Below are 57,671 nucleotides of genomic sequence, written 5' to 3'. Positions count from 1 at the left end.
GGAACGGCGGGAGGGCTCCTCGTGACCGCAACCCTCGCGGTCACTGCCGCTGACTGGACGAATCTCACAGGAACCCTGTCGGACTCCGCACTGTCGCTCTCCGGGTACGGAATTCAGCTCGACCAAATACTCATCTGCGGGATGATCCTCGCCGGACTAGGCGCGCTCAACGACGTGACGATCACCCAGGTCTCAACCGTCTGGGAGCTGAGAGCAGCGAATCCCACAGCAACTGTCACACAGCTCTATCGACAGGCAATGGTAGTCGGCCGGGACCACATCGCCTCAACGATCTACACGCTTGCCTTCGCCTACGTGGGCACCGCACTGCCCCTCCTCATGGCGGCCGCTATTATCGACAGGACGTTTCTCGATACACTGTCGACCGGCGACATCGCAGAGGAGATCGTGCGCACCCTCGTCGCGTCCATCGGTCTCGTCCTCGCCATCCCACTGACCACCGGAATCGCAGCGAGGCTCGCACGTGCCTGAACTGACCATCGGTCCACTGACCGTCACCGACGTCGTCCTAGCCCCCATGGCTGGCGTGACCAACCCACCCTTCCGCAGGCTCTGCCGAGAGGCGGGTGAACAGGGTGCCCGCCAGGCAGGCTACGACGGGATCTCAGGCCTTTACGTCTGTGAAATGGTGACAACGCGCGCGCTCGTCGAGCGCCATCCCGAGACCCTGAGAATGATCGAACCCGACCCGGGCGATCCGATCCGCTCCATCCAGCTGTATGGCGTCGAGCCGAAGACGGTGGGAGCGGCTGTCAACATGCTCGTGGACGAGGATCGGGCAGATCACATCGATCTGAATTTCGGATGTCCGGTGCCGAAGGTGACGCGTCGCGGCGGGGGAGCGGCGCTCCCTTGGAAGCTCGACCTTTTCGAATCGATCGTCAGCGCCGCCGTCGCTAACTCTGGTGGCATCCCCATCACGGTCAAGACCCGGGTTGGCATCGACGCTTACCACGAGACCTACCGCGACGCCGGTCGGATCGCGCAGGATGCCGGGATTGCCGCCATGTCGCTACACGGGCGAACGATGACGCAACACTACGCGGGCCGCGCCGACTGGGACACGATCGCTACCCTCGTTGAGGACCTCGACATTCCCGTCCTCGGCAACGGCGACCTCTTCAGCGCGGATGATGCGCGGGCTATGCGTGAGCACACCGGATGTGCGGGTATCGTCGTCGGCCGCGGCTGCCAGGGTAGGCCGTGGATCTTCACCGATCTTGTCGCCGATTCCCATGGCTCGACTGTCCGGGCGCGACCTACCTTCCGAGACGTCGCCGCGACGATCCATCGCCACGCGGAGTACTCGATCGAGCACTTTGGGGACGAACTACGTGCCATGAGAGAGTTGCGCAAGCACATCACCTGGTACCTGCGGGGCTTCTCCGTTGGTGGGGAACGGCGCCGCGACCTCGCCCTCGTGACCACTCTCGCCGAGCTTGACGAGCGTCTCGCCGATATCCCAGATCAGGACTACCCCGACGCAGCCGACGGCCCTCGGGGCAGGGCTGGCACAGAAAAGAGGCCGCACCTGCCGGAATTCTGGCTCGACTCCCGGCAGCTCTCCGCCGAGCAGCAACTGAAAATTCAGGCTGCAGAGGTCAACATCTCCGGCGGATAAGCCAACCTATTCGAACGCCCAGCAGATGGATGACGGTGTCCCCATCGGCACCCACGGCCCGGTTCTCCGCCGGCCGGTGCGCCGACCGTCAGTCCTCTGTCGCCGAAGGTAGCCGGGGTAAGCTCTAGGGGTGGAGTACGGAAGTAGCGATATCGAGCGGTGGGCACCAGAGGGTGCCCACAGCCAAGCTCGCGGACCGTTCGAGCGCGATCGAGCACGAGTCCTCCACTCCTCGGGTTTGCGCCGCCTCGGTGCGAAGACGCAAGTGCTCGGCCCGGCCACGAACGACTTCATTCGAACTCGCCTCACCCACACGCTCGAAGTAGCCCAGATCGGCCGTTCCCTGGCAAAGTATGTGGGCGCCGACCAGGACCTTGTCGAGACCGCCTGTCTCTGCCATGACCTCGGCCACCCGCCATTCGGTCACAACGGTGAGCGCGCGCTCGCGGAGGTGGCACGCTCGATCGGCGGTTTCGAAGGTAATGCCCAGACATTGCGTCTCATCACGCGGCTGGAGCCCAAGAGGTTTTTCCCAGATGGCAGACCCGCTGGTCTCAACCTCACCCGAGCTGCGGTTGATGCGACGATCAAGTATCCGTGGGGTGTCGAGGCGGGACAGCGGAAATTTAACTATTACGAGGACGATTCGGATGTGTTCGAGTGGGCTCGGCGCGGCGCCGATGGTCTCTGCGCCGAATCGCAGATCATGGATCTCGCCGATGACATCGGCTACTCAGTGCACGATGTTGAGGATGCGGTCGTCCGAGGCCACGTCGTTCTCGAACGTCTCGCGGACGAGCACGAGCGGATCATCGAGGCAACCGTTGGCTGGTACGGGGGAGACGCGGACCGCTTAAGCGCCGCATTCGACCGTCTCCTCCCGTTGTTTCCGCAGACGTATACCGGCTCACAGGCAGATCTTGCACACCTCAAGGACTTAACGTCGGAATTTATCGGACGGTTCCTCACCGCGGTGACGGAGGCGTCGCCGACGTCCGTCCGATATCGCGGCGGCATCATCGTGCCGCGGGAGATCGCGGATGAAATCCTGCTCCTCAAGGGCATAGCGGTCACTTTTGTCATGGCGCCGCGGGAGCTCGAGCCCACCTATCTGTCCCAACGGTCAGTGCTTTTCGACCTCGTCGACGCTCTGTGGGATCGTCCCGCAGAGATGGAGACGATGTATTTTGAGCCGTATCTTCGTTCGGAGGATAGCGACGCAAAGTTGCGATGCATTATCGATCAGATCGCCGCGCTCACCGACCAGTCGGCAATGGCGTGGCACGCTCGCCTGTGCGGGATGTTGAGGAGTTCGCTGTGATCCCGAGGGAGGACATCGACAAGGTCCGCGAGCTCGTCCGGATTGAGGAGATCGTCGGCGATTACGTTTCACTCAGGCACGCGGGCGCGGGCTCGATGAAGGGGCTTTGCCCGTTCCATGACGAGAAGACACCGTCCTTCCATGTGCGCCCCCTCGTCGGTCGATGGCACTGCTTCGGCTGCGGTGAGGGTGGCGATGTCTTCTCCTTCGTCGAGCGGATCGAACACATCCCCTTCATCGAAGCTGTCCAGTTTCTCGCACGGAAGGTCGGCGTCGAACTGAGAAACGATGCTCGGCCCAGAGAAAACAGGGGCGTGACTCGGTCCAGGCTCGTCGATGCTCATACCCAAGCTGTCATTTTCTATCGTGAAAGGCTCAGCGAAAATTCGCGTGCCCTCGAGGTCCTCACGCGCCGCGGCTTTGACCAGGAGGCGATCGACGCGTTCGAGGTCGGATATTCGCCAGACTCATGGGACGAATTGCTCCGCTACTTGCGCGGGAAGGGTTTCACGGAGCAGGAGCTCGCAGCGACCGGTTTGTTTTCGTCTGGGACGCGAGGCATGTACGACCGGTTCAGAGGGCGGCTTATGTGGCCGATCCATTCGATCACGGGTGAAACGATCGGCTTCGGCGCCCGCATCATCGGTGACGGTCAGCCGAAGTACCTCAATACACCTGAAACGCAGCTGTACCAAAAATCGAAGGTGCTCTACGGCCTCGATCTTGCGAAGAAACATATCGCGGCCGAACGGAGAATCGTTATCGTCGAGGGTTACACCGACGTTATGGCCGCTCATATCGCTGGCGTCAAGACGGCCGTGGCCACGTGCGGCACCGCATTCGGCACGGAGCATACGAAGATCGTCCGTCGCCTCATCGGCGATTCCGCGTCCCCCTCCGCTGGTGTCATGCTGTCGAGTGGCCAGGCGATTGGCGGCGAAATCATCTTTACGTTCGACGGTGACGTGGCTGGACAGAAGGCCGCACTGCGTGCCTACGAGGAGGATCAGGCCTTCGCGGCGCAGACCTTCATTGCGGTCGCGAAAGATGGTCGGGACCCTGCAGACGTATGGCTGGAGAGCGGCGATCAGGCGCTCCATCGGCTCATTGACTCACGCGAGCCGCTCTTCGCGTTTGCGATCCGCTCCGTCCTGACGGGCGCTCGCCTCGGCACCGCTGAAGGCAGAGTCGCGGGCCTGCGGGCCGCTGCTCCCATGGTTGCGGGCATCCGTGACAGGGTTCTGCGCGGGGAGTACATCCGCCAGCTTGCCGGGTGGCTCGGCATGGACGAGGACACGGTGCGTAGCTACGTCCGGGGGGCCGGGGGGCCGCAGGGGCATGCCCGCCACACACCCGCGCAGCTGGCGCCACGGCACCAGCTACGCGACCCGGTTGAGCGGGTAGAGCGAGAATCTCTTGAAGTGATCCTCCAGATGCCGAACTACGCTGGCGCCGCCGGCGTCGATGACCTCCCGGCCGATACGTATGTCGTGCCCGTTCACCGCGCCATTCACGATGCGATCCGCGCCGCTGGTGGAGTCGCTGCCTATTCGGTCAAGGCGGAGGAACTCGCTGCCCGCGGTATCGATGATCCGCATGGACGGGCGAACGCCTGGTTCATCGACGAGGTGACGACCCAGGCCGGACCGGAAGTTGCCGTCGCGATCTCTCAAATCGCAGTGGCGCCGATTCCGCAGTCCAGCCCCGAGGGGATGTGGAGCTACGCACGCGGGATCATCCTTTCTCTACTCCGAGCTGGCGTGACCCGGCAGATCGGAGAGATCAAAGGCAGGCTTCAACGCTCGGACCCCGAAGAGCAGACCGCTCTCTTCGCGAGACTCATGCAGCTTGAGAAGCAGAAGCGCGCCTACGAAGAGGCATGAGCCGCCCCGGCCGTGTCAGATGAACCGGTCGAGGTAGGGTAACGCCCGGGAGGTTCCGGCATAGACGTGCGCGGCGGCAAACTTATCGCCTCGTGTTGGTCCGCGGTTGACAATAACGATCGGGATGTCGGCCTTGGCGGCCTCTCGGACAAAACGGAGAGCCGACGCGACGGACAGCGAGCTCCCAGCAACGAGAACTGCCTCCGAGTTTGCAACGATGCGGCGCGCCTCAAAGACGTTAGTCGGATCGACTTTCCCTCCGAAGAACACGACGTCTGTGCAGAGGATTCCCCCGCACCAGGGGCAGTCCGCCACCTGAAAATCCGCAGTGTCCGTGATTGCCGCGTCCGCATCTGGGGCGACCTCCACGTCCTCAATATGCCTCTTCGCCCAACCGGGATTGAGTTCGGTCAGCATCTCGTGGAGCTCTGCGCGATCCAAGTATCTTCCGCACTGCGTGCACACGACACGATCGCCCCGTCCATGAAGGTTGACAAGCCGCTCCGTTCCAGCAGCGGCATGGAGCATGTCAACGTTCTGCGTGATGACGCCAGTGAGGATCTCACGGTGCTCAAGATGGGCGAGGGCGTAGTGGCCAGCATTGGGCACAGCCTGCGCGGGACGGGACCATCCGACGTGATTGCGTGCCCAGTAGTGAGCGCGATACGACTCGCTGGCCATGAACTGCTGGATCGTCATGGGATTGCGCGGAGGCGAGCCGGGCGAACGATAGTCAGGCAAACCCGAGTCGGTCGAGATCCCGGCTCCCGTGATCGCAGCGATCTTCTTCCCGGCAAGGACCGCCATCGCCGGTTCCATGGCTGCGGCGAGATCGGTGGGCTCGGGACGAGCAGCCTCCGCTGGCGGGGCCTGAATGTTTCTGATCCGCAGATTGCGCGGAGCGCTACCTCTGGGGAAGTAGTCCTCGATCGAGTTGGCCATGGACCAACTTTAATTGATCCCCGCTCTTCGGTTCGGTGATGGTGGCGACACCGCGCCGCCAATAGCGGGGCAATGGATTGTTACACTCGGCGAATGGGAGGCACGGTCGCACGCGTGCGGAGAGATTTGGGTCCGGGCAGAGCTCGGGCCTGGTGGTCCGTCATGTTTTTGTGCCTGGTCCTCCTCGTCGCGATGATCGCTTTCGACATCATGCATCGACTCCACGTCACGCGCGGCATGTTCCCGAGCTTCGATCATTGGCGTTTCGACTCGGATGCGGACCAGAGCATCTCCGAGATGCTGGGATACGTCCAGTCCCTCGTCGCCCACGGCGCGCTACTCTACCTCGGGACCAAACTGAAAGACGCATGGACGCATATCGTCCTCGCCCAGACGATGCTCCTCGTCGTCCTCGACGATTACCTTCGCCTCCACGAGACGATGAGGGAAACCTTTGTCGACATTCTTCGCCTCCAACCGGCCTTTGGACTGAGGGCGGAAGACATAGGGGAACTGTTTGCGTGGGTTACGTTGGGAACACCGGTTCTCGTCCTTTTTGCCGTGGCGTGGCACCATTCGAGTGACCGGGCGCGGTCCCAGGCCCGTCTCCTCATCATCGGCTTCGCCGTCATCGTCTTCTTCGCCGTCATCGTTGACATGACCGCCGTGTTTCTCGAAGTTTTCGGCATCGCGCAGGGCGCTGCTGGATGGCAGGGCAGAACCTACTACGTGCTCACTTTGGTGGAGTCAACCGGGGAGCTTGCGGGCCAATCGATCGTCATGCTTATTGCCCTGTACTTCCTCTTCGAGCAAATCGAAGAGCACGACAGGGCAACTCACCCGAGGCCTCGGCCCGCTCGTAGCTAGGCAGAACGGCATAGCCAATCGTGCAGTGCCCCCAACAGGACTCGAACCTGTGACCTATGGATTATGAGTCCACTGCTCTAACCGACTGAGCTATAGGGGCGAACAGAGCAATTCTAATCGACTGCTCGCGCAGGGGCGAAATGGTGACGGCCCGCCACATGAGAAGCGTGTGAGCCACTGTGCAACCGGTGTGAAAGATATTTCGTTCCAGTGGCGTCGGCACGCCCGCTTGGTCAGGTGCGTCCCTTAGTCCCGCACTTAGCGCACTTACGGTTCCTACACTCAAAGTGAACCCAAGGAGGGATAGATGTCTAGTGATTCCCAGGATCTGAGTACGCCTCCTCGCCGCCTCCCGCGTGCGGGGCACATGGCACAGGTCGACCAGGCAGTTCTTGAGCGTGGTCGGGTCGCGACTGCAACGGCGCCGTTGCCCGCAGCACATGGCCCACGGCTCCGACAGCACCGCGTGAGGCCCGCGAACTGGGTGCTCAACGCGACGGCGGCAGTGACAGGAATCCTGCTCGCTCTCTTCGTCACCGTCCACATGGTCGGCAACCTCAAGGTTTTTGCCGGTTCTGAGGCCTTCAACTCCTACGCACACTGGTTGCGGGTTGTTGGATATCCGCTACTACCCGAGATGTCCCTGCTGTGGATCGTCCGCTTCGTTATGGCGACCGCGATCATCCTTCACATTTGGGCTACTCTCCTCATTCGTTACCGGGGCGCGAAGCTACGAGGGCTCCGTCGCACACCCATGATGAGGGCGGGTTCCATCATCTCTCGCCTCATGCTCGTCACGGGTCTCGTTCTCCTGGTTTTCATCATCATCCACATCCTTGACCTGACGACCGGGCACATTAACGGAACGTTCCTCAGCCCGACGGCAACGGAGTCGTTCGCCTACGAGAATCTCATCAACTCGTTCCAGCGGCCCCTCTTTGCAGGCATCTATGTCTTCTCGATGCTCGCGCTCGCCGTTCATCTCGTTCACGGCCTGTGGCTCATCGCCACCGACCTCGGGGTGACGGGCGGCCGTATTAGGCCGATCTGGAAAGCCGTTGGATACGCCCTCGGCATCGTCGTCGCCGCCGTCAATCTGTCGATCCCTGTCGCAGTCCAGTTGGGAGTGCTCGCGTGAGAATCTTCAAGTCCGCACCATGGGCCAAGAGTGTCCAGGCAACACCGGCGCTACCACCTGAAAAAGCCGCAAAGATTCCACCCGTCACAGCCAGGAAGGCTGGCGTCCGTGCGGGAACCGTGCTCGACGCTCGCGAACCTGAGGGGCCACGCGAGACTGCATGGCAGCGCGCGAAAGACAACTACCGCATCGTGTCACCTCTCAACCGTCGCAAGTTCTCCGTCATCGTTGTGGGCACAGGCCTTGCAGGCGCTGGCGCTGCCGCGACGCTTGCGGAACTCGGCTACGACGTCACATCCGTTACATATCACGACACACCCCGCCGCGCCCACTCGGTCGCTGCGCAGGGCGGTATCAACGCAGCCCGGGCAAAGAAGGTCGACAATGACTCGATCTTCCGCTTCGTCACCGACACGGTGAAGGGCGGCGACTTCCGCGGCCGGGAAAGCGAAGCGTTCCGTCTCGCGGAAGAATCCGCACGGGTCATCGACCACATGAACGCGATCGGCGCACCTTTCGCACGAGAGTACGGTGGGTCGCTCAACACCCGGTCGTTTGGTGGCGTCCAGGTCTCCCGCACGTACTACACGCGCGGTCAGACAGGACAGCAGTTGCAGATTGCAGCGGCCTCCGATCTCGCTCGCCAAGTGCAGGCGGGGCGCGTCAAGCAGTATGTCCGTCACGAAATGGTCGATCTCATTGTCAAGGACGGTGTGACCCGCGGGGTCGTTGTCCGCAACCTGCTCACCGGCGAGCTGAAGCCGCTCATGGCGCATGCTGTCGTCCTCGCAACGGGCGGTTACGGCAACATCTACTTCCGGTCAACGCTTGCGAAGAACTCCAACGCTTCTGCGTCGTGGCGCGCGCACAGGCGGGGCGCTCACATGGCGATGCCGTCGTTCATCCAGTTCCACCCGACCGCCCTGCCAATCTCTTCGGAATGGCAGTCGAAGACGATTCTCATGAGCGAGTCTCTTCGTAACGACGGCCGTATTTGGGTGCCGAAAGATCCGACCGATACCCGCCCGGCGAACGAGATTCCCGAGGACGAGCGGGACTACTATCTCGAGCGAAAGTACCCGGCGTTCGGAAACCTGACGCCTCGCGATGTCGCCTCCCGTGCTGCGAAGGAGCAGATCGACAGCGGCCACGGCGTGGGTCCGCTCAAGAACTCCGTGTATCTCGATTTCCGTGATGCGATAGCGCGGGTCGGGAAAAAGGAGATCGCCGCGCGCTACGGAAACCTCTTCCACATGTACACCGATGCGACGGGTGAGGACCCCTACACGGTGCCCATGCGCATCGCCCCGGGTGCCCACTTCACGATGGGAGGTCTGTGGTCGGACTACCAGCTACAGACGTCCATTCCAGGCCTATTCGTCGCCGGTGAAGCTGGCTTCGGATATCACGGCGCAAACCGCCTCGGTGCGAATTCGCTCCTGTCCGCATGCGTCGACGGCTTCTTCACCATCCCGTACACGGTGCCGAACTACCTCGCCGACAAGCTCGGGCAGCCGCTCCTCAACACCGACGATCCGGCAGTTACGACAGCCATGGAGGAGTCGTATTCACGGTTTGACCGGCTCCTCGCCATCGGTGGCACACGACCGCCGCGTGATTTCCACAAGGATCTCGGAGAGGTCCTCTACGCGGGATGCGGGGTGGCTCGAACCAAGGCGGGACTGACCGAGGCGATTGCCAAGATCCGGGTGATCAGGAACGAATTCTATCGTGACCTTCACATCGCCGGTCCTGTCGACAAGGTCAACCAAGAGCTCGAATATGCGGGTCGAGTTGAGGACTATCTCCAACTCGCCGAGCTCATGTGTATCGATGCGCTCGAGCGGGAGGAATCATGCGGCGCACACTTCCGCGAGGAGTACCGCTCGGACACCGGCGAGGCGAAGCGCAATGACGCAGCCTGGGCGGCAGTGCTCGCCTGGGACACGGAGGACTGGGACGGCACCCCCTCGTTCGCCCGACACGTCGAGCCGCTCGAATTCGAAGCTGTGCCGCTTGTAGTGAGGGATTACCGATGAAACTGACAGTACGCGTGTGGCGCCAGACCAACCCGACCGGTGGGGGCCGCTTCGAGGAGCGGAGGGTCGACGATCTCGAACCATCGATGTCAGTCCTCGAGCTACTCGACAAGATGAATCATGACATCGTGGTCGCTGGCGGCGAGCCCGTCGTGTTCGAGTCCGACTGCCGCGAGGGGATCTGCGGGGCATGCGGCATCGTTGTCAACGGGCGGCCTCACGGTCCGATCAAGCGCACCCCTGCGTGCCACCAGCGACTCAGCTCATTCACTGATGGTTCGACCGTGACGATCGAGCCCTTCCGTTCGGGCGCCTACCCCGTTATCAGCGACCTCATGGTCGAGCGGGCGGGCCTCACGGAGATCATGCAGGCCGGAGGACACGTCGAAGTCGCGGCTGGCACGGCACCCGAGGCGGACCAGGACCGCATCACATACCGCGAGGCAGAAGAGGCACTCGATTTCGCGGCCTGCATCGGCTGCGGCGCGTGCGTTGCTGCCTGCCCGAATGGATCGGCCAACCTCTTCGTTGGAGCGAAGCTTGCCCACCTTGCCAAGCTTCCGATCCCCGCCTCGGAACGCGGTGCTCGGGCCGCAGCGATGGTGGAAGAGGCGGACCGGCTCTTTGGCCCGTGCTCTCTTCACGGGGAATGCGCGGAGGTCTGTCCAGCCGGTATTCCACTGGTCGCGGTCTCCTGGGTGAACCGCGAGAGGCTGCGGCGAGGAGTGCTCGGCCGGGATTCCTGACCGAGACACGCGGGAAACCGCGCAAGGCCCTCAACTTGATCGTGTGGTGTCAAGTTGGGGGCCTTGATTATCTACATGTTCGTCAGGTTCCGACGGCGGAATGAGATAGTGCCGATGGCCGTCAGGGTCACGGCCAGCCCCACCATCATGAGAAGTGGCGGGGCGTGGGCGTCATCAAAGGGCACGAGCGGGGTCTGGTTCACGGGAGATAGGTTGCGCAACCACTGCGGGAGTTTCAAAAGGTCTCCGAGGAACGTCTCGATCGAGACGAACGTCATGAAGATCCACGCGAGCGGTGAGAATTGCGGGCCGATGCCATAGATAAGGATCGCCACTGCACCGGAGACGACAATGGCGGGGATGAAAGCCGCCGATGCCCAGAACATCCGCACAATCCACGCGGTGTCGCCGGATGCGACAGCCAAACCGAGCCCGGAGGCAGAGCCAAGGATGAGGATCATGACGACGGTCCATGTTGCGGCGACCGCCGACCAGGCTCCGAGAAGTGCGGGTCGTGAAGCACCGGTGACAATGAGTGCATCGACTCGGCCGTGACGCTCCTCGCTGACGAGCTGGAGCACGGTTGTGATGAAAAGAATGAGGGGGCCTAGGGCGAGGTACCGAAGAATAACTGCGGCGAAGGACAGGGTGAGGTCGTCCGAGGTCACAGGGATCCACTCGGAGAACTGAGGATTGTCGTCAAGAAAAGTGTCGAGCTCCGTGGCGAGGCTTCCGAAGGCAACCGCGAAGAGGGAGAGCCCGATTGTCCACGCCGCGAAGGGTCCGAACTGCATGCGACCTGCCAGGCCGAAGGGGTTGAGGAGCGGAGCCCGCGCCTGGCCGGGACCTGGCCTCGAATGGAAGACGCCGGCACCGAGATCACGACGTTCGTTGAGCACGACGGCTCCTACGAGGAGGAGTGCGATGAAGGTGATGGAGAGCGACAGGGGCCACCAGCGCAGGTCAACGAAAAGCTTCATCTGCTGTGCCCAGGCGATGGGGGAGAGCCATGAGACCCAGGAACCCTGCGGTTCAATAACGTCGCCGATGCCGCGAACGACCGCTGCAAGGCCGAGCGTTCCAAGAGCCATACCGGTCGCTGTCCTGCTGTGCTCTGTCAACTGGGCGGTGTTAAGAGCGATAGCGCCGAACACAAGTCCGGTAACAGCCGTTGCACCGCCGAATGCGAGGGAGTCCGCGCCTTCCTGGCCCGCGGCACTGAGCGCGACGGCAACAGAAGCGCCCACTGCCAGACTGGCTGTCGCCGTCGTGAGGAACGCTGCAATGAGCGGCGCATGGCGACCAATCGACAGCGAACGCAGGATCTCCGTCCGGCCGCTCTCTTCGTCCTGTCGTGTGTGGCGGACGGCGAGGAGGATGCTCATGATTGCCGCAGGAAGAAACGTCCACAGCGAGAGTTCGTTGGCGAGCATCGCCCCGAATGTGTAGTTGTCGAGCGCGGATGCAGGGCCGGTCATCATGATCACGGCCGGGTTCGTCATGAGAGACGCGCGAGCATCCAGGGCGGCCTGGGTCGGATACGACTCGTCGAGGGCGACGACCGACAGGTAGATGATGACGAAGAAGGAGGCTGCCCAGGTCAAGATCCGTGCCCGGTCCAGCCGCAGATAGAGACGGAAGATGAATCCGAGGCCCGTCACATGTGACGGGCTTTCTCTAGATTTCAGAATCATCGCTCATCCTCGACGACATCCCCATAGTGACGAAGAAACATCTCCTCCAGGGAGGGTGGGCTGATACGGACGTTAACGACGTCAAGAGCCGAGAGTGTCGACAGGATAGAGCCGACGGCAGCGTCGTCGATGACGAACGTTATTCTCGGTCCATCGACATGGAGATCGTGGACCTCCCGATTAGCGCGCAGATGTGAGGGGTCCTTGCGGACCGTCGCTGTCACGGTGGAGCGCGTGAGGTGACGAAGCTCCTCGAGCGGCCCGCTTTGCACCTCCCTGCCAGCGCGGATGATGGTGACGGAATCGCAGAGTCTCTCCACCTCGGCGAGGATATGGCTGGACAGCAGGACTGTTCGGCCCTGGGCCTTGAGAGCGCGAACCTCGTCCATGAAGATCGCCTCCATGAGCGGGTCGAGGCCGGCCGTGGGCTCGTCGAGGAGGAGTAGTTCAGCGTCCGAGGCGAGTGCCGCGATGAGAGCGACTTTCTGGCGATTGCCCTTCGAATACGCTCTCGTCTTCTTCGTCGGATCAAGCTCAAACTTGTCGATGAGCTCGTCCCGACGCCCCCTCTCATGTGGCGAGCGGTGATGGCGCGTGAGAATATCGATCGTCTCGCCGCCCGTCAGACTGGGCCAGAGCGCCGTCTCTCCTGCGACGTATGAGATTCGGCGATGAATTCGAACCGAATCCGCCCACGGGTCCATGCCTAATACTCGCGTCTCGCCCTTCTCCTGTCGGAGTACGCCGAGCAGAATCCGAATGGTCGTCGACTTTCCGGAGCCGTTGGGTCCAAGGAAGCCCCGGACCTCGCCCGGTTGCACGTCGAGCGACAGGCCGTCCAGCGCCCGGGTTTTACCGAAGGTGCGGACAAGGTTCGACACCGAGATCGCAGGCTCTGTCATGAGTATTCCTCACGTCTAGTGGCGAGTCGGGGCTCGCCCGGTGTGCTCATTCTACGCGTGTCTGACGTTCGGGTATCCGGGTCGCTGACGTGCGGTTGCGGCGTGCTACGCACTGAAGCGTGACGGGTTAGCAAGCTTTTTAGACACAGTGTCAAGTGGTAATTGGTGATGTGAGCAGGGCTATAACCCAGGGATAGCGCGGCTTGGCAGACCCGTAGGACCTGAGGCCCATGCCGAAACGGCCGTTGATCAGAGAATGGAAGCAAGGATTCTGGGAGAAATCTGCATGGATCTGCGATATCGACGGCGATGTCTGGAAGGGCGGGAGATGGCATGGCTGACAACGAACCAGCCACAACCGGGTCCGTACCTGCCGAGCCTAAGCGCAGGCGTTGGTTCCGCGGCAGAAATGTCGTGCTTTTTCTCGCGGTTTTCGTGTTCGGCTCTTTCGTTGGGGTCGGAAGCTTCACGTTCCTTTACGCCAACGGCATCGGCTACCTTTATGACGACCCCGAGACGTGCGCGCAGTGTCATGCAATGGATGAATATCTCGAGGGATACAACAAGGGAAGCCACAAAGACGTGGCAACCTGCAACGACTGCCACATGCCGCACGACAACATCATCAACAAGTACTGGGTGAAGGCGGACAACGGATTTTGGCACGCGTTGAAATTCACGACCGGTGACTACCCAACGAACATCGAGATCCGTGACTCGAACAGACAGGTGACGAATGCAGCCTGTCTCTACTGTCACGGTGATTATCTCAGCGAGGTCCATCAGGCCCGCGCTGAAGGGGATGAATTGGACTGCACGCGGTGTCACGAGACCGTGGGCCATGCGAAGTGAGTGACGAGATGAGTGAGAACGAGACACAGGCAGAGGTTGGGACGACTCGCAGGGGATGGACAGCCTCGAAAGTGCTCATCGCGGTGGTCCTCACCGCCGTGGTGACGTTCGGTATGACGGCGTTGCTTGTCAACATCCTCGAGCGCCGGACCGAGTCCGCACAGCCGAACCACAACGTCGTCGAGCTGAGCGACACGACCTATGACCCCGCGGTATGGGGGCAAAACTATCCCCAGCAGTACGAGAGCTATCTCAGGACTGAAGAGATGGGACTGACGGTCTACGGTGGCTCCCAACCGATTGAGCTGACGCCGTCGGAGACCGACCCGCGTTCAGTTGGATCATCATCGCGGCTCGAGGACGATCCGAGGCTGAGGATCATGTGGGCCGGGTACGCGTTCGCTAAGGGGTACACCCATGCCCGCGGACACGAATGGATGCTTGAAGATCAGCGCTACACGGTCCGAGTCCTCGACTTCAACCAGCCCGGCACATGCCTCAACTGCCATGCGTCAATGCCGGAGGTCTACGACGAGCTCGGCAATGGAGATAGGGAAGCTGGCTTCGACACGGTCAACGCCATGACGTACAGCGAGGCCACCCAGCACGCCTCGGGTCCCGTCGCCTGCATTGACTGTCATGATCCTGACACAATGTCCCTGCGCATCACGCGGCCTGCATTCGTCACCGGAATCGCCGCGTTGAAAGCCAGCGAAGGCATCGAAGACTATGACGTCAACCGAGATGCGACAACGGATGAAATGCGCTCGTACGTCTGCGCCCAGTGCCACGTCGAATACTACTTCGATGGAGATGCTGGTAATCGGCTGACCTTCCCGTGGGCCGAGGGCAATCACATCGACGATATCTGGAAGTATTACGAGGAGGATGGCCACATCGATTTCGAACACGAGATCACCGGGGCATCCATTCTCAAGGCGCAACACCCAGAGTTTGAGATCTGGAGCCAGGGCGTCCACGCGGATGCAGGAGTTTCGTGTGCTGACTGCCACATGTCTTATGACAGGTCGGCGGCGCAGAAGGTCACGGACCACCACATCAACTCCCCACTATTCGACGCCAATGCCTCGTGCGGAACGTGCCATAGCGACGACGCGGAGACGCTTGTCAACCGAGTGGTGACGCTCCAGGACCGCTTCGTTGTCTCTCGCAACCAGGCATTCGATGCCCTCGTCAGCCTCATTTACAACATCGAAGAAGGAATGGCGAACGGTGTCGACGAGGACTCTCTCGATCTGGCGCGCGAATACCAGAACAAGGCGAGTTTCTACCTCGACTTCGTGTACTCAGAGAACTCGTACGGGTTCCATGCTCCCGACTACACCCAGTCGGTTCTCATCGACTCGATGGATGCCTCGCGGATGGGCGAGTTGGCACTCGAAGGCGCGTCCCGAGAAGATCTCGAAGCATCTGAGGTCACGCAGAAATACGCCCAGGACATCGAAGATCGTTCCGACCTTGAGTTCCTCCGATGACCGGCGAGCCGGAGTCCGCGTCCGATCGGGCGGGTGCGACTCCGAGCGACATTCTTGCCTTTCTCGAGACGGCACCGGAATCTGTCCGGGGTTGGGCTGACCAGCAAGCACAGCTCATTCGCAGGGCCCAACCCGAACAGGTCTCGGACAGCGTGGCTGACGAGCTGCCGGCCGACCCCAACGACATTGCGCTCGCCGAGCTCGACGAGATCGAGGACGACATCCCTGTCTTCCGCAGGCGTAAGAAGAAGAGTGCACCTGTGGCGAAGCCTGCCGAGGCCGGCTATTCCGAGCGTCGGGTCATCCTCATTTCCCTCGCCATTGCCCTCGTCGTCGGCATCGGTTCCGGTGTGTTTTTTGCGAACCAGTCGAACCAAAATATCGTCGCTGCTCAGCAGATGCAGATGCCCGACGGGCATCCCGATATGGGCGGCGACAATTCGGTACCGGTCGCGACGATGGCGGAACTTGAAGCACAGATACTCGCAGACGAGACAGATACCGACGCTCTCGTTGAGCTCGGAACGCTTCGGTTCGACAACGGTGAATTTGATATTGCCGAAGAGCTCTGGTTGCGGGCGCTTGAGATTGACCCGAATCGTATCGAGGCTCATTACAACCTGGGTTTCGCCTACCTTGCATCCGATCCGCCCCGGCCTGAGCAAGCAATCGAGGCCTGGAACACGGTGATCGACATCGACCCGGAATCCGATCTCGCCGAGAACGTCACGATGCACGTGGCAGCGATCGCCGCTGAACTCGCGAATAACGACACCGGCGGGGAGGAGGAAGACGGTCCATGACTATCCCGCTCGTTTTCCTCGCCGGGGTCCTAGCCTTCCTGTCGCCCTGCTTTCTACCACTCGTTCCCGTATTCTCTGCATACGTCGCGGGAACGAATCCATCCTCCCGAGACTCGGGCAACGTTCTGACAGCTACTCGGACACGGGCTGCGGCTCGCGCAGGAGTCTTTGTCCTCGCCTTTTCGTCGGTGTTCGCGGGCCTCTGGCTCCTCGTCGGACTGGTTGGCTGGGCAGTCGGTGATTATCGCGGCATCCTCACGATCGCCGGAGGGGCGATGCTCGTCGCTCTTGGCCTCCACGTCGCCGGACTCATCCGGATCCCGGTCCTTGACCGCACGGCGAGAGCGAACATCGACCTTGATGGCGATCCGAGCATGCGCCGCGCTGCACTTCTTGGCCTCGCATTCGGGGCGGGATGGACGCCATGCATCGGCCCCGTCCTCGGTGGGGTCATTGGCGTCGCCACCACCCAGTCGGTCGCCGAGGGCGCGCTTCTGCTGGCGGTCTTCTGTGCCGGCCTCGGCATCCCGTTCATTCTTGTCGCAACTGGCATTGGGGGCATTCTCGAGCGTGCGTCGTGGGTGAAGAGCCGTTACCGAACGATCGAGCTGGTCGTGGGGCTCGCGCTTGTCCTTATCGGTTTCCTCATGATTTCCGGGCTGTTGGAGAAGCTGACAGCCCTCGTACCGGCGGTGATGTGACCATGGTTCAATCTGCCACCGAGCAGAGCTCGGCACCCGACCTCCCACCGGAGGACGACGACGTCTCGCCTATCCTCCTTTTCAAGAGGATCTACGCCTTCTTCTACAACAAGACCGTCGGGCTCGTCCTCATCATCCTTCTCGCCATCCTCGCCCTGTTCGGCACGGTCATCATGCAGGCGCCAGCGGGAACGTTCGATGATCCGACGAGCGCGCAAAGCTGGCTCGACTCAGTGCGTCCCCGCTACGGGTTCTGGACCGACATCCTCTCCTTCCTCGGGTTCTTCCGGATGTACACGTCGCCGATCTTTCTCATCGTCATCGCACTCTTGACCGGGTCGATTATCGGATGCACAGTGCATCGCCTCCCGGTTCTCTGGCGGGCAGCGATGCATCCACGAGTCCACGTCTCCCACGCCTTTCATCGGCACGCACAGAATCGACGCATCCTGACGCGGGGTGATCTGGGGTCCGAGGACGCTCTCGCCCACGCCAGATCCGTGTTCAGGAAGGACAGGTGGCGAATTGTCGAGGACGACAAGGACGCACGTGCTTTTTATACGGACAAGAACAGGTTCGGGCCGTTCGGCACCGCGCTGGCCCACGCATCCTTCGTCCTCATCATCGCCGCCTTTGTCATCAGTTCGCTCGGGTCGTTCGAACAATTCATGGTGATACCCGTTGGTGGTTCAGTCCGGCTCGACGATTCCACTATTGAGGTTCGGGCAGATTCGTTTAAAGACAGCTACGACGAGGACGGAAGACCGATCGACTACGTGTCCGAGCTTGTCGTCATCGACGCGGGCGAGGAGGTGGCTGAGCAGGAGGTGCGGGTCAACTCCCCGCTACCGTACGGGGGAATGAAGTTCCATCAAACGTCCTATGGCATCGCGGCCAATATCGTCATGACGGACCTCGAGGGGGAGGACGTCTTCGATGGTGCCGTCCCGCTGCAGTGGACATCGACCGACGGCACGAACGCCGTCGGAGCAATCGACGCTGTCGACGAGCTTGACATTCTCATCGTGACGCCAGCTTCCGGGCGAACCGACTCGGTCATCCCTGTCGGAACGGCGATGGTTGAGCTCTACCCTGCGGGGATGAACGAACCTATCGCCGTGAAACGCCTGCCGCAGGGACAGCAGGTCACAGTCGGCGACTACGAGTTCATCTTCGAAGGAGAATCACAATACACGGGCATCACCGCCCGCAACGACCCGGGATCGCCGCTCCTCTGGGTCGCATCAATTCTCCTCGTCGTCGGAATGTTCATGACGTTCGGTTTTCAACACCGCCGACTGTGGGTGCGCGCGGAGGACGACTCGACTCTGTCCATCGCCTCAGTCGATAAGCATGACGCGATCTACGAGAACCAGTTCAATCGATTGATAGGCCAGATCCAGGACGAAGGAATGACCGATGCTTGAGTCACTTGAATACTTCCTGCTCGCGGCGACCATTGTCGCCATCGTCGCGCTCCTCTGCGACGGCGCCTACCTGACATCCCGGAAGCATCATGTCCGCAAGCGCGCCGCCGTCTCAGTCGGCGCAACCGGGGCTGAACCGGGCGAGGAGGCCGCGACCGCGCAGAACCGTCAGCAAGCCAGGGGATTAGCCTGGTACGGCACAGCGTTCACGATCGTCGCGTTCGTCCTCGTGACCGTCTATCTCATCGGCCGAATGAGCGTGACGGGTCACGGTCCGTTCGCGAACCAGCACGAGTTCGCGGTGTCGTTCTCCTGGGGGATTCTCGCCGCCTACATGTTCTTCCTGTGGCGCTACCGGATCCGGATGCTGTCGCTTATCGTCATGCCCGTCACGATCGGACTCCTGATCTATGCCCAGAGTCTCGATGCCGGCGTCGAGCCGCTCGTGCCAGCCCTGCAGAACAACACGCTACTCACTCTTCACGTGTCGACCGCAATCATTGCCTACGGCGCTGCCTGTGTGTCCTTCGGCGGGGCCGTTCTGTATCTGCTCCACGCTCGCCTCTCGAAGAAGATTCGTCGCATGCCGTCGAAAGACTTGTTCGATGAGATCGGCTACAAGGCTGCCGTGTTCACATTCCCGATGCTGACGATCATGATTCTTCTCGGAGCGCTGTGGGCAGACACCGCCTGGGGCCGATACTGGGGGTGGGACCCGAAGGAGACGGCTGCGTTCGTGACGTGGCTACTGTACGGCGCGTACCTGCACGCCCGCGTCGTACGGGACTGGAAGGGAAAGCGCGCTGCCTGGCTCCTCATTGCGGGTTTCGCTGCCGTGCTCTTCGCCTACTTCGGAAACCACTTCTTCGGAGGACTCCACTCCTATGGCTGAGCAGGTTGACTGGCGTGACCGGATCAGGTCGTCACGGCTTGGATCCCTCTTCGTCGTCCTCGTGACAACAGCTCTCATCATCGCCGGAGTTCTCGCCGTGAAAGGCGGTGGGGAGGAGGCTGCGGCGCTGTCAGAGATCGAGCTGAGCGAAGAAGCATCAGCTGTGGCGCCAGCAGTCGGGGAACAAGCCCCGATCTTCTCGGGACTCGACATCGATGGCCACACTGTCGATCTTGAGACCCTTGATCGGCCTGTCTGGCTCATCTTCAACGCAACCTGGTGCTCAGCATGCAGAGCGGAAGTCCCCCACATCCAGGACGCGCAAGAGGAGCACGGCGACAAGGTCGATATCGTCGCCATCTATGTCAACGAGGGGGCAGAGGCAGTCCGCTCGTATGTTGACCAGGTTGGACTGACCTACACTCACATGCTTGACCCGACAACTGAGATCGCGGCTGCGTATCGGACGATGGGAGTGCCAGCCCACTACTTCATTAACTCCGATGGCACAATTTCCTCCATCCACGTGGGCGCGGTCTCACCGAGCCAGATCGAGGAGGCGCTCGCAGGGCTGTCCGCATCCGCTGGCAACCGGTAGTGATTGGCCAGTTGCCCAGCCGATTCCTCGCGCGAGGTGTGCGGCATGATTGTCTCCGGAAACGTCATCGTGTTGCCAGGCATCACCCAGTCGTCATGGAACGTCGCGGTCATATGCGTTGAGACGGACTACGCTTGACGAGACTGTATCGAAAGGCATAACCGTGAACCGGACGACATATACCTTTGTACGCATCATCATTCTCCTCGTGTGGCTCGCAGTTGGAGCCATCGGTGGGCAGGCCCAGGGCCAGCTATCCTCGGTTCAGGAAAATGATCAGGCGCTTTATCTGCCCGAGTCGGCCGAATCGACTGTTGTGTCCGAGCGTGTCGGCTCATTCAAAGATTCCCAGTCGCTACCCGCGTTTGTCGTTTTCGAGACAGCAGACGGATCGGCGCTGACGCAGGAACAGATCGTTGGACTTAACGAGCGGGCGCAGAATATTGCCCAGGCGCCGATGGCGGACGGGACGGTGTTGGGGGATTATCTTGAAACTCCCGTGTCAGCGTTCGTCCCCGCCGAGAACGGGTCGGCTGGCATGTGGCCTATTGAGCTCGACGCCACTCAACTCAAGGACTTCGACGAGTCCGGTGATCAGATACAGGTAACGACAATTGAGGCGATCAGAGCCTACGCGTCCGACGCAGCCAATGAGCTAGGCAACCTCGAGACATCGACGACCGGCCCGGCAGCCCTTGTCGCGGATCTGAGCAACGCCTTCGCCGGGATCGACCTCTTCCTGTTGCTCGTCGCGGTCGCCCTCGTCTTCGTCATCCTCATCATCGTCTATCGTTCGATCGTCCTACCGATTCTCGTTCTCTTAACAGCGGTCTTCGCTCTCAGCGGGGCGGGGCTTGTCGTGTATTACCTCGCCAAAGCCGAGGTTGTTCTTCTGTCCGCCCAGACGCAGGGCATTCTCTCGATCCTCGTCATCGGCGCCACTACCGACTACTGTCTGCTCATCATCGCCCGCTATCGCGAAGAGCTTGGGTTGAACGAATCTCCCTTCGACGCGATGAAGAAGGCGATCGCCGCGACATGGGAGCCAGTCATCGCATCAGCCGCGACCGTGTCGGCCGGACTGCTGTGCCTTCTGCTGTCGGATCTGCGTGTGACGACCTCCCTCGGCCCCGTTGCCGTCATCGGTATCGTCTTTTGCGTCCTTGCTGCAATGACGCTCCTTCCGGCGCTCTTGCTTCTGCCGGGCAAGCGCGCACGCAAAATCTTCTGGCCCGCCAAGGTTGGTAGCCCGAGTAGCGGCGACACGTATGAGGCGAGCGTTGACAGCGGCTGGTGGGCGCGTTCCGCCAGGTTTGTCGCCCGCAACGATCGTCGAGTGTGGATCACGACCTCCGTCGTACTGCTCGCTTTCGTTGCGTTCGTCCCGACTTTCGAGGCGAAGGGTCTGTCGGTGGCGGATACGATCGTCGGCGAGACCGAGGCCGAGGCGGGGCTCGACACGCTGTACGAGATCTTCCCGCAGACAGCCGGGGCTCAGCCCGTTAATATCCTCGCCCCCGAGGAGTCGGCCGACGCGGTTGTCGCCGCGGTTCAGGGGGTTGACGGCGTCGTTTCCGCCGACGTGACAAGCGACGACGAGGGACCGATTGTTCGAAACGGTGAGGTTCTCATCACCGCAATGACCGCCGCACCATCGGAGGAGCTCGCGGCTCAGGAGACGGTCGGAGACATCCGCGATGCACTTGAGGGGACTGGGGCACAGGTCGGCGGCGACGCCGCGACGCGTCTCGATACTCAGCGCACTGGGATATCTGACCTCGTCAAGGTCATTCCCGCAACCCTCCTTGTTGTCGGACTCATGCTCATGGTTCTGCTCCGCTCTATTGCGGCACCAGCTCTCGTCCTCGCCGCCAACGTGCTGTCGTTCGGTGCGACGATAGGGTTGGCCGCTATTCTGTTCAACCACGTGCTGGGATGGCCGGGCTCGGATTCGTCCGTACCGCTTTACGCCTTCATCTTCCTCGTCGCCCTGTCGATCGACTACACGATCTTCCTCATGACGAGGACACGGGAAGAGGCGCTCAAGCGGGGCACGCGCCAGGGTGTCATCAAGGGAGTGGCGCTAACCGGTGGTGTCATCACGTCGGCTGGCATCGTCCTAGCGGCAACCTTCGCCGCTCTCATGGTCATCCCGCTACTCTTCATGATTCAACTCGCGATCATTGTTTCGCTCGGTATCCTCATCGATACCTTCGTCGTCCGTACCCTCCTCGTCCCGGGTCTCATCCACGACATTGGCAACCGGGTCTGGTGGCCCTGGCAAGCCCCCATGGTCGAGCGCGAAAAGGACGAGCAGGTGCCCGCGACGATTAGCTCGTAGCCGCAGGCGCCGTCACCGGGCGGTGATAACGGCGATGAGGAAGTTGTCGTTTGGCGGGTCGAGTTGCCAGCTGGAGTATCGCGATTGCATGGCAAGGCCAGCGCCCGACAGGTCGTCTTCGAAGTCGTCGAACTCATAGCCGCGGCCAGACCCGAACCCAATTGTCATCCGGCCGCCAGGAGCGAGGTGATCGCCGAGACGGCGAAGGGCGGGGATCCGTTCGTTGCCTGCGAGGAACGTCATGACGTTCCCAGCTGAGACGATGTGATCAAACGTCTGACTCGCGAGCGTGAAATCGGCCAAGTTACCGACATGCCACTCGGCGAGGGGATGGTCGGCACGCGCGACCTCGATGAGGTAAGGGTCGAGGTCGACGCCAACGACACGGTGGCCGCGGCCTGCGAGATTCCCGCCGACTCGGCCAGTCCCGCACCCAGCATCGAGAATTGCCGCACCCCGATCCACCATGGCGTCAACGAGCCGAGCTTCGCCGTGGATGTCGCGCCCCATCCGCTCGAGGTTCCGCCATCGCTCGGCATAGTTGGCGGAATGTTCGGGGTTGCGTGCCGTGACGGCCGCCCAGACGTTGGTCTCAGGGGTGCTCATGGGCCCAAGTATCTGCCCTTGCCCGATCCGTTGTCGAGTTCGTGAGGACGTAGCGAGTGGCTGTCGTTGGCGCATTCCGTGTGCGCCCACCTGTCAAGCCGGCCGTTCGTCGCGATCTCGCACCTACGCCGCACAGGACTGTGAGCCGCCCGCAGGCGGCTCACAGCTAGTCTTGGCGGCGGTCCAACGACCGCTGCGATGACGGATAGCTTCCCGGGAGGGTCAGATCAGTTCGGCGTCGACAGTGATGTCTGCGGAGGCGAAGAGTCGAGAGACCGGGCAGCCGCGCGATGCGTCATCAACTGCGGCTTTGAAGGCATCCTGTTCGATGCCGTCGATTCGGGCGCGGAGGGTGATCGCGGACGATGTGATTGTCGGCTCTCCGCCGACTTCGTCAAGCTCCACCTCGGCGGAGACCTCGAGAGATGATGGGGTGACGCCGTCTTCGCTCACGCGGAGGTTGAATGCCATCGCGAAACAGGAGGCGTGGGCCGCGGCGAGGAGCTCTTCGGGGCTTGTCTTGCCTCCGGGAGCCTTCGTGCGTGAGGCCCAGGTGACGACCTCGTCGTCGAGAACACCAGAACTCGTGTTCATTAGTGTGCCCTTGCCGGTGGGGAGATCCCCTTCCCAAACAGCTGTCGCCGTGCGAGTTGCAATTGCCATGGTGTGCTCCTTTTCCTCGAGCTTCTTTTCCTGAAGCTTCGTTGGTGGCAGGGTCTCCATTCTTCGACCGACCTACCTCCGGGTCAATGGCAGTCGTCACGGCAGTCAGCCTTCTACCAGCCGCCGCTGAGGGAGTTCGCCGGATGCGATCTGGGACGAGAGGTGACACCGCTATCTGCGTTTACCTCCGACCGAGTAGACTGGGTGGCGCACATTGAGGGCGAGGAGATCGAGTGGACGACAACATTGAGGTTCCGCCTCCGCTGGACGAGCAGGAGGCAATACGAAGGCAACGCAGACAATTCCTGCTATTCGCCATCGCTGGCCTCTTTATGCTCGTCATCGCGTTCATTGCGGGACGAACGGTCAAAGGCTGGGTCTCCGACGACGAGGGCGCACCCGAGTCGCCCGCGACGGCGATTGTGAAAGTGGTTGAGTATGAAGCGTGAGCGGACGCTGTGGCAGAGCACGTTGGATAACGGTCACTCGCTCGTCGTGACGAAGAATTTCGGCTGGATTCTCGACGGAGATGCGAAGGTAGCTGAGTGGGCGTGGGTCAACTACGCCTCTGGCACGTGGGATGGGGAGGGAGGCCTTTTCACCGCGCAGGCGATCTCGGACGATGTCGACGATCTCTACCTCCAGTTCCCGAAGGAATCGGATCTCAGCATTGGTCTCGTCCTCTCTGACCGCATTGAGTCGTCGATCGTCTACCAGGAGACGGCAGCGGTGGGTGATGCTGGATGGGTGAGGGTTTTCGTCAGGCGGAACCCCGATGGGACAATGTTTACCCAGTCGCTCGGCTTCAATGTCGACGATGTGGACCGAAACGAGCTTGAAACCTTTGTACTCGAACTGGAAAGCTCGGTACGAGAAGCGGTCGGAATGCCGCTGACCTAGTGCCCTTTCGCACAGTTTCGGGAAAAGATCGCACGGGGTTTGAAAGTACTCGCGCGGACTTGCTAAAGTCACTGTGTTGCAATCCCGCATAGCTCAACGGCAGAGCATTCGACTGTTAATCGAAGGGTTGTTGGTTCGAATCCAACTGCGGGAGCCACAGGCCTCGACCCCATGGGTTCGGGGCCTTCTCACTTGTTACGCGTTCCCCCGTGTCCGGTCGTCGCCCGCCTAACCGGACGGCTCTGCCCGGTCGCGAGCCTGTGGAATAATGAGCCCATGGCATACCGTGAAATTCGAGTGATTGGCGATCCTGTCCTGCGCACCGCATGCGACGAGATCACGGCAATCACACCTCAGGTCAGATCGCTCGTGGACGATCTCCTTGACACAGTCGACGAAGAGGGCCGAGCAGGTCTGTCCGCTAACCAGATCGGCGTCTCACTACGGGCGTTCTCCTGGAACCTCGAGGACATAGGCGTTGGCTATATTCTCAACCCCAAGATCGTCGACCTTTCTGAGGATGAGTATCAGGACGATGACGAGGGTTGCCTGTCGATTCCCGGCCACTTCTTCCCGACCCGCCGTGCCTGGTACGCAAAGGCCGTCGGCGTCGACCTGGACGGCAATGAGGTCGTCCTCGAAGGTGAGGAGATCACGGCTCGCCTCATCCAGCACGAAATAGATCACCTTGACGGTCATCTCTACATTGACCGTCTCGACCGAGCGGTCCGCAAAAAAGCGTTGAAAGCGATACGAGACTTATGAACATTGTCATCTCCGGATCTTCCGGTTTCATCGGCACAGCACTCGTCAAGGCGGCCGAGGCGGACGGCATGCACGTCGTTCGCGCCGTCCGTTCGGGGCCCGGACCAGGGGAGATCCTCTTTGACCCGAGCCGGGGCGATGTCGATCACCGGCAGCTCGCTGGAGTTGACGCCGTCGTCTGCCTCAACGGAGCCGGCCTATTCTCGAAATTGTGGACGTCATCGTACAAGGAGGTCCTCCTGCGATCGCGGGTCACATCCGTACGCACGTTCACAGACGCGTTTGAGCGACTGCCCGAAGATGAGAGGCCCAAACACTTCGTGACTGGATCCGCTGTCGGCTATTACGGCGCGGATAGGGGCGATGAGCTCCTCACTGAAGCCTCTGAGCCCGGCGATGATTTCCTTGCGCGAGTGTGCGTCGCATGGGAGGAGGCAGGTGCGAGGGCTACGAGTCTGGGTATAACCCACTCGGCTTTGCGGACGGGGTTGGTCATGGACGGATCGGGCGGCATGCTCGGTCTCCTCAAGCACGCCTATAAGTTCGGTCTTGGCACGAAACTTGGCGATGGTAACCAGTACATGTCAACGATTTCGCTCACCGACCACGTCCGCGCGGTGCTTCACATCCTGAAGAATCGTGTCGAGGGACCGGTGAACCTCACGGGGCCGCACCCTGTGAGAAACCGAGACTGGAATAAGCTTCTCGCGGAGCACATGAACCGCCCGGCGTTCCTCACCGTGCCCAGCTTTGCGATGAAGCTTGCGTTGGGTGATTTCGCCGAACAGGCTGCACTCGCCTCCCAGAACGCTTATCCGGCTCGGCTAGAGTCGACCGGTTTTGACTTCACCGCGCGAACGACGGAGGAGATCTTCGACCAAGCGTTGCCCCGCCCGTAGGGGAACGCTGGCCGCGGCCTGTGGCGCGGAAAACGGAATTGTGGCACAGTGATGACTATCGGAGCCGGATTGGGTGTGACGGGGAATCTCACCTAAGGAGGTTCCGATGACAGCACATCGCGCCGCTCGTGGCGTTATCTTTATACACTCTGTTACGCCCGCCCTCGAACCGCATGTGGAGTGGGCGCTTTCTGGTGTGCTCGGGTATCAGGTGTCAATCGAGTGGATCGATCAGCCCGCGAACCCGATGTATCACCGAGGTGAGTACTCGTGGACCGGCGAGATTGGGATGGGAGCGATGCTCGCCTCCTCGCTTAACGGCTGGGAGCATCTGCGTTACGAAATCACCGAAGATGCGACTCCGCAAAGCGAGGGCGGCCGCTGGTCACATACTCCCGAGTTGGGGATCTTTTACGCTCAGACGGACCTTGTTGGCAATGTTGTCGTGCCAGAGAATAGGATTCGTGCCGCTCTGGAACATGCGGATACGGATGCCGGCGAGATGAGGCGTCTACTTGACCTCGCGCTTGGCCAAGCTTGGGACGACGAGCTGGAGCCGTTCCGCTACGCGGGTGCCGGTGCGCCTGTGCGCTGGCTCCATCGAGTTGGCTGACTGCGCTTAATTTCCAGGTTGGTCGCCAGGGTCGGTGAGAAGATCGGCGACCGTCCGAGCGTGTTTGATCCTCTCGTCGGGGATCTGGATCTTGAGAGCTCGCTCAAGGCTGAATGCTAGTGCGTAGCGGGTGAGGGGATCGAGCCGCAGATCGTCGACAAAGTCGGCGTCGGTCGTCACCTCGTCGGGGCTGATCTCGGGTGCAAGACCCTGAAGAATCTCCCGAACAGTATCAATGTGCATACTCCATTATTACCCTGAGCGCGGAGAGACTGCGCTGACCGCCCCATGCGTGTGGCTGTTAGGTATCCTGGTCACATGGCATTTCTCGATATTCTCAAGCAGCTCATGCAGGTTAGCGGTGCTACCGACGCAGAGGCTGACCGCGTGGCGCGGGGCATCGAGCTTCGGGAGACCCTCTATCAGGACCCAAACGACATCGCCGCCTTCCAGAGCCTGGCTGAGATCGTCGAGCAGGCCGTGAAAGCCTCTGAGGTGGAAGACCCCCTTACTGCCGACACTGACCATCATGCGGACCAGGCGAATCTCGCGATGTGGTCGCTCGCTGAGGAGCTGAGCGGCCGACCGAATTCCTGGTACCCGCTTATCGAGCTCGCTCGGCTCTCCGTCGATTCCGATATCGAGGGTGCAAAGAGGCGGCTCAACACCGCAATCGATCGGGATACGACCGGCCGGGCTCTTGGTGAGGCGATTAAGATTCTTCGCACCGCTGGTTACGCAGATGCTGGCATCTCCCTCGGCATCGCCCACTGGGATCCGGCTGAACACAAGTTCGCTGCTGGAGAGCAAATCATCATGGCCGCAGTGGACGCCGAAAAGCCCGAGGTCGCACGCAAGTACTTCGAGACGCTGAACGAGCATAGAGTACCGGGTGAGCACGAAGATCGCCTCGCATACCTCCACGTCTGCATCACGAAAGCGGAAGAGAAGGCCGCTGAGAAGTACAGGGAGCGCGAACAGCGAGAGAGTTGAGTAGAACGTGGCACGTTACGTAGAAATCCATCCTGAGAACCCGCAGTCGAGGCTCGTCGGTATGGTCGCCGACCGGCTCCGGTCGGGGGAGGTTATCGCCTTCCCGACCGACTCCGGCTACGCGATCGGGTGCAGCCTCGGTAACAAGGAAGGACTCGATCGTATCCGGGCGATCCGCCGTGTCAGCGACAAGCACCATTTCACGATGCTGTGCTCTGATTTCGCCCAGCTGGGACAGTTCGTCATCGTCGGCAACGCCCAGTTCCGCTTGATCAAACAGCTCACGCCCGGCCCATACACGTTTATCCTCAAGGCCACGAAGGAAGTGCCTCGGATGACACTCCACCCGAAGAAGAACACGGTCGGCGTGAGGATCCCGGACCACGCGATCACCCAGGCTCTTGTCGCTGAACTTGGCGAACCAGTGCTTTCCTCGACCCTCATCCTCCCGGATGAGGAAGATCCGATGACGGACGGGTGGGACGTGAACGAGACACTTGGCCACGCGCTCGATGTCGTTATCGAGGGCCCTGTCGGCACGGAGGGCGCGACGACGGTTGTCGACATGTCCGAAGGCTTCGCCGATGTCGCTCGCGCTGGTGCGGGTAGCACGGAGATGTTCGAGTGAGCCTGGGAGGTGTTCTTTTCGACCTTGATGGCACAGTTCTTAACTCCGCACCGATCGTCACCTCTCTTTTCGCACTGACCGCGAAGGAAATCTCGGGGCGGGACTATGAACCAGACGAATTACTGAAATATGTAGGACCGCCACTGCCGTGGACGATGATGGACCTTGGCGCCGACGAGAAGGATGTTCCGTACTACATCGACTTCTATCGTTCCCACTACAACGCCCTCATGCTCGACTCGCCGCTTTTCGACGGGGTGGAATCCGTCATCCGGAACCTGTCCGAACGAGTTCCCGTTGCCGTCGCAACGTCGAAGAAGGAATCCGGTGCCCGCCTCATTCTCGACAAGTATGGTCTTCTCGACACGTTCACCGCAGTGTGTGGGGGTAGCGAGGACGGTCTGCGCTCGGACAAAGAGGGAATCGTCGCTGAAGCAGTCCGCCGCCTCGGCCCCGTCGACGGGGAGATCATTATGGTGGGGGACAGGGTGTACGACATTGAGGGAGCCGCGAGCAACGGACTGAGAACTGTGCTCGTCGGTTGGGGCGCAGGCACTCCCGACGAACATGAGATGGCGTGGCGATCAGCCGCCACCCCTCAGGAGCTCGAAGAGATCCTGCTCAGCGTATGACGGAGGTGGCCCGCGGATGACCGCGGGCCACACACCGTTGACCTCGAAAGCGCCTAACGCTGCGGGTCGATCGACTCGCGGTTCTCGAACTGGGCCTGGTACAGGCGCGCGTAAGCGCCCCCCTGATCGATGAGCTCATCGTGGGTGCCCTGTTCAACGACGTCACCATCTTCCATGACGACGATGAGGTCCGCGTCGCGGATCGTCGACAGGCGGTGCGCGATGACGAATGACGTGCGGCCGGTCTTGAGGTTGGACATGGCCTCCTGGACGAGCATTTCTGTTCGCGTATCGACAGATGACGTCGCCTCGTCAAGGATGAGGATGTCAGGATCTGCGAGATAGGCGCGGGCGATCGTCACGAGCTGTTTCTCGCCGACCGAGATCATCTCCCCTTCGTCATCCACAACCGTGTCGAGTCCCTTGGGAAGCTGGCTCGCAAGCCGATCGACGGACGCTGCCTTCGCGGCCGCTAAGATCTGCTCGTCCGACGCATCATCTTTCGCGAACGCAATGTTCTCGGCAATCGTGCCTTCGAACAGCCACGTATCCTGCAGGACCATGCCCATGTTGGCCCGCAACTCCTGCTTCGAAATCGTCGAGATGTCGACACCGTCGACGAAGATGTGGCCGGAATCAATTTCGTAGAACCGCAGGAGGAGGTTGACGAGTGTCGTCTTTCCCGCACCCGTGGGACCGACGATGGCGACCGTCTGGCCCGGTTTCGCATGGAGCGAAAGGCCGGTGATGACAGGAGTGTTCTCTTCGTAGGAGAAGCGCACATCGCGGAATTCGACCTCGCCGCGAGTGGGGGTGGGCAGGCTTCCATCGGCATCCGGCTCCAGCTCCTGCGCGTCGAGATAGGAGAAGATGCGCTCTGCGCTCGCCGCACCCGACTGGAGGAGGTTCGCCATGGAGGCGAGCTGCCCGAGCGGCTGCGTGAACTGCCTCGAGTACTGAACAAAGGCCTGGACCGCGCCGAGCGTGATCGTGCCAGACGCGACCTGGATGCCGCCGACAACGGCGACGATAACGTAGCCGAGGTTGGAGACGAGGTTCATGGCCGGCTGCATGAGGCCCGAGATGAATTGAGCCATGAACGACGCATGCCGAAGCTTCTCGTTGCGCTCGTCGAACTCCTCGGTGAAGACCTCCTCCAGACCGAAGGCGGTGACGACCTCGTGGCCGGTGAATGCTTCCTCCACGGTTCCGGACACCTCACCGGTGAGCTTCCATTGGTCTCTGAAGTGAGGCTGCGCCTTCTTCATGACCCGAGTCGCGAGCCAGACGCCGGCTGGCAAAACAAGGAATGTGAGGAGAGCGAGCTGCCACGAAATGATGAACATCATCGCGACGATGCCAATGATCGTCAGCAGGTTCTGGAAGATCGAGTTCATCGTCTGCATGAGCGTCTGCGTGATGTTGTCAACGTCGTTCGTCACCCGCGACAGGAGATCGCCACGTGAACGGCGGTCGATGTACGACAGCGGCAGGCGATCGATTTTCGCCTGAGCCTTCTCCCGTAGCTCCCAGCCGAGATTCTGGACGATGATGCGAATAACCCACCCGGCAATGAACTGGAATACCGCGGCGACAACATAGATGACCGCGATGATGAGAAGGATCTGGGCGAGGGCCGCGAAGTCGATGCCGGTGCTCGGCGTGACGTCCGCGCGTCCGACCATGTTGGCGAGCTCGTTCCGGCCCTGATCCTCGAGAAGTTGGACTGTCTGCTCGGTCGTCAGCCCCCGCGGTAGATCGTTGAGCACCCGTCCAAGGACACCGGTGTAGATGACGTCGGTGGCTCTGCCCAGCAGAGCGGGACCCGCCACCTGAAGGACGACGGCCACCGCCGTAAGGATGATGATGAGAAGAATCTTCATCTTGGCAGGGCGGAGCATGCCGAGAAGACGCTTCATTGTGCCCTTGAAGTCCTCTGACTTCTCGATGGCGCGCGCGCCATGGTGGGGACTCATGCTGCCTCCTCTGCGGATAGCTGGGATGCGACGATCTCGCGGTAGGTCGGGCAGGACTCCATGAGTTCGTCGTGGGTTCCCTGACCGACATCCTGCCCGCCGTCGAGGACGACGATCTGATCGGCGTGGCGGATCGTGGAGATGCGCTGGGCCACAATGAGGACAGCGACACCCGGAATGGCGTCAGGTAGCGCGTGCCGCAATCTCTGGTCGGTCGCGAAATCGAGGGCTGAGAAGGAGTCATCGAAAATGACGAGATCGACGTCGCCCGCCATCGCCCGATACAGGGCGCGCGCAATAGTCAGCCTCTGCCGCTGGCCACCCGAGAGGTTCCGCCCACCTGGGTCAATCCGCGACTCGAGGCCATCGTCGAGTTTCGTCACGAACTCCGTCGCCTGGGCGGCATCGAGCGCCTTCCATATCCGCGCGTCATCGAACTCGGTCGCTCGCCGCTGCCCACTGACCGTCGTTGCGATGGTGCCCGCGAACAGGTACGCCTTCTGCGGGACCAGCGCGATCCGGGTCCGGAGCTCCGCCGGGTCAAAGCCGCGAACGTCGATCCCGCCGAGTATGACCGTCCCGGAGGCCGGGTCGACCATGCGGGACAGGAGGTGGGCGAGGGTCGTCTTTCCGGAGCCGGTCCCACCGACGAGTGCAGTTGTCGAACCCGGCGGGAACCGGATGTCGATCGAGTCGAGCACTGGACGGTCGGCATCGTCATATTGGACCGTCGCCGATTCCAGCCGAAACTCGGCAGGAGACGGTGGCAGGGACGCGGGCTCGGTAGGCGCAACGATCGCGACATCGGTACCGAGGACGGCTCCGATTCGGTTCGCCGACACGCGCGCACGCGGCACCATCATGAACATCATGGCTGACATCATGATCGCCATGAGGATCTGCATGAGGTAGTTGATGAAGGCGATGAGGGAGCCGACTTCCATGCCGCCGTCTTCGATACGGTGGCCGCCGAACCAGACGATCGCCACCGATGACAGACCGACAATCATTTGGATGACTGGCATCATGAACGCCCACGTCGTACCGATCTTGAGCCAGACCTCCCGCATCTCGTTGTTCGCTTTCTGGAATCTCAGCTTCTGCGCCTGCTGGCGCAAGAAGGCTCGGATGACACGGACGCCGGTCAGCTGTTCTCGCAAGAGGCGGTTAATCGTATCGACACGCTTCTGCTGAACTTCGTAAAGCGGGCCGAGGCGCACAATCATCGAGAACGTGAAGAGGCCGAGAACCGGGACGATGATGACGAACAGCCCGGACAGGGCGACGTCCTGAGCGGCCGCCATGATGATTCCACCGATGCCCATAATGGGAGCCATGACGATGATCGTGAACGTCATGTGGACGACCATCTGAACCTGGCTCACGTCATTTGTTGAGCGGGTGATGAGGGAGGCCGGGCCAAAGCGGTGGAGTTCAGCTCGGCCGAACGCCTGAACCTTCTCGAACACCTCGGACCGCAGATGGTGCCCGAGACCCATCGCCAATTCCGCACCGAAGTAGATTGCGGAGGAGATGGCGAACACTTGGAGAACGGTCACGCCGAGCATGACAGCGCCGAGCTGCCAAATGACCGGGATATCGGCCTTCAGCACACCGTCGTTGATGATGGCGGCGTTGAGCGCCGGCAGCCAGAGCGAGGCGATCGACTGAATGAGCTGGAGGACGATCACGGCCGCGATCCTGACCTTCCTGCGGCGTAAGTAGTCCCACGTCAGGTGGAGGAGCATTCTTCTCTCTTCATGAGTGGAGGCGCCATGGTTCAACCATGGCGCCTCGTCATCTGTCAGGGTTTATGCATCGCCGCCGGCTTCGCCGGACTGCCCTGCATTGACGTTGAACAGATCGTACTTTTGGATCGCGTCAGACACGGTCGACCGATCGATCCGGCCGAGGTCGGCGAGCGTCGACAGCGCCCGGACGACCATGGAGTGGGCGTCGATCTTGAACTGGCGGCGCGCAGCTGCGCGAGTGTCGGAGTAGCCGAAGCCGTCCGCGCCCAGGGTCGCATAGGTGCCGGGAACCCACGGACGGATCGCATCCTGCACCTGATGCTCGAAGTCAGACGTGGCGACGAAGACATCTGCATCGTCCTTGAGCTTTTGCGTGACGTACGGAACGTGCCGCTCCTCCTCCGGATGAAGGAAGTTGTGCTCATCAGCGGCAATACCATCGCGACGTAGCTCGTACCAGGAGGTAACGGAGTAGACCGAGGCCTTAACGCCCCAATCCTCCTCGAGCAGCTCCTTTGCGTGGAGCGCCCACGGAACACCCACACCGGAGGACAGGAGGCCGACGCGGTGACCATCGCCGTCTGCGGACGCGATCCTATGGATGCCGCGGATGATGCCGTCAACGTCGACATCCTCCGGCTCTTCCGGCTGGATCATCGGCTCGTTGTAGACCGTGAGGTAGTACATGACGTTCTGGTCCCGGCCGTCGGAGCCGTCCCCGTACATGCGCGTGATGCCGTCCTTCACGATGTGGCCGATCTCGTAAGAGTAGGCCGGGTCGTAAATGACCATCGCTGGGTTGGTCGAACCGAGGACGGGAGAGTGACCGTCCATGTGCTGCGTGCCCTCACCCGCAAGCGTTGTCCGACCCGCTGTGGCGCCGATAACGAAACCGCGTGTGAGCTGATCGCCGGCGGCCCAGAACTGATCACCCGTGCGCTGGAAGCCGAACATCGAATAGAAGATGTAGAACGGCATCATCATCTCGCCGTGGACGGCATGAGAGGTGCCGACTGTGGCGAGCGTTGCTGCGGATCCAGCTTCATTAATGCCCATGTGAAGGATCTGGCCGGTCTCGGCCTCCTTGTAGGACAGCAGGAGGTCTGCGTCGACGGACGTATATTTCTGGCCGTGCGTGTTGTAGATCTTCGCTGTCGGGAAGATCGCGTCGAGACCGAAGGTGCGTGCCTCATCGGGAATGATGGGGACTACCCGCTTGCCGAACTCTTTGTCCTTCATGAGCTCTTTAAGGAGGCGCACGAGGGCCATTGTCGTAGCGACCTTCTGCTGGCCCGAGCCCTTCTTGAGGATCTCGAACCGCTTCTCCTCGGGTAGCTTGATACCGTTCCAGGACTGGCGGCGCTGTGGCAGGTAGCCACCCAGCTCCTTCCTCCGGTCTTGCATGTACTGGTAGGCCTCGTTGTTCGGCGAGGGCCGGTAGTACGGTGCGCCGTAGGGATCTTCGAGCTGCGAATCGTCGATGTCGAGATTGAGCGAGTCGCGCAGACCCTTGAGATCCTGGGAATTCAGCTTCTTCATCTGGTGAGTCGCGTTGCGGCCCGCGAAGTTCGTGCCGAGCAGGTAGCCCTTGATCGTGTGGGCGAGAATGACGGTCGGCTGACCGGTGTGCTCGCTTGCCGCCTTGTACGCTGCGTAGACCTTGCGGTAATCGTGACCACCGCGCTTGAGGGACCAGATCCTCTCGTCTGACCAGTCCTTCACCATCGCCTTCGTGCGCGGATCGCGCCCGAAGAAATGCTCACGGACGAAGGCGCCATCGTTCGCCTTGAACGTCTGATAGTCGCCGTCCAGAGTCGTGTTCATAATGTTGACAAGGGCACGGTCGTGGTCGGCTTCGAGGAGCGGATCCCATTCACGGCCCCAAATGACCTTGATGACGTTCCATCCGGCGCCGCGGAAGAACGCTTCGAGCTCCTGAACGATTTTGCCGTTACCGCGGACCGGGCCGTCGAGACGTTGCAGGTTGCAGTTGATGACGAAGTTCAGGTTGTCGAGACCCTGCTGGGCGGCGAGCTGAAGCATGCCGCGCGACTCCGGTTCGTCCATCTCACCATCGCCAAGGAACGCCCAAACGCTCTGCTCGGAGGTGTCCTTGATACCGCGGTCGTGCAAGTACTTGTTGAACCAAGCCTGATGGATAGCCTGAGCCGGGCCGAGACCCATCGACACTGTCGGGAACTCCCAGAAGTCCGGCATCTGGCGCGGGTGCGGATAGGAGGGCAGGCCACGACCGCCCGCCGGGCGGGAGTGCTCCTGGCGGAATCCGTCCATGTCGTCCTCGGACAGACGACCTTCGACGAACGCGCGAGCGTAGTTGCCTGGTGCCGCGTGTCCCTGGAAGAACACCTGGTCGCCGCCGCCTGGATGGCTCTTGCCGCGGAAGAAGTGGTTGAAGCCGACCTCGTACAGCGTCGCCACGGAGGCGTAGGAGGAAATGTGACCGCCGACCTGGACGCCGGGGCGCTGGGCTCGGGTCACCTGGACCGCGGCGTTCCACCGGATCCAGCGCCGGATCTCGCGCTCGAGCTTCTCATCGCCCGGGAAGTAGGGCTCGTCCTGCACTGCGATCGTGTTGACGTACGGGGTCGTGAGGCTCGTCGGCACCTGGATATTCCGCTGACGGGCGCGACGAAGCATCGACAGGAGGATGTAACGAGCCCGGGGGCCACCCCGACTTTTAATGAGAGCATCGATGGAATCCAGCCACTCCTGCGTCTCTTCGGTGTCGAGATCAGGCACGCGGCTGAGCAGGCCATCGATGAGCGGGAAGGTATCGTCTTTCGAACTCACAGCATCTCCTTGCAGTGCGATTGCGCGGTGGGGCGGGCCGTCGGCGGCCGGAAACCCAGTACCTCAAATCTACCCCCTTCCGGGCCGAACGTCCCGCTTCGATGTGTTCACCCCGTGAGAAAGGCTGGCTCGTAGGGTGCCGTTGCTCACCCGCCGTGGGCGATCAGGTCGAAATGGCGGCGATACGTGGAAATTTCCGTCAATCTTTGGTGAACTATGAGAGTGGATAACAAGGCGACCGCGCCCTCGCGGTCTACACAGGAAAGGACCGGTTCTGCAGCCGGATCAGTGGAGCTCGGACTGAAGACGGGGCAGGTGATCCAAGAGTTCGGCTGGGACGAGGATGTCGAAGAGTCGGTGAGAGGCAGGATCGAAGCTGCAACAGGGACGGCGCTCGTCGACGAAGATTACGAGGACGTCTGCGACGGAACCCTCATTTGGTGGCGCAACGACGACGGTGACGAGGACGATCTCGCCGATCTTCTCGTTGATGCCAGAGCCAATCTTGACGACGGCTCTGGAATTATCTGGGTCATGATCCCCTCCATGGGCACGCGCGGATATGTCGAGCACATCGTTGTCGAAGAGGCGGCCCAGACCGCCGGCCTCGCAGCAACGACGGCGGCTGCGCTGTCGAACGAATGGACGGGAGTGCGTCTATCGGCGCGCGGACCCCGCCGCTGACCAAGCTAACAACGAGAAGTAGGCGGCCCCCGGGCCGCCTACAGTCATGTGCGGCTCCATGGGCCAAGCACGCGCGACCGCGTCGATGGTCTAGTCATCGAGGGCGAGACGTTTGCAGGCGATCCGCGTATTCTCGGCACGGTCGCCTAACCTGGAGGCTGGCTTAAGGGGATGAGGCCATGACAGGGCTTGAGAATTCCCCGCGATCACCCATGAGGGTGCGCACTTCAGCAGAGAAAGGCTGACACGACCATGTCGTACCGTGTTGAACAGGATCTTCTTGGCGCCCGGGAGATTCCCGCCGACGCCTACTATGGGATTCATACGCTCCGCGCCATCGAGAACTTCCCCATGTCGGGCAGGCTCGTCCGTGACGTGCCGCATTTCGTCCGCGCTATCGTCCAGGTGAAGAAGGCGTCAGCGCTGGCGAACGAGGAACTCGGGACGCTGCCCTCCGATATTGCCCAGGCCATCGTCGCAGGATGCGACGAAATCCTGGATAAGGGGCGCTGCATAGATGAGTTCCCGATCGACTTGTTCCAGGGTGGAGCGGGCACCTCGGTCAATATGAACACAAACGAGGTCGTCGCTAACCTTGCGCTCGAACTGCTCGGCTACGAGAAGGGCCGATATGACGTCATCAACCCGAACGACGACGTCAACAAGTCCCAGTCGACGAACGACGTGTACCCGACGGCCCTACGGCTCGCGATCTATGTCGACGTCAAGCGCCTTATCACCCGCATCAAGCTCGTCGCCGAGGTGCTCCGTGAGAAGAGCGAAGAGTTCTCCGATGTCTTGAAAATGGGAAGAACCCAGCTCCAGGACGCGGTGCCGATGACGCTCGGCCAAGAGTTCGGAGGGTGGGCAACCACTCTCGAGGAGGAGGTCGTCGTCATGAACCGTGCGGCCAACTATCTCCTCTCGATCAACCTCGGGGCAACTGCGATCGGCACCGGTCTTAACGCACCGGAGAACTATGCCGAGGTCGTATCCCGAAAGCTCTCTCACGTGACAGGTCTCGACCTCACGCCTGCACCAGACCTCGTCGAGGCGACGAGCGATACGGGTGACTACGTGACCGTCCACTCTTCGCTGAAGCGCGGCGCTCAGAAGCTCTCGAAGATTGCCAATGACTTGCGGCTCCTCTCCTCGGGGCCGAGGGCCGGGTTCAACGAGATTAACCTGCCGCAGATGCAGGCGGGATCGTCGATCATGCCAGCGAAGGTCAACCCGGTCATCCCCGAAGTTGTCAATCAAGTGTGCTTCAAGGTCATCGGAAACGATGTGACGGTGACAATGGCGGCCGAGGCGGGGCAGCTTCAGCTCAATGTCATGGAGCCTGCCCTCGCAGAGGCGACATTCGAGTCGATCATGTTGCTGAGCAATGCGTGCGACACCCTTCGCACTCACTGCCTCACCGGAATCACTGCCAACGGGGAGCGGACTCGCCGCGATGTCGAAAACTCGATTGGCATTGTCACATACCTCAACCCGATCATCGGCCACCACAACGGAGACCTTGTCGGTAAGGAATGCGCTCGCACCGGCATGACCGTTAAGGAGGTTGTGGTGGAGATGGGGCTCATGACGGCCGATCAGGTCGACGCAGTCCTCACTGCTGAATCGTTCAGACGCCCGACCTTTACGGGCAGAATCTGGGCCCCGGGGGAGAAGGGCCTGCCCGAGAAGCGGTAGTCGCAGGCGGCGAGGGCAACCTTCATAACGGTCCGCCCCCGCAACCGCCCACGACGCCCCGGTCCGCTTCTCGATTTTGGGATCTATGTGACGATGTCGAAGCCGCGCGGATTGGTTCCACTTCCCGTCGCCGTGTAAAGTCTCTTATCGATCCGCACTGCATTTCGTCAGCTCTTTCGAGCCTGAAATGCGGTCGGGGCCTGTAGCTCAGTTGGTTAGAGCGCCACGTTTACACCGTGGATGTCGGGGGTTCGAGTCCCTCCGGGCCCACAGTGAAGAGTCGGGATGTGTAATCGCATCCCGACTCTTTCCATGTCTCGATCCGCTGCCAGGTCGGCGACTGCGTGAAACGTCGGCCGACCTCGAGGCCAGCGGAGGCGCGGCCCCTCATCGGCTTCAACGTTGTCTCAACGTCGTTCGCCGGAATCCCCAGGGGAGGAGCGCCGTTAAGCGGAGAGTGATCGTGCATGTTCGCACGGGGGCACGGTCACACGTCGAGAGTGCGAATCCATATCGGAGCTGTCGGAATGGATCTGCGTCCATCCGGCATCTCGACCGCGGCTCTGTACGTGTACCAGCGACTTGGTGAGACCGTGTCGTCGACGATGACGACGCTCGACTCGTCGATGTCGACCGGAGCGAGCGGCCGCATTCGACGAACGTCCTCCGCAAGGTGGGTCTTCGTGGATCGCCAGACGCGGAGGCGCTCGCCGCCGGCTGGCACGTGCGCGGTCAGAACGACCCCGCCGAGACTGTTCGTCGCTGCTGTCACCCGCGGCGGACTGAGGGTCGACCTGCGACGAGCCGCGACGACCGTGAACATGTCAGAATTCGTCGGCCAATGCGCACGTGAGCCGGTCGGGCCGGTCGGGATGATGACGAGCACGGTGAGATCGCGCGAGCTCCCGGGAATCGCGACATCATGCTCGGCGACTTCTGCAGAGTAGGAGCGGGGATGGTCTGGGGAGAAAGCAAAGGGATGGTCGACGGCGAGCCGACGCAGCTGCTCGCCATAGCTCTCGACAGAGCCGCTCTCTCGGGGTTCGCCCGCGGCCGCTCGCAGTAGTGCCCCGGAAGCTCTGAGAATCTGTACTCGCTCACCAGGTGCCGGTGTCCACGTCAGACGGAACCATCCGACTCCGTCCGGATCGGGCCACGAGCTGAGCCTGATACCGGGCAGACCGGCAGGGGCGTTCGGGCGTGCTTCATCGACCGCATCTGCTGGCGTAGAAACCGGGCGTGATAGAAGACCGATGCGTCTGCGTGACTGGACGACCGCTGTCGATGTCCACACGTGGCCTCGGTGCTGGGAGGGGGCGTTGTTCATCCTCACGTGATATCGGGTGCCGCCATGGGGCGTTGCATGCTGTTCTACCGAGAGCCCGCCCGTTGACGTGGACCCGTCGAGGCCGACCTCGACACGAGTACCCGGCAGAGCGGCGGCCGCGGCGGCGGGATGGTCGCCAGCCACCACCGAAATGACGAACGTATCCGCATCCGGTGCTGCCGCCCGATGAGCCGCCGTCCAGTCGAACTCGACGCGGAGCTTCGACACGGTCCCAGCGACGTCATCTCCCGGCCCCGTGGCCTCTGCGCGCAGTGCCGTCGGCGCCGGCGGAGGAGTCTCATCGACGACGTTTTGCTCAACCTGCGCCGGTGGCGACCATCGTCCCCAGATATCGAGCTGGTGGAGCGACCACGACGTCCGTCCCGGCACGCGTAGCCATCGGTCGAGAAGAGTGTGCGGTCCCAGCCCTGACAGTGTTGGCACCCTCTCGCCGCTCAGGGGGTCGACTCGCGCGAGTGGCACGCGCCCACTGCTATCATGGCGCACCTGTGTCGCGGCGACGACGGCACCGTGGCTCGGGTGAACGGGCTCTGCGGTGTGCCATGTGAGCTTCACATCGATCCCGAGTGGCGATGAGGCAGGGCCGTCAGTGGACTCTGCCGTCACGCGCTCAGGTGAGACGGCGGCGGGAATCGGCGCTTCGAGTAGCGCGGTGGCGAGGGATGCGACACGAGCGAACGCACCCGGCGTGGGCTCGTCAGGCGGCATTGGCGGGACGAGCAGGCCCGGTCGGTCCGAACGGCGTGCGAGCAACGGGTGATCATGGCTTCCCTGTGCCAGAAACGGTGCGGCCACCACAGCGAGCCACGTGAGTGGATACCACGCGGTGATGCAGTAGTCATACGGGATCTCTGCGGGCACTCCGGTGTCGTGTGCGGCGAGCCCAAGCAGATGCGCGACGGGCGATTCGAGGGCAGCAGCAAGGATGAGGGGGATCGGGGGCGTTGCGAAGGAAGCAGTTCCGCCACCTTCGACGCTCATCGGCACATCCACCGGTTCGACGGTGCCCTGTGGCACGCCGTCGGCCAGTTCGGCGGCGAGGACTCGGCTCAGCTCTGCCTGCAAAAGGGGAATGTGCTTTGCGAAGCGTGCTCTCGCGGCCGCCTGTCCATCCGAGTCGGAACGGGCTCTCGGTGGCCACCTCAAAGCGACCCACGGCGGGGCCGCGGCGGCAGCACCCGCGCGGAGCCGGTCTTCGATAACCGTAGCAGCATGAGCTTGGGCAGGATAGGAGACATTGTCTCCGTCGATCGGAAGGAGGAATCTGCCCACCGTCTCCCATCCGCCGGCCTCCGCATATCGCGCGGAGGTAATCCATGCAGCGCCGCTGATCCTCACGCCAGGGGACGCGTGGACCTCGACAGCATCGATCTGCCCGCCGTCGATCAGAAGCACGCGCCGGGCTGCGCCCGGCCCCTGCGGCCACCACTGTGAGAGCTCGCTGAGCCGGGCCGATACGTGGGAGAGAGACGACTCCTCGTCGCCGGGTCCACGGCTCCATGAGGTGGCAGTGATGGTGGCGGCCCCACGTGCTGGGCCCTCCACCTGGACGGCGAACCACGCGGATGAAATGGGCCGATCGTTCTTCCGCGTCTCCATGACGATGCCAGCAGCGCCCGGAGCCACCGCCCCGCCCGTGGGAACCGTCCGACCGGCGGGTGAGGTGATCCGCAACCGGTGCCCCTCCGGATTGAACCCGTCCGCACCGACGATCCACGCGCCATCGTCCGCTGTCCCGTCTGCGATGGAGGCCGACAGGGGAATGAGCTCTTTGGACCACGGCCACGGTGGGGAGGGCCTCCGTCGCAGAACGAAGCCGCGTCGAGGAAAGCCGAGCACGTGATGCGGAAACCACCGCAGGTGACGGCCGCGCCGCAGATAGTGGTCGGATCCGTCGCTACCGACACCGAGCAGGTGTAAAACGTCGGAGGAGATGATCGTCGCTGTCATAGCGCTCCGTCCAGATTGTCGGGAACTGCGGGAATGGGGACCGCGATCCTCGCATTGGGATGGCTACGCAGCGCTATCTCGATCGTGCCGGGCAGGTTCGGGGTGGCTGGCAGGAGGAGAACGCGCGACGTGCTCACTCCGGTGAACGCTGTCAGGGCGATCTCGCTGCCTCCTTGGCGGACGACGATCTGCGCTCGACCGGTTGCCAAGCCGGAACGTGAGCCGCGGAGTAGCGGTTCGTCACCGTCGAGGAGCAAACCGATGCAGACAACCCCATCCGTCGCCGGATCCCACGCCCACAGGCGAGCGAGCTCGCAGTTCTGTGGTGCTGGGGATGCCGGAAATCCGCACCGGTCGATGAGCCACTCATCGAACGTGGCGTCGTCGATGACGATCCCGCCGGGCGCGGCGGCTCCGACTCTGGCGATAATGCCGTCTGGGTCGGGGATGAGGACGTCGACGATCGTATGTGCCGAAAGGTGAGCGGCGGGGTCACGATGAGCGGAGGTGCGAAACCGCCACGAGTGCAGCTCGACGGCTGGGCCGCCGCCGCGCGGTACAGCCTGAAGTGTGGCGACGTATCGCGTGCGCGGAGCGAGCAGATCCGGCAGGGCGATCCGCGCCTCTCGCCAGATCTCACCACCGCGGCTGTCTGCAACGCAGGGAAATTCGCCCAGCCGCTCGCGAAGGGCTGCGATGTGGGCGTCGACGTCCGTCGGGTCTGTGAGTGATACCTCGTTGAGGTGCTCAGTCACAACACCCCGCTCATCGACAAGGCGCACCCGCAGGTCGAAGTTCAGTGCATCGGCCACAGCGACGGTCCGCGCGTCGCGCAACCGTACGAGGAGAGGCTCGGCCGTATAGTATGCGGTGCTGCCGTCACCGGGTGAGGTCGCCACCTCCCAGTCGCTCTCCCTCGACCCGTCCTCGGCCACGCGGCCCTCGTGCGGCGCCTCGTCCGGGTAGGCACGCAAACGACCAGCCAGAGCGGACGTCGTCGTGAACGTGAATCGTCGCTCCCAGGACCATTGTGCCGAGCCCTTCTCAAGCCCCGATCGTCCGAGGGTGACAGCCTCCGATGTCCCAGCGACGACGATCTCATAGTCGGTGTCCGGCGAGAGTATTCCTGCGGGGGTGCCGGACTCGCCCTGCCACGTCTGCGCCGCGTCGCGAAGGAGACGCACCGCAGTGTCCGTTGCGGTGCGATGACGGTCGCGGGCAGCGTGCTCGTTGCGCGGGAGAGGGAAGCACTCGACGCTCGTGAGCGCGGCGACGGCCGCCTCATCGGTCACCTGGACCTTGAGCGGCCCGTGGACAGCGGCGAATCTCAGGGCGATGACCGGCCCGATGGAGGTGAATCGCACGCGGCGCCACACCCTGCGGTCCCCGATGTGGACGTCGGTGGTGGCGACGTTCTCGATGCGCCGCTCCTGTCCATCAGCACCGGTCTGCCAGGCGATGACATGTACCCCCGGAGCGGCGAGAAGGATCGCAGTTGCCTGCTCAGTGTCCGTCAGATCTATGCGGAGCCTGCCGACGGTCTCCACAGCGAGGGCAGCCAGACGCTCCTCGGCACCAGCCGGCATCGTCGGGAGGATGAGTCGCGGAAGCGCGAAGACGGGCTCGTCGGCCTCGATCGGTGTCAGCAGAGGGACGTTGATCGAAGCTGGGTTGCGGGCAATGCGCGCGGGCTCAACCTCAGCATCGAGGAGGCGAGCCATCGTCGATCCTGTCGCAGGCGGCGATTCAGCTCGTGCCCGAGCGACGACGTCGTCCGGCGGTGTGTCATTGGGAAGGATTGCGACATCATCGGCTGGCATCGGTGCGGTCGCGAGCCTGCGGCTCCACCACGGGGGCAGGAGTCCGCCGGGTGCCAACTCCCAGACTCTGTCGGTCGCGGAGCGCCGGTCGGTCTGCAGGCCGAGTCGCGAGGCGACAACGTGACGCAACGGTGCGAACGAGGGCTCGGACATCCTCTCCTCCCTAGACCTGGTGCGTTCCCACCCTCGCTCTCGCCGCGCGGAACCGCGCGTGCCCGGAAGCAGCTCCACGACCTCATCGATGTTGATCATCGTCCTGCCCGACTCGTTGAGCCGGGAGATATGTGGCAGGGAGTCGAATCGAGTGAGCGCCTTCTCTGCGGCTCGCGACAGACTGTGTGACCAGTCGCCCGGGGTGCGGTCCTCCCCGAACGGCAGAGGGAAGGGACGACGGATCGGCCACGTGCCCGGACCCGTGACAGGCGGGACGAAGGCCTGCTCTGTCAGCCTGGCAGTAAGGGAGCGCGCGGTGTAGAGGCGCTGGAGACTCTTCTCGTCGTCGTCCGGCTGCGCGCAAGGATCCCACGTCTGTGCCCAGCGCGCGACGATCTCCGCTCCGTTGCCCACCCGAGCTGCGGCGAGGTCCCCCAGCTGCCAGAGCCGCAGGCTCGTTCGTGCGGGCATGCCGCCTGCCGTCCGCGGCACGTCGGAGTGAAGGCCTCTGACAGCGCCGATTGCCGTGCCCCCGGGCCAGAAGGCGGGGATGTCCTCCTCCGGAACCGCTCCGTGCGGCGTCGTGCGCGTGACCGTGACGGACGAGACGACGTGGCGGTAGCCGTGCCGTCGTTCGAACCCGTCCTCATCCGTCTCCGCTGTCGCCACCTCCCACACGGGAGCATCAGCGTCGTCGCCGTCTGTCGCGGCGCAGCCGATTGTTGGCGTGTCGTTGCCGACGGGTGCGGAGAACACGATCTCCGCGAGCACGTCGAGCGGAATCCCGCTGCCGGTCTCACCGGGTTTGAGAACGGTGGGGGCGCCGGTGCCCGCACCCCACAGGGTGAGCGTCTCAACCGGCGCATCGGGTCGGGGCGCGTCGAAGACCCACTCGCGTGTTGGCGCGAGCTCGATCGTCGCCGAGGCGTTGATGTCGGGTAGAGGCCAGGGTAGGCCGATCCGCACCCGTGCGGATCCTGTGAGCATGAACGGATCGGGGGCCATGGCGACGAGGTTGAGCGCCGCCTCGAGCGACAATCCGACGCCGTAGACCGACACATCGAGGCCGCCCTCGAGGTAGACGCGTCCCGCTGCCAGAGGAAGAGAGAGCGACAGGCCGACATCAAACCCGGCGCGTGCCCACAGCACGACCCGCGCTGGGCCCGCCTTCAGGCGGCGATCGAAGCCGCCGGCAGCGCCGAAGGCGAGGGCGAGCCCAGGCAGAGTGAGCGGGGGTTCCACGCCCGGCAGGAGCACGTCCGTTCCGGAGAGCAGGAGGTACGATGACGCGTCGAACATGCCCAGCAAGTTGATCTGGACTCGGTCAGCGGGCGGTTCAGGACGTCCTATTGCGAGCGTGAAGTTTGTCGGGTCATCCAGATCGATGGAGATGTCGGCGGGGATGGTGGCGCGGACAAGTGTTGCCTCCCCGGCGGTCTTCTCGAGCATTCCGTGGAATGAGGCGCCAAAGAAATGGCGACCGAAGTCGAGGGTGAGAACCGCGCCGAAGCCAAATGACAGCGCGTCGGGGTCGCCGCCCTGGGCGGGCAGGCTGGGAAGCGCGGAGAAGAGGTTCCCCTCTCCGGTGATGAGAACAACCGGCCCGGGAAGAAGGAGGAAGAGACCGACGCCTGCGTTCCATGAGCGGCCGTCGTCCGGTGAGGAACCGAGGGTCGCCGACGCGCCGAAGGCCCAGCCGCCCGCCTCGGGGCGCCACTTCTCGATCCCGGTCGAATAGGCTGGCGGCGCCTCAAGGAACCAGGAGGCATAGTCACCGCCCGCGGCGGTGGGAGCCCCGTTCATCGCGAACGTCAGGCCAAGCTCGTAGAGGGACGCTCCAGAGGTCCCCAGGGGCAGGCCCGGTCGGAAGCCGGCGTCGAGAGTGAGAATGACGGCCTGGAGACCATCATCCCGGGTGGCTGTCACGACGCCGATCTCCAGGTCGAACGCGTAGGCCGACTTGCGCAGATGGTCGTCTGCCGAGCGAGCTGTGCCGTTCCCAATGAGGAATGCGGAGAGAGTGCCCCGACGCACCTGCCCCCACTGCCCGATGGAGAATGGCGGGGCTACATTCGGTTCGTGCGAGAGGGATCCGGATGCATAGAGAACGCCCGGGATGAGAATCGACATCGGGGATGCGGAGCGCGTTATAGCGACGTCAATGGTGGGATTCCCCGTGGGCCGGTAGGTGACGATGATCGCGTCGGGGAAACCCGCAAGAGCCACATCTCCGGTGCCCGATGATTCGACGCCGAATTCGATGACGAGACCGTCAGGGCTTCTGCGCAGTCCGACGGCGTTGATCACGAGAAGTCCGGCAAGGTCAACGGTCGTAGGCAGTGTGACGTCGAGGCCGTCCGAGAGTGTCCAGTCGGATCTGATGTGGGGCGGTCCCTCCGCACTCAAAGTTGCGAGAGCTGTGAGGTGACCGATTCCGAGCTCGAGCTCGACAGTCCCATCCGGAAGCGTGAGCTCGAGAATGAGGCGAGCTCCGATGGAAATCTCTGCACGAAGCTCTCGACTTCCTGTTCCTGGGGTGAGAACCGGCTGGACCCGTCCGCTCAGGTGGTCGATCGCCGCACCGGTGATGTGCCCGAGACCGGAGGATTCGAGTGCTGCGATGGCGCCCGCCATGATCGCGGCATCCCCCTCACCTGCCGCCGCGAGGGCGGCGGCAGCTGTTCCGATGCCTGCGAGTCCGCCGCGCACGATGCTCGCGAGAGGCCCGTCTGTCGCATCGGCAATGAGGTTGAGGGCCCACCGCTCTGACGAAGAGCCCTGCGGATTGACTAGGAGATCTGCCGATGCTGTGATGCGGTGCGACTCGTCCCCAAGGATGGTTCCAATATCGACAATGACCCGCATGGCCAGCTCGGTCGGCCACCATGAGCGGTCGAACGCCAGGTCGAGGCGCTGGACAGCGATGAGACCGGGTTGAGGGGAGAAATCCAAGGAGAGGCGTCCTCGGATGCCCTCTCGGTCGATGATCCAGTCGTTCAGCCTCATTGCGCCGGTCGGACCGTCAGCCCTGCCGCCGGGCGCGCCGGGGAGGATCTTGTCGAGACCCCAGACCGTGACATTGCCGATGATGAGCCCGTGCCAGTTCGGTGGGAGCGCGTGGTCGGTGAGGTCGGTCGGCGGCGGTCCGCTGTGATGCCAAACAACCCCCTCCATCGCGACAACGATCCCGGTGTCGGCGATCATGACGGGCGGGATATCGACGTGGTTCGCCACGTCGAGGTCAATGTCAATGCCAGCCGCGGAGACGAGCAAACTGACCTGCCCGAGCGGGATCCACGGTGGCGGTGCCTGCTGGATCTCTTCGAACCCGACGGTCTGTCCCGCCTGGTCGGTAAGAGGCCGGACTCTCGTCAGCCAGTCGGAAGGCAGATCGACGCGCGCCGTAAGAGGGCCGATGGCGACGCGGAGGTTCGGGAGTTCCGACACGGACGTCGTCAGGATGTCGGAGAGAGCCGTTGCCAGCTTGTGAGGATGCGTGGTGTCGACACCGGAAAGCCGCTTACCGAGCGTCTCTGCGTCATTGAGGTCGATCAGTCCTGCCTGCACGCATCGGACGAGAAGAATGAGCTCGACCGTCCCCGCATCCAACGTCACGGCGAACGGTGCCGTGATCTCGGATGAGCCGACAGCGATGTCGAGTGACCCGACCGGGATGACGATCTCTTCGCTAAGCCGCACGGAACCGAGGATGTCCACCTCGCCCGCACCGCCGCGCCACACCTCTCTGACGTCGATGACATCGCCGAGGCCCCTCACGGCATGGAAGAGGGGCAGGTCGGTGAGACCGCCATGGCCGAGGGCGGTGAGCTGGGCGAAAAGCCGGGTTGTGCTCATCAGTTTTCATCCGCCTCTGAGCGCAGGACCCAGTCCCTGGCCTCGCGCAGCTGCGTCGGAGTGGGCAGGTCAGTGACGGATAGTCCCGGGGATCGTATGGCATCGCCAGCCGAATCACGAAGTCCCTCATCGGTGATGCCCGCGACGAACTGTTCGGCGGCAGTGCGCTGGTTGGCGGCCCATGAGGCGCGCTCGACGGCGTTGAAACCGTTATCCGACTGGGCCGGCTCCTTGACGTAGGCGCGGAGGTAAGCGGCTGCTGCGACCTCGCTCGTGATGAGGCTGTGTGCCACCCCGCCTGTCACGTTCCGCTCGAGGGCATGAGCGCTCCAGTCGATGGCGTGCGCGATCAGGAGCCGCTGCAGCCCACCGTCGTACCGGAGGCTGCGGACGAACCGGGCCGCCCACGGCCAGGAGCGGAACCATTGAACATAGGAATCGTAGAAGGCGCGCATCCGTGCCTGCCCGGACGCGTTCTGTCCGTGCCAATCATCTGCCGCCATGTCGACCTGCCACGGGGTGCCGCGGGTTTCGCCCGTAGCGCTACGTAGCCCGGCGATGTGGACGTAACCTGTCGGGTCGTTCTGCCCGATCGGTCCGGCCCCAACGCCGTACCGGCCGAAGGATCGCTGGAAGGCCTGCTTCATAGCGTCGTGGACGTCGTCTCGGCGATGAGGATCGGCGGGAATATCGTCATCTGGGACCTGCAACCACCGGACGACCTCTGCCATCTTGCCAGGCCTGCCCCCGCGCAGACGGAGCGTGTAATGGAATAGCGGGTAGCTCCAGACGGCGAGATCCCAGCCGTTGAAACCATCCCAGAAGCCGCCTGTCTCTTTCTGTGTCACCGCGTAGATGACTCGGAAGGCGGACGTGAACCACTCGCGAACCTGCGCGGCGGTGCTCGCCGTACCCGGAGCTAGCCAGTCCTCTCCCGGATCGGGTGCGCCCGGGGCGGGTGCGACATGGACGGGAGAGGCGGCGCCGAATGTCGCATCGAGAGTGATCGGCGCGAGGCGGTGGGGAGCCCGTGAGCGCGGACCGCCGTACGTGTCGCGCGGAGGATCGCCCACCTGGCCGTTGTAGTCCCCGAGCACGAGCCGCTCCTCCGGAGCATCCGGATTCAGCCGCTGTGGCATCCCGGACAGGTCAAGGACGAACATGCGTGGGTCGCGGGAATCGATGTCGTTGGGCCCGAGAAGGTTGTGCGCGCGGGGGCTTGCAAAGAGCTCGGTATCGGTCACTGTCCAGTCGCTCCGGCCCGCTCTGAGCTGGCGCGCCTCGACGACCACGGGCACACGACGACGGGCGAACGCCCACGCACGGATCTCGAGCGCGGTGGCGGGGGAGACCTCACCGTCGACGTCGTCGAGCGGTTCTCCCGCCTCGCCGTCGTCCGCCCGCTCCTCATGTGTGGCGGCAACAGCGAGGCGGTTGCCGTACGGCGCGACTGGCGTCGGGGTTTCGACGACGTCATTCGGATATCGGGAGGCGATGCGGAACTCCCGCACGGCGAGCCCCGTGTACCCGCGCTGGACTTGGCGGCTCTGTGCCACCGAGTACGTGGGAGGGGTGTCGGCCAGCTCGCCGTCGAAGACGGACCGGTCGACGGAGGCGCCGCTAAAGCCGATCCGTCGATACCCGTAGAGCCCGGCATGATGGAGACCGTAGTCGATGCCGACGCGTCGCAGATCTGTCTGCAGGTCAGCGATTGCCGTACGTCGATCGTCGGGGTCGTCAAGCTCGCTCCCGTAGCGTGCCGGGGTGATGACGTCGTCTGTCGTGTCGAGCTCAGCATCCCTGCTGCCGGGCGCGAGAGCGCGCCTGCCGTAGGGCGCTGGGAGCGGCGCAATCAGCCGAGCGGTCTCAAGGAGCTCGGATGAGACGAGACCGGACAGCACGTCGTACCGGGTGGACGATCCGGCAGCGGTGCCCCATTCGCGCGCGAAGAGCTCGACGAGATCGCCCCACCTGTGCGTCATGGCAGTCCGCCGCTCGTCAGCCGACGCACCGGCCGGCAGCGCCGCGAGGTCACCGGCAAGCGTGCTGATAGTCGCTCCTGCGGGTCGGTGGAGTCCGAGGAGCGACGCTGTTTCGTCGCGGGGCTGTGGTTCGAGGACGTCGCAGGGTTTGACACCGGCGGGGCGCTGAGCAACCGGCCGCAGTCCAATACCGCGAAGCGCCGCACGGCCAATCGTCACGCCGAGAAGCCTGCCCGCCATTTCTGCCCACCGCTCCTTCCCCTCTCGATCCGGCGATGCCGCGAGCGTGCGCAAGATGTCGTCAACCTCGGTATCGCCCGTGCCGCCCAGCCGAGCAGTGACGTGAGCGGAGATGGGAGCGTCCGCATGTCCAAAGAGCCGCGCGATGGACATGTTCCACTGCGCGTCCTCCTCGCTCTCCGTCATCTGCCGGATAACGGCCCGGATCCAGCGTTCGACATCGGTGAGGAGACTGTCATCGAGTGCGATGGTGATAACGATTCTTCGAACTGGCTGGCCGGTGGCGGTGCGCCGAGCCAACATCGAGGAGCCTTCCCGTTGCGCGTCGAGCGGTGGAATGCTCTCCGAGTCGGCCACCCAGCTGAGACGAGCGTTGACGGGTCTCAAGACGTGCTCCGCCACCGTGCGCGCTGTCCTCATGACCTCGCCCCACCAATGCTCACGGTCGGCCGCGTCGATGCCAGCGGCCGCGAGCTCCGGTTCGACGGAAGCGGCGGAATGGACGACGTAGACGATGTATGGGACAGATAGCAGGATCTCTCCGGCGGGACCGGAGGCGTCGTGGGCTCTCAGCAGGTACGTGCCGCCCTCACCGGCGGTGACGGTCACATGCGTGCCACGGGTTTCGGCGACTTCCCCGCCATCCGCATCCTCGAGGCGAGAAGTGTCATGGAGAGTCCAGCGACGGTTTGCCCCATCATCGGCGTGAATCGTCGTCATGCCGGAGCCGCTTCCAAGTCCCGTGTCAGCAGTACGGTTACCTGGGTGGAAGGAGCGCGTTTCGAGGCTCGTGCCCGCGAGAATGCCTTGAGGGCCTGTGCCTTGCAGAACTGCTAGCCGCTCGGCGGCTGCCCTGTTGGCGCTGATGAGTGCAGTGGTCACGTGCCGACCCCTCCCTCCCACACCGGTCGCATCGAGGCCACGAGTGTGATTGAGGTCACTTCATTGTTGCCCGATCGTAGGGGGACAGGGTCGCGGTGTCAAGCCCTTTGGTCGCCAACCAGGGCCTCGCAAAGCTCTCACTGGCCCAGTGCGTGCGAATTTTTCGTCCGATGCTGTCCCGCTGACCGACGTCTCCACCGTCTGGCTCGTCGCCGCATTCAGCCCCTGGCCGTATGGGCCTCACCACCGGGCGCCGCTTGCCGCCGAGCGGCAGCAGTTTCTGTCGGCGTTCGACGTCGATAGAACTATGCGTTAGCCCAAGCTGGCGACGCTCGCCAATGGTGCCTTCATCGGGGCTTGTACCGTCTGCCTCGCACCCGCGGCGTTTGGCGCATAGGCGACGGTCGCGGCGGCCGCGGTCGTCATGACAGATGTGCCGTCGTCTGCCCTCGCCGCGGAGTGCTTGCCCGACAGGCGCGGCGTGCCGGTCCGACAGGTCGGCTGGGTATCAGTAGCCCGGACAAAGTGAGGCAACCTAAGTTGGCGGATCGCTAAGCTGGGAGGAAGTGTCTAGCGCTATGGGTAACAGCTGAGGAGGGCAAGATGGTCTCGAATCCGAATGCTCGTCGCCCGCCGCGCTGGGAGGCAGCGGGGGACGATACTTTCGTTGACGAGGTCGTCCGCCGCGCTTCGATCGGATCAGGCGTTCTCCTACATGGAGATTTTGGGGCCGGCCAGGAGGACCTCGCGCGGAAGGCGGCAAGGAGATTAGCGGCACCTGCTGCACCACTGGAGCTGATGAGCCCACTGAATCCCGCAACATCACGATCCCTCGCCACGTACGTTCAGGCCCCGCCTTCGGCAGGGCCAGTTCTCCTTATTCCCGCCGTGTCGTCCTTCTCGGGGCCCGAGCTTGATGATGTCGCCAGACTCGTCCTCCATCACCACGCGGTCGTTGTTGCTGCCGGGATTGACCGGGATCGGCCCGCCGCTGCTCCTTTCGCTCAGCTCGTCGGCCTTGACCGGGTACGGGTTCCTGACTTGTCGAAAGTAGCTGTCGCGAGTTTCGTGGAAAACGGTCTGGGCGGGCCGGTAAGTAGTCGGGCTACGTGTGCTGTGTGGAAAGGAGTCGCAGGAAACCGTGCGAGAGTGAGAATGGCTGTTGAGGATTGGCTCGAGGCCTCGTTCCTTCTACGCCACGAAGGTGTGTGGGTTTTAGGTCGTTCTGCCCCTCATGCCGGTCCACGGCTTGTCAGGCACTGGCAGAGCTTGCTGGCCGCCGAGGATCCGGCGGTCCGCACCGTGCTCGAAGTTCTGTCCCTCGTCGGAGAGATTCCCCTTCCCCTTCTCTTGGAGGTCTGCGACGCTGATGCCGTCGACGCTGTCTACGAACGTGGGCTCCTAGATCTGACAGGGTCCCTCGGGCGGGATGCGAGTCTGCGCGGGATCACCAATGGCGAGGCGATCGCAAGCCACGTTCCGCCCGGACGCAGTCGAAGTCTCCTCGATGAGGTCGTTGCGCGCGTGGAGGGGAGCGCATTCCGAAGTCCACCGGGACTCGTCGCTTGGCAGGTTCGATGCGGGTTGGATGTTGATGACACGCGTGTGCTTCATGCGGTTGAGCATCTCGCGGTGACGTCCCCAGCAAAGACCGTCGACCTGCTGCGGATCTTGCCCGCCAACTCAGATTCGGATCGGGATGCGTCCGTTCGGATCAGCGCGCTCATCGCCGCCGGACGTCTCACAGACGCGTGGGAGTGCGCAAGACGCATGCGGCCGACACCTGCCGACGACGTGTCTAGCGTCATTGGGCCAGCGCGTGCGGCTGATCTCGTCTTATCCTCATGGAGCGGAGACTACCGGCCCATTCTCGCAGCCCGTGAAGCGGCAACGCGGATGCCGAGTTCTCTCGAGCCGCTGTGGCAACAGTCATCGCACGAGGCACTCGCCATGTCCGGGAGGGTTGACGAGGCGCTGAGAGCCAATCGGGAGCTACTGCACATGCTCGAGAGATCCGAGAGCGCTCCCTCTCTCATCCAACGGATCCGGCTCGGGCTCGTCGACATTGAATTCCTGGCAGGCGAATGGACGCGCGCCGCAACAACTCTGGCTGGCGGCCCGCCCGCCGATGTGGACGGACTCGGGGTCGTGTATCGAGCGTTCGCTCGAGTCTTGACAGCAGATTTCGATGACAGCGCCCGGATCCTCACATTGGAGTTACCGCAGCTACGGGTTCTCGATGACCATGGCGTGCTGGCGCTGGCCGGTTCACTGTCGGCAGTGTCGTTGGCCGCCACCGGCCAACGAGCCGACGCATTCGTTGCGCTCGCGGGGGTGGGGTTACCCGATCTCGACGTGGACGGGATCTGGCGCTGGGCGTGGAGTGCAAACTTTTTCGCCGCTCAGGCACTAGGTCTACTCGGACGCGAAGGTGATGCCGTCGAGCTACTCATGCGCTGCGCGGACCGCGACCATCATCTGGAAAATCGCGCCCACGAACTCCTCGCTCTTTCGGCGGCCCTCCAATGGGGCCATACGTCTGTACTCGAACGTCTCGAAGCCGTAGCGCAACGGACTGAAAGTCAGTTCGCCCAGGCATGCATAAACGTCGTGCACGGATTGCGAAACAACGATCCGGAGTCGCTGGAAATTGGAGCCGCCATCGCCCGTGCCGGTGGCCAGTACTTCTTCGCTGATGTCGTCGATGGCCAGCTTGCGAGGATGCGGAATCCCTCGGCTGCGTCACACGTGAGTGGCTGGGAAGGTTCGGGGTCACGGTTACTGACCCGGAGACAGTGGGAAATTGTTGAGCAGGTCTTGTCAGGCCTTAGCAGTAGCGCCATAGCTGGCTCGATGGGGATCTCGGTTCGGACCGTTGAGTCCCACCTGCACCAGGTGTACACCAAGCTCGGCGTGGGAAGCCGAGCCGAGTTGCGCACCGTTCTGTCGAATTCGCAGATCGCCGTGCGGGACGAGCGCCCCACTACGTAAGTAGATCTGTCATAAAACGAGTATGTTGTGACGTTGACTACTGGTGCTTCTCGGTCTACCTGCACCTTATGATGAACCACCACCGGGCAGGCTGACTGAAGGGAGTGCGCTGCGCCTGGAGAGTAAAGCCGAACTGGGGGCGGTTTCAGGTGAAACCAAGAGCAAATATTTTACGTACCCGCGAGCCGATCGGCGGCAACGCCGCTGATACGAGGGAGCTACTTCCTCTCGATGTCATGCGGCGAGTTCTCCAAGATCGGCTCGGTGGCGCGATTCTTGTCGGCCGGGCCGGTAGCGGTCGGCGCGCGGCTTTCGTCAGTGCTGTCGACAGCGTGGATCCACGGCCCACCATTATTCATCTCAACGGCAGTCCATTTGCCGCCCAAACGCGGTACGGCGTCCTTTCTCTTATGCTGTCGCGGCTCGAGGCCACTCCGTCGGTGTCCCGCCATCAGCTCGTGCGGGCTATCGCCGCCCTCATCGGCGAGCAGCGAACGGTCGTCACACTCGCTAACCCAGATCTCATTGATCCGGACTCTGCCGCGGTCCTGGCGCAACTTGCCACGATGCGCAAGATCTCGCTCGTTGTCATGTGTGAGCGTCCTTCGAAGCTCCCCGCCGACCTGTCGGCCCTCCAACGTTCCGGAGTGCTCGTGCGGATCGACGTGCCGGGCATGAATGTCGGGCGCACGAGATCTTTCCTCGAAGCTGAGCTCGCAGGACCGGTGTCGATGTTCGCCGCCGCGGTGGTGTGGCGCTTCTGCGGGGCTAACCGACCACTTATGCGGCACGTTGCCCGTGAGTTCGTGTCGCAAGGCAGACTGCGCGTCGAAGGCGGATCCTGGATTTTCGTACCCGGTCCCTTCCACAGCCCAGCTTCCATACGTGTGCCACAGCTCGTGAGCGCATCGGGCGATGAGCGCCGCCTCCTCCTGTTGCTCGCCCACGCAGGTCCAGCACGCATGAGTGCCCTGCGCCACTGCGGATTAGCGGAGGAGGTCACCAGCCTGCGCTCTCGAGGACTCGTGACCGTCGACGAATCCAGCTCCCAATCGGTCGACATCGCCGTCCCGCTCGTCGCCCACATCCTACGAGAGCGGGCGGACGAGAATGAGCTCGCGGACGTGGCGGACACACTGAGCCAGGTTCACACCGACCCGGCGGCGGCGCGTGTGCTGACCGAGGCCAGGGCGTGTCGCGACCTGGGCGACAATGCCGCAGCGGTCAGTGTCGTCGAGGCGTTCGAACACTCGGGCGGATTCTCAGTCGACGCGTGGGCGGCCGACCCCACCACGCGCGGGCTCATCCTTGAAGTTGAGTTCCGAGCGCTCCTGATGCTGGGCCGGCAGGTCGACATCGATACCTGTGTGACGCGAGCCGGAGAGGCTCTCGCAACGGCCATGAGGACGGGAGCTCGCGAGCGCACCCATGTCCAGGCCAAACAACTCGTTGGACTCCTCGCCGCACACGCGGCGGCCCTCTCGGGCCGTCCCGGGGACGTCGTTGGCCTGACGGACGAGCTGTGGGAAACCGAGTCACTTCACCTCAAGGCCAGCGCGATTCAGGCCGAGGCGTGGTCACTTCAAAACAGGCAACGCGAGGCGCTGGCGATCGCTGATTCCGTCAAGACGACGATATCCACACTCCGGCTCGGCGGGGTTCTTGATGAAGTTATGACGCGCTCGGAGTGCGTTGACATCGAGTGCACCCTGCTGCGCGTCCGCCTCTTGGCTGGCGACTGGCGCGCGGCCGGGACGGCGGCGTCGCGGCTCGCCGCGGGCAGGTACCCGGTTCCGCACGCTATCGCCTTTGGAGACTTCACAAGTGGCGTGCTCAGAGCGCTGGCACACGAAACAGACGATGCTCTTGGCATTCTTCTCCCCGCAACACACCAGCTCACAGCCACATTCGATGGGGCCGCGCCTGCCGGCCTTCGAGCGGCCGCAGCCTTTTGCCTCGCGGACCGCGGCCAGAGACTCGAGGCCGACAGGCTTGCGAGGTCCCGGATCGATCCGCGACTCGCATCGACCGACTTTTTCGGGTGGGCCGGGGCGATCCTCGACTGCCTGCGTCGTGGTCGGGACGACTCCGACAGCGCGATCGTCGACCTGGTGGAACTGGCTCAACACTGCCGACGCAGAGGAAACGAGACGCTGGAGATGGGGGCACTCGCGGCCGCCTTACGGCTCGGAGACGCCTCTGCGGCGGACCGTCTTGGGCAGCTGTCGGCGACGTCATCCGCCCCGGCAGCCGAGGGGTACGGACTTCTCGCCCGCGCCGTCGCCCGAGGGGACGGCTACGCTCTCGCAGAGGGTCTTGAGAGGCTCATCCGCTGCGGTCAGTATCTCTACTCCCACGGGCAGGGGAGCACTCTCGCTGAGAGAATCGGTCGACAGGATCAGCGCCGTCTTCTCGCCACGACATATGTCGACACGTCGGGAGGCAAACCAGCAGAATCGGAACCCGCTCCCGCCCGCCAGCCGTGGCTCGCGCGCCTGACGAAGCGCGAAGCGCAGATAGCCACGCAGGCCATCACCGGCATGACGAACACCGCGATCGCACGGGTTAACGGAGTGTCCGTGCGAACCGTCGAAGGTCACCTCTACCAGGTCTACTCCAAGCTCCACGTGCGCAATCGGCATGAGCTGGCAGCGTTGGCTCGACCAAGCCGAACGGCGGGTCAATCGTGACCCCTCATCGCGTCTGGCTTGCGCAGTCTGCCGAGTACACCGAGCTCGTCTCAATCCTCACCCGGCCTGGCCCGGGCGGTGCCCTCATCCTCGGCGGGTTCGGTATTGGCAAGACGACTCTTGTCCGAGCTGCCCTCGCCCGGCCAGACGTACCGCCGCCCGCCATGCGGGTGCATGCGAGCCCAACTCTGGCAGGGGAGCCATGCGGGGCGCTGTCGCCCTATCTCAGTGCCCGCGCCTCGACGGACAGCCCGGCACAGGTGCTCCGCGAGGTTGGGGCCGTGCTCGCAGCCGCCCAAACGCCGGGCGTCATTCCCATCGTCGTTGTCGAGGACGCGGAGTTCCTCGACGACGAAACCTCGTTCGTTCTCTCCACCCTCGTTGAGAATGCCGCGATCAAGCTTGTCGCTATCGGCAACGGACGGACAGGTGCGGAGTCGACACTGTTTGCCTTGGCGGAGTCGGGCCTCCTCTCCACACTTGTTGTCCAGCCCCTCGACAGGGTCGGGGTGAGGTTTCTTGCGGAGGAGATTGCCGGCGGTGAGTTCACAGCCCCCGCCATCGACATCATGACCGCCTTGACGGGCGGGAATCCAAGCTTTGTTGAAGCCGTCGTTCAGTCCTGCCTCGATCAAGGCCTTGTCTTCCGGCACTCTCCCGGTGTCGCAAACGGTGATCTCCTCACCCTGGCGCGGCTCGCCCCGGAGGCGGATGAGCCGCTGACCGAACTTGTTCGGGACGTGACCAGGTCCCTGTCGGCCGAGCACCGGAGGGTGCTGGAGCTTCTGGCTCTCGCAGGGCCCCAGCCGGGGTCCGTGCTCTTCGCAATGTGTGGAGAGCATCGACGCCTCGTCGAGGCCGACCTTCTCGCCGCGGGCCATGACGGTCTCCTTCGGATCGCGTCCGACATCTTTGCGACGATCTTGCGCAGCACTGTCCCGCCCGGGCGTAGCGCCCAACTGTATGCGGCCTGGAGTGAGCACAGGGCTCCCACCTCCCGCACGCCGCTCCAGGTACTGTGGGCACTCGAAGTCGGTGCGGACGTCCCCGCTGACCAGGTGCTGGGTGCAGTCGAGGACGCAGTCATCGGATGTGACTTCCGGCTTGCCCGGAAGCTCATCGATGCCGAAGTCACGCCAGAGTCTGACGCCGCCAACCTTCTTAGAGCGCGCACGCTCATTGGACTCGGTCGACACTACTCTGCTCGAACTCTTCTCATGAGGGTGGCTGAGACGAGCACCGATCACGCTGTTCGTCAGCAGGCCCTTCATCTTCTCCTCATGGCCTTCGACCAGCTCACGAGGGACCCGGCGGACGTCGCGGCTTTCGAACGCTGGTGGGCCGAGCAGTCACGTGCTCCCGGTCGGGAAGGTGCGCTGGCAGGCCCAGCGAGGTTTCGACAGGAGGGCGTAGCCCGTCCTCCGCAGATTGAACGGGGGTTGAGAGCGGCGCCGCACTCCGTTGCTGAGGTTGAACGCATTCTTGCGAGCCCAGACCTCACGGCAGATGGTCGTATTTGCGTCCTCATTGACCTGGCCGACCTTCACTCCGTCGCTGGTCGTACTGAGACTGCGCTCGAGGTCGCCCGCAGTGCGCGTGCTGCGCTGGCCGACGAGCGGATGGTTGCGGATTACGAGCTCCTCATCCTGTTCCGGATTGGGTGGAACCTTGTCCTCTCGGGCCGGTATGACGAGGCAGAGGACCTCCTCGCGCACTCGAGCGGACCTAGCTGTACTGACCGGACAGGTTGGTTGAGGCAGTGCGATGACACGCGCTGACTTGTGACGTGAAGAGAGGGCCTTCCGCGATTGAGTGGGAGTTGCGAAACCAGCACTCCGAGGAAGGCCCTCCGTATGT

At 62.8% G+C, this 57,671-nt stretch carries 42 protein-coding genes and 3 tRNA genes (1 of these 45 running past the window's edge); 32 read left to right on the top strand and 13 right to left on the bottom strand.

Annotated elements, in window-relative coordinates; all coding sequences use genetic code 11:
• The 4 genes from H7E91_RS07985 to dnaG all read left to right on the top strand — a co-directional run.
• Nucleotides 1-492: the 3' portion of a YibE/F family protein gene (locus tag H7E91_RS07985; RefSeq protein WP_182354571.1), read on the top strand. It extends 636 nt beyond the left edge of the window; 492 of the gene's 1,128 nt are visible here — the last part of the coding sequence; its start codon lies off the left edge, out of view; its stop codon occupies nt 490-492.
• A complete protein-coding gene (gene dusB / locus H7E91_RS07980; protein ID WP_182354570.1) occupies nt 485-1,642 on the top strand; it encodes a tRNA dihydrouridine synthase DusB in 1,158 nt (385 codons plus the stop codon). Before H7E91_RS07985 ends, dusB begins: the two co-directional genes overlap by 8 nt.
• A gap of 130 nt (nt 1,643-1,772) precedes the next feature.
• On the top strand, nt 1,773-2,963 hold the full coding sequence (locus tag H7E91_RS07975) for a deoxyguanosinetriphosphate triphosphohydrolase (protein WP_182354569.1): 1,191 nt from the start codon (nt 1,773-1,775) through the stop codon (nt 2,961-2,963).
• Nucleotides 2,960-4,846, top strand: a complete 1,887-nt coding sequence (gene dnaG, locus H7E91_RS07970) for a DNA primase (protein WP_338401769.1) — start codon at nt 2,960-2,962, stop codon at nt 4,844-4,846. The genes H7E91_RS07975 and dnaG overlap by 4 nt, the downstream gene beginning before the upstream one ends.
• A gap of 15 nt (nt 4,847-4,861) precedes the next feature.
• Here dnaG and H7E91_RS07965 read toward each other — a convergent pair whose 3' ends face one another.
• On the bottom strand, nt 4,862-5,788 hold the full coding sequence (locus H7E91_RS07965) for a Sir2 family NAD-dependent protein deacetylase (protein WP_182354567.1): 927 nt from the start codon (nt 5,786-5,788) through the stop codon (nt 4,862-4,864).
• 93 nt (nt 5,789-5,881) lie between these two features.
• Here H7E91_RS07965 and H7E91_RS07960 point away from each other — a divergent pair, with 93 nt between their 5' ends.
• Complete coding sequence (locus tag H7E91_RS07960) at nt 5,882-6,655, top strand: hypothetical protein (protein ID WP_182354566.1); 774 nt, start codon at nt 5,882-5,884, stop codon at nt 6,653-6,655.
• Nucleotides 6,656-6,681: 26 nt separating this feature from the next.
• Here H7E91_RS07960 and H7E91_RS07955 read toward each other — a convergent pair.
• Nucleotides 6,682-6,755, bottom strand: a tRNA-Ile gene (locus H7E91_RS07955).
• Between the two features lie 207 nt (nt 6,756-6,962).
• Between H7E91_RS07955 and H7E91_RS07950 the strand changes: the two genes are divergently transcribed.
• From H7E91_RS07950 to H7E91_RS07940, 3 genes are all read left to right on the top strand, one after another.
• Nucleotides 6,963-7,793 carry a succinate dehydrogenase cytochrome b subunit gene (locus tag H7E91_RS07950; protein WP_206680388.1) on the top strand — a complete coding sequence of 277 codons (831 nt, stop codon included), beginning with the start codon at nt 6,963-6,965 and terminating at the stop codon, nt 7,791-7,793.
• Between the two features lie 74 nt (nt 7,794-7,867).
• The gene (locus H7E91_RS07945) at nt 7,868-9,832 is read left to right on the top strand and encodes a fumarate reductase/succinate dehydrogenase flavoprotein subunit (RefSeq protein WP_182354645.1); all 1,965 of its coding nucleotides are present in this window, start codon (nt 7,868-7,870) and stop codon (nt 9,830-9,832) included.
• Complete coding sequence (locus H7E91_RS07940; protein ID WP_182354565.1) at nt 9,829-10,578, top strand: succinate dehydrogenase/fumarate reductase iron-sulfur subunit; 750 nt, start codon at nt 9,829-9,831, stop codon at nt 10,576-10,578. The genes H7E91_RS07945 and H7E91_RS07940 overlap by 4 nt, the downstream gene beginning before the upstream one ends.
• A gap of 71 nt (nt 10,579-10,649) precedes the next feature.
• Here the strand turns inward: H7E91_RS07940 and H7E91_RS07935 are convergent, their stop codons facing one another.
• A complete protein-coding gene (locus H7E91_RS07935; RefSeq protein ID WP_182354564.1) occupies nt 10,650-12,272 on the bottom strand; it encodes an ABC transporter permease in 1,623 nt (540 codons plus the stop codon).
• Nucleotides 12,269-13,174, bottom strand: coding sequence for an ABC transporter ATP-binding protein (locus tag H7E91_RS07930; protein ID WP_182354563.1), 906 nt, complete (start codon nt 13,172-13,174; stop codon nt 12,269-12,271). The genes H7E91_RS07935 and H7E91_RS07930 overlap by 4 nt, the downstream gene beginning before the upstream one ends.
• Nucleotides 13,175-13,507: 333 nt before the next feature.
• On the opposite strand from H7E91_RS07930, the gene nrfH reads away from it, so the two are divergent.
• The 8 genes from nrfH (at nt 13,508) to H7E91_RS07890 (ending at nt 22,284) form a co-directional block, all read left to right on the top strand.
• The gene (gene nrfH, locus H7E91_RS07925) at nt 13,508-14,026 is read left to right on the top strand and encodes a cytochrome c nitrite reductase small subunit (RefSeq protein ID WP_182354562.1); all 519 of its coding nucleotides are present in this window, start codon (nt 13,508-13,510) and stop codon (nt 14,024-14,026) included.
• An 8-nt stretch (nt 14,027-14,034) separates the two neighbouring features.
• Entirely contained in the window at nt 14,035-15,522 is a 1,488-nt protein-coding gene (locus H7E91_RS07920) for an ammonia-forming cytochrome c nitrite reductase subunit c552 (RefSeq protein ID WP_182354561.1), read from the top strand.
• Complete coding sequence (locus tag H7E91_RS07915) at nt 15,519-16,325, top strand: tetratricopeptide repeat protein (RefSeq protein WP_182354560.1); 807 nt, start codon at nt 15,519-15,521, stop codon at nt 16,323-16,325. Before H7E91_RS07920 ends, H7E91_RS07915 begins: the two co-directional genes overlap by 4 nt.
• Nucleotides 16,322-17,026 carry a cytochrome c biogenesis CcdA family protein gene (locus H7E91_RS07910; protein ID WP_182354559.1) on the top strand — a complete coding sequence of 235 codons (705 nt, stop codon included), beginning with the start codon at nt 16,322-16,324 and terminating at the stop codon, nt 17,024-17,026. The genes H7E91_RS07915 and H7E91_RS07910 overlap by 4 nt, the downstream gene beginning before the upstream one ends.
• 2 nt (nt 17,027-17,028) lie before the next feature.
• Nucleotides 17,029-18,453, top strand: a complete 1,425-nt coding sequence (locus tag H7E91_RS07905) for a cytochrome c biogenesis ResB family protein (protein ID WP_182354558.1) — start codon at nt 17,029-17,031, stop codon at nt 18,451-18,453.
• On the top strand, nt 18,446-19,345 hold the full coding sequence (ccsB, locus tag H7E91_RS07900) for a c-type cytochrome biogenesis protein CcsB (RefSeq protein WP_182354557.1): 900 nt from the start codon (nt 18,446-18,448) through the stop codon (nt 19,343-19,345). Before H7E91_RS07905 ends, ccsB begins: the two co-directional genes overlap by 8 nt.
• Nucleotides 19,338-19,943, top strand: a complete 606-nt coding sequence (locus H7E91_RS07895; protein WP_182354556.1) for a TlpA family protein disulfide reductase — start codon at nt 19,338-19,340, stop codon at nt 19,941-19,943. The genes ccsB and H7E91_RS07895 overlap by 8 nt, the downstream gene beginning before the upstream one ends.
• Before the next feature lie 163 nt (nt 19,944-20,106).
• Nucleotides 20,107-22,284: an MMPL family transporter gene (locus tag H7E91_RS07890; RefSeq protein WP_182354555.1), complete on the top strand. Its 2,178-nt coding sequence runs from the start codon at nt 20,107-20,109 to the stop codon at nt 22,282-22,284.
• Between the two features lie 12 nt (nt 22,285-22,296).
• Here H7E91_RS07890 and H7E91_RS07885 read toward each other — a convergent pair whose 3' ends face one another.
• Nucleotides 22,297-22,890, bottom strand: coding sequence for a class I SAM-dependent DNA methyltransferase (locus H7E91_RS07885; RefSeq protein WP_182354554.1), 594 nt, complete (start codon nt 22,888-22,890; stop codon nt 22,297-22,299).
• 222 nt (nt 22,891-23,112) lie between these two features.
• Complete coding sequence (locus H7E91_RS07880) at nt 23,113-23,553, bottom strand: OsmC family peroxiredoxin (RefSeq protein ID WP_182354553.1); 441 nt, start codon at nt 23,551-23,553, stop codon at nt 23,113-23,115.
• Between the two features lie 233 nt (nt 23,554-23,786).
• On the opposite strand from H7E91_RS07880, the gene H7E91_RS07875 reads away from it, so the two are divergent.
• The 6 genes from H7E91_RS07875 to H7E91_RS07850 all read left to right on the top strand — a co-directional run bounded on the left by H7E91_RS07875 (nt 23,787) and on the right by H7E91_RS07850 (nt 26,730).
• The gene (locus tag H7E91_RS07875) at nt 23,787-24,002 is read left to right on the top strand and encodes a hypothetical protein (protein WP_182354552.1); all 216 of its coding nucleotides are present in this window, start codon (nt 23,787-23,789) and stop codon (nt 24,000-24,002) included.
• On the top strand, nt 23,992-24,453 hold the full coding sequence (locus tag H7E91_RS07870; RefSeq protein WP_182354551.1) for a hypothetical protein: 462 nt from the start codon (nt 23,992-23,994) through the stop codon (nt 24,451-24,453). Before H7E91_RS07875 ends, H7E91_RS07870 begins: the two co-directional genes overlap by 11 nt.
• Nucleotides 24,454-24,535: 82 nt before the next feature.
• A tRNA-Asn gene (locus tag H7E91_RS07865) sits at nt 24,536-24,610 on the top strand.
• Between the two features lie 119 nt (nt 24,611-24,729).
• Complete coding sequence (def, locus tag H7E91_RS07860) at nt 24,730-25,218, top strand: peptide deformylase (RefSeq protein WP_182354550.1); 489 nt, start codon at nt 24,730-24,732, stop codon at nt 25,216-25,218.
• Nucleotides 25,215-26,117: a TIGR01777 family oxidoreductase gene (locus H7E91_RS07855; RefSeq protein ID WP_182354549.1), complete on the top strand. Its 903-nt coding sequence runs from the start codon at nt 25,215-25,217 to the stop codon at nt 26,115-26,117. Before def ends, H7E91_RS07855 begins: the two co-directional genes overlap by 4 nt.
• Nucleotides 26,118-26,223: 106 nt before the next feature.
• Nucleotides 26,224-26,730 carry a DUF3145 domain-containing protein gene (locus H7E91_RS07850; protein WP_182354548.1) on the top strand — a complete coding sequence of 169 codons (507 nt, stop codon included), beginning with the start codon at nt 26,224-26,226 and terminating at the stop codon, nt 26,728-26,730.
• 6 nt (nt 26,731-26,736) lie between these two features.
• Here H7E91_RS07850 and H7E91_RS07845 read toward each other — a convergent pair whose 3' ends face one another.
• A complete protein-coding gene (locus H7E91_RS07845) occupies nt 26,737-26,973 on the bottom strand; it encodes an acyl carrier protein (RefSeq protein WP_182354547.1) in 237 nt (78 codons plus the stop codon).
• Nucleotides 26,974-27,048: 75 nt separating this feature from the next.
• On the opposite strand from H7E91_RS07845, the gene H7E91_RS07840 reads away from it, so the two are divergent.
• The 3 genes from H7E91_RS07840 to H7E91_RS07830 are packed head-to-tail and all read left to right on the top strand — an operon-like array spanning nt 27,049 to nt 28,983.
• Nucleotides 27,049-27,723 (top strand): hypothetical protein, encoded by a 675-nt coding sequence (locus tag H7E91_RS07840; protein WP_182354546.1) that lies wholly within the window; start codon nt 27,049-27,051, stop codon nt 27,721-27,723.
• A 7-nt stretch (nt 27,724-27,730) separates the two neighbouring features.
• On the top strand, nt 27,731-28,351 hold the full coding sequence (locus H7E91_RS07835; RefSeq protein WP_182354545.1) for an L-threonylcarbamoyladenylate synthase: 621 nt from the start codon (nt 27,731-27,733) through the stop codon (nt 28,349-28,351).
• Complete coding sequence (locus H7E91_RS07830) at nt 28,348-28,983, top strand: HAD hydrolase-like protein (protein WP_182354544.1); 636 nt, start codon at nt 28,348-28,350, stop codon at nt 28,981-28,983. The genes H7E91_RS07835 and H7E91_RS07830 overlap by 4 nt, the downstream gene beginning before the upstream one ends.
• Before the next feature lie 53 nt (nt 28,984-29,036).
• Here H7E91_RS07830 and H7E91_RS07825 read toward each other — a convergent pair whose 3' ends face one another.
• The 3 genes from H7E91_RS07825 to aceE all read right to left on the bottom strand — a co-directional run bounded on the left by H7E91_RS07825 (nt 29,037) and on the right by aceE (nt 35,521).
• Complete coding sequence (locus tag H7E91_RS07825; RefSeq protein ID WP_182354543.1) at nt 29,037-30,959, bottom strand: ABC transporter ATP-binding protein; 1,923 nt, start codon at nt 30,957-30,959, stop codon at nt 29,037-29,039.
• Nucleotides 30,956-32,707, bottom strand: a complete 1,752-nt coding sequence (locus tag H7E91_RS07820) for an ABC transporter ATP-binding protein (RefSeq protein ID WP_182354542.1) — start codon at nt 32,705-32,707, stop codon at nt 30,956-30,958. The genes H7E91_RS07825 and H7E91_RS07820 overlap by 4 nt, the downstream gene beginning before the upstream one ends.
• Nucleotides 32,708-32,770: 63 nt before the next feature.
• Nucleotides 32,771-35,521, bottom strand: a complete 2,751-nt coding sequence (gene aceE / locus H7E91_RS07815) for a pyruvate dehydrogenase (acetyl-transferring), homodimeric type (protein WP_182354541.1) — start codon at nt 35,519-35,521, stop codon at nt 32,771-32,773.
• Between the two features lie 216 nt (nt 35,522-35,737).
• Here aceE and H7E91_RS07810 point away from each other — a divergent pair, with 216 nt between their 5' ends.
• From H7E91_RS07810 to H7E91_RS07800, 3 genes are all read left to right on the top strand, one after another.
• Nucleotides 35,738-36,205, top strand: coding sequence for a DUF3052 family protein (locus tag H7E91_RS07810; protein ID WP_182354540.1), 468 nt, complete (start codon nt 35,738-35,740; stop codon nt 36,203-36,205).
• A gap of 252 nt (nt 36,206-36,457) precedes the next feature.
• The gene (gene aspA, locus H7E91_RS07805; RefSeq protein ID WP_182354539.1) at nt 36,458-37,903 is read left to right on the top strand and encodes an aspartate ammonia-lyase; all 1,446 of its coding nucleotides are present in this window, start codon (nt 36,458-36,460) and stop codon (nt 37,901-37,903) included.
• 196 nt (nt 37,904-38,099) lie between these two features.
• Nucleotides 38,100-38,173, top strand: a tRNA-Val gene (locus H7E91_RS07800).
• Between the two features lie 217 nt (nt 38,174-38,390).
• On the opposite strand, the gene H7E91_RS07795 is transcribed toward H7E91_RS07800, so the two are convergent.
• The 3 genes from H7E91_RS07795 to H7E91_RS07785 are packed head-to-tail and all read right to left on the bottom strand — an operon-like array spanning nt 38,391 to nt 50,133.
• Complete coding sequence (locus H7E91_RS07795) at nt 38,391-41,201, bottom strand: hypothetical protein (RefSeq protein WP_182354538.1); 2,811 nt, start codon at nt 41,199-41,201, stop codon at nt 38,391-38,393.
• Nucleotides 41,198-47,029 carry a hypothetical protein gene (locus H7E91_RS07790; protein WP_182354537.1) on the bottom strand — a complete coding sequence of 1,944 codons (5,832 nt, stop codon included), beginning with the start codon at nt 47,027-47,029 and terminating at the stop codon, nt 41,198-41,200. Before H7E91_RS07790 ends, H7E91_RS07795 begins: the two co-directional genes overlap by 4 nt.
• Nucleotides 47,029-50,133, bottom strand: a complete 3,105-nt coding sequence (locus H7E91_RS07785) for a hypothetical protein (protein WP_182354536.1) — start codon at nt 50,131-50,133, stop codon at nt 47,029-47,031. Before H7E91_RS07785 ends, H7E91_RS07790 begins: the two co-directional genes overlap by 1 nt.
• A 148-nt stretch (nt 50,134-50,281) precedes the next feature.
• Here H7E91_RS07785 and H7E91_RS07780 point away from each other — a divergent pair, with 148 nt between their 5' ends.
• The 4 genes from H7E91_RS07780 (at nt 50,282) to H7E91_RS07765 (ending at nt 57,592) form a co-directional block, all read left to right on the top strand.
• The gene (locus tag H7E91_RS07780; RefSeq protein ID WP_182354535.1) at nt 50,282-50,449 is read left to right on the top strand and encodes a hypothetical protein; all 168 of its coding nucleotides are present in this window, start codon (nt 50,282-50,284) and stop codon (nt 50,447-50,449) included.
• Nucleotides 50,450-50,736: 287 nt separating this feature from the next.
• Nucleotides 50,737-53,124, top strand: a complete 2,388-nt coding sequence (locus H7E91_RS07775) for a helix-turn-helix transcriptional regulator (protein ID WP_182354534.1) — start codon at nt 50,737-50,739, stop codon at nt 53,122-53,124.
• A gap of 149 nt (nt 53,125-53,273) precedes the next feature.
• Nucleotides 53,274-55,814: a LuxR C-terminal-related transcriptional regulator gene (locus H7E91_RS12140; protein WP_182354533.1), complete on the top strand. Its 2,541-nt coding sequence runs from the start codon at nt 53,274-53,276 to the stop codon at nt 55,812-55,814.
• Nucleotides 55,811-57,592: an ATP-binding protein gene (locus H7E91_RS07765; protein ID WP_182354532.1), complete on the top strand. Its 1,782-nt coding sequence runs from the start codon at nt 55,811-55,813 to the stop codon at nt 57,590-57,592. The genes H7E91_RS12140 and H7E91_RS07765 overlap by 4 nt, the downstream gene beginning before the upstream one ends.
• The last annotated feature ends 79 nt before the right edge of the window (nt 57,593-57,671 follow it).

It is taken from the genome of Flaviflexus huanghaiensis (assembly GCF_014118685.1).
GTDB classification, from domain to species: Bacteria; Actinomycetota; Actinomycetes; order Actinomycetales; family Actinomycetaceae; genus Flaviflexus; species Flaviflexus huanghaiensis.
Note: the sequence above shows the minus strand (reverse complement) of the source record. Positions and strands in the feature narration are given on the sequence as shown.

Excerpts from the sequence above, each read along its gene's own strand:
- H7E91_RS07855 (WP_182354549.1), top strand. The coding sequence starts at position 25,215 with ATGAACATTGTCATCTCCGGATCTTCCGGTTTCATCGGCACAGCACTC.
- H7E91_RS07870 (WP_182354551.1), top strand. The coding sequence starts at position 23,992 with ATGAAGCGTGAGCGGACGCTGTGGCAGAGCACGTTGGATAACGGTCAC.
- H7E91_RS07940 (WP_182354565.1), top strand. The coding sequence starts at position 9,829 with ATGAAACTGACAGTACGCGTGTGGCGCCAGACCAACCCGACCGGTGGG.
- H7E91_RS07790 (WP_182354537.1), bottom strand. The coding sequence starts at position 47,029 with ATGAGCACAACCCGGCTTTTCGCCCAGCTCACCGCCCTCGGCCATGGC.
- H7E91_RS07845 (WP_182354547.1), bottom strand. The coding sequence starts at position 26,973 with ATGCACATTGATACTGTTCGGGAGATTCTTCAGGGTCTTGCACCCGAG.
- ccsB (WP_182354557.1), top strand. The coding sequence starts at position 18,446 with ATGCTTGAGTCACTTGAATACTTCCTGCTCGCGGCGACCATTGTCGCC.
- H7E91_RS07885 (WP_182354554.1), bottom strand. The coding sequence starts at position 22,890 with ATGAGCACCCCTGAGACCAACGTCTGGGCGGCCGTCACGGCACGCAAC.
- H7E91_RS07910 (WP_182354559.1), top strand. The coding sequence starts at position 16,322 with ATGACTATCCCGCTCGTTTTCCTCGCCGGGGTCCTAGCCTTCCTGTCG.
- H7E91_RS07915 (WP_182354560.1), top strand. The coding sequence starts at position 15,519 with ATGACCGGCGAGCCGGAGTCCGCGTCCGATCGGGCGGGTGCGACTCCG.
- H7E91_RS07810 (WP_182354540.1), top strand. The coding sequence starts at position 35,738 with ATGAGAGTGGATAACAAGGCGACCGCGCCCTCGCGGTCTACACAGGAA.
- H7E91_RS07930 (WP_182354563.1), bottom strand. The coding sequence starts at position 13,174 with ATGACAGAGCCTGCGATCTCGGTGTCGAACCTTGTCCGCACCTTCGGT.
- def (WP_182354550.1), top strand. The coding sequence starts at position 24,730 with ATGGCATACCGTGAAATTCGAGTGATTGGCGATCCTGTCCTGCGCACC.
- H7E91_RS07880 (WP_182354553.1), bottom strand. The coding sequence starts at position 23,553 with ATGGCAATTGCAACTCGCACGGCGACAGCTGTTTGGGAAGGGGATCTC.
- H7E91_RS07935 (WP_182354564.1), bottom strand. The coding sequence starts at position 12,272 with ATGATTCTGAAATCTAGAGAAAGCCCGTCACATGTGACGGGCCTCGGA.
- H7E91_RS07960 (WP_182354566.1), top strand. The coding sequence starts at position 5,882 with ATGGGAGGCACGGTCGCACGCGTGCGGAGAGATTTGGGTCCGGGCAGA.
- H7E91_RS07965 (WP_182354567.1), bottom strand. The coding sequence starts at position 5,788 with ATGGCCAACTCGATCGAGGACTACTTCCCCAGAGGTAGCGCTCCGCGC.
- H7E91_RS07905 (WP_182354558.1), top strand. The coding sequence starts at position 17,029 with ATGGTTCAATCTGCCACCGAGCAGAGCTCGGCACCCGACCTCCCACCG.
- H7E91_RS07920 (WP_182354561.1), top strand. The coding sequence starts at position 14,035 with ATGAGTGAGAACGAGACACAGGCAGAGGTTGGGACGACTCGCAGGGGA.
- nrfH (WP_182354562.1), top strand. The coding sequence starts at position 13,508 with ATGGCTGACAACGAACCAGCCACAACCGGGTCCGTACCTGCCGAGCCT.
- H7E91_RS07825 (WP_182354543.1), bottom strand. The coding sequence starts at position 30,959 with ATGAGTCCCCACCATGGCGCGCGCGCCATCGAGAAGTCAGAGGACTTC.
- H7E91_RS07850 (WP_182354548.1), top strand. The coding sequence starts at position 26,224 with ATGACAGCACATCGCGCCGCTCGTGGCGTTATCTTTATACACTCTGTT.
- aspA (WP_182354539.1), top strand. The coding sequence starts at position 36,458 with ATGTCGTACCGTGTTGAACAGGATCTTCTTGGCGCCCGGGAGATTCCC.
- H7E91_RS07895 (WP_182354556.1), top strand. The coding sequence starts at position 19,338 with ATGGCTGAGCAGGTTGACTGGCGTGACCGGATCAGGTCGTCACGGCTT.
- H7E91_RS07950 (WP_206680388.1), top strand. The coding sequence starts at position 6,963 with ATGTCTAGTGATTCCCAGGATCTGAGTACGCCTCCTCGCCGCCTCCCG.
- H7E91_RS07820 (WP_182354542.1), bottom strand. The coding sequence starts at position 32,707 with ATGCTCCTCCACCTGACGTGGGACTACTTACGCCGCAGGAAGGTCAGG.
- H7E91_RS07795 (WP_182354538.1), bottom strand. The coding sequence starts at position 41,201 with ATGACAGCGACGATCATCTCCTCCGACGTTTTACACCTGCTCGGTGTC.
- H7E91_RS07775 (WP_182354534.1), top strand. The coding sequence starts at position 50,737 with ATGGTCTCGAATCCGAATGCTCGTCGCCCGCCGCGCTGGGAGGCAGCG.
- H7E91_RS07840 (WP_182354546.1), top strand. The coding sequence starts at position 27,049 with ATGGCATTTCTCGATATTCTCAAGCAGCTCATGCAGGTTAGCGGTGCT.